Here is a 57,671-nt window from a genome sequence, read left to right as displayed (position 1 = left end):
ATTCGAAAAGTTATACCTCAAATTTGGACAAGGATTCTTGAAGCGAATTGGACAGCTGCTCCAGTTTATCCGACAGGCGAACCAGGCCTGTACTGATGTTCAATTGCTCCGAGCTCAGCGAAGCTACCTCTTGGGAAGTCGCGGAAGATTCCTCGGCAACGGCGCTCACATTGGACATCGCATCGGACAGGACTACCTGGGACGCATTCAAATTATCAATCGATTCCGTCACTTCTGACAATTGGGTAATAAATCCGTTCATATGAGAATGAACTTCTTTAAATATTGAATCCGCTTCTTTTACAGCAACGATCTGCTGTTGGAACATCGGATACGCGTTCGAGAGCGCATTAACCGTTTCATCGATTTCTTTTTGAATCGTTTCCGTCACTTGTCCTACAATAGCAATCGATTGACGGGATTGATCGGCGAGCTTGCGGATTTCATCGGCAACGACCATGAATCCTTTGCCGGCTGCACCAGCGCGTGCCGCTTCAATGGTTGCATTCAAGGACAAAATGTTCGTCTGCTTCGTCAGATTGTTCAGTACATCCAGAATTTTGCGGATCGAGCGGGTGCTTTCCTTCAGATTGTCAACCTTATCAACCATTTCACGTGTCATCGTCTCGGTCTCATTGGTTTTACCAATCAAATCCGACATATACTGAATCCCTTGCTCACTGGATTGCTGAACGCTGGAAGCTGCCTTACCCATAACCAGATTGGCATCGATAACCGATTTCATCTGGATACTGATATTATGCGTCAATTCGTTGCCGCGCTCCGATTCAACGGCCAAGCTGGAAGCACCGCCGGCAATTTCTTCCGTTGCGACAGCGATTTCTTTGGCTGATACAGCCGTTTTCTTGGAGGCGTCGGACAGCTCTGCAGCTGTAGCCAAAACCTCTTGTGCAGAATGGTTCGTTTGCTGTACCAGCTGGGTGATTTTCTCCATCATCTGGTTGAAGCTTTGACCCAACTGGCCGATTTCATCCTGACTGCTGACCTTCACCCGAACGGTCAAGTTCCCTTGCTCCCCTTCTTTCATCAGGTTACGCAGAATGACAACCGGACGGCCGATCATTCTTGCTACGAAAATTCCGATAACGACGGCAATCAGAGCCGCTACGATAGCCATTACCCAAGTGATATTGAAGATGACTTTGGCATCCTTCACCAGCTCGGCTACCGGCATAGCACCCATCAGATACCAGCCCGTTTTTGGTGATTTATAATAAACGATTTGCTTGTCCTTCTTGGCTGTCATCGTATTATGAGACTCTTCTGCAAGTGACTCTTTCGCTACATCCAAAGCGGATTTCTCACCGATCATGCTGCGGTCGTTGGAGAAGATGACATTCATGTCCGGGGTTAGAATCAGAGTTTGCCCCTCGTCACCCATTTTGATATCCCCAAGCTCTTTATCGATGGCGTCAACGCTAACTTCCATTAACAGAATCGCCTGCGGCGTGTTCGTCGCCGTGTTTTTCAGCAAACGTCCCAATGCGAAGGTCGAGCCATTCGTCGCCTCGGAATAGCCTTTGACTTTGGCTTCCAGCCAAGTCGCCTTTCCGTTGTTCTCCACAATCTTTTTGTACCAATCTTCCTGCGCTACGGTTTCCTTGCTCATAGTGCTTCCGGAGCCACTGAGCGGCTCGCCGTTCGCACGAATCAAATGGATTGCTTTAATCGTCTTGTTGGAGTATGTATACACGTTTAGCTTATCGCCGATTTTTTGTCTTAACTGCAAGAAATCATAGCTGCTTCGATTCACACCATCCACTTCAGTTAGCAGCCTCTTCATCTCATCATCCAATAAGATTTGCATGGATAGGTCTTCATAGACTCCATACAATAAATCGAGCTTTTGACCTGCTTGAATGATAGTTTGCTCGGAAGCGTCAACCACTTTCCGTTGAAGCACGCCGCTGGAAATGTTAAACGAAGTAAACCCTACCGTCAGCACGAAAAACAAAATACTGACCAGGAAGATCAGGAACAGCTTCATCCCGACAGACTTCAATGGGTTTTCCAATCGCAAACCACCCAGCGATCCGGGCACAGCTTCTTTCAGTGATTGGCCGCTTGAACCTTTTCCTTGTAATTTTCTTGCCTTGAACCCGTTACCGATTTTCTCTGTCCATTGTTTCAATAAAGACAGTATCCCCTTCAAAGGACCCACCACCCTGCTTCTGAAATAGGTTATTCTGCGTAGTTGGGATGCAGTTTAAGCTTACCATGTTATTCGACATGGTCCGCCTAATTCCTCTCAAAAAATCGCTTTCATTGCAAAAAAATAGTTCTGTCGACTTACTATGATCGCTTTCGTCAACCTACAAACATTTCCATGGTAACACGTAGCATAATATTCTTTTTTTACAACTTTGTCCATGGGCCTTACTTCCTAGAACATAAGAAAAAAGCCCCTGATATACAGGGACTTCGGATAGTTCATCTATGGGAGCGCAATTACGCTTTCCTCATTTTTTTACGCATCATGTCGAATGGTTTGACCGGTTGGTCCACCTTCAGCTTAATTCTTTGCAGCGGGTGGCGGGCAGCGTCGAGCTCGACCCCCTCTTCATCATAAAGAGCTGGTACGGTTTGCTTGAAGAAGGTGCCTTTAGGCCCGAAGAATTCAACCTCTTGTCCCGGCTTGAAGTGATTTCGCTGTTGGATCGTCGCTATACCCGTAGCTTCATCATACTCCATCACCACACCCACAAAGTCGTAAGGAGCAGCCTTATCTTCCGGTTCAAAGATATGGTCTTCATGTCCCGGCTCATCATAGAAGAAGCCTGTATTCAACGGACGGTTCGCCGCCTTTTGGATCTCATACTGCCATTCCGGCTTTAAGGTATAGTTCACCGGGTCTTCGAAGTAGGCGTCGATGGCTTGACGATAGGCATTCACAACCGTTGCTACATAGTGAACGCTTTTCATACGGCCTTCGATTTTGAAGCTGTCTACACCCGAACGGACAAGATCGGGAATATGTTCAATCATGCACAGATCCTTCGAGCTCATAGAGAACGCATTATCCGTCTCGCTGAACAGCGGAAGCTCCTTGATGCCTTCGAGCCGATCTTCTTCGGTCGTGAACAAATCGTATTTCCAACGACAGGACTGGCAGCAGCCGCCTCGATTGGAATCCCGATCGGTAAAATGGTTCGACAAGACGCAGCGTCCCGAATAAGAGCTGCACATAGCGCCATGGACGAATACTTCGATTTCAACATCAACATGCTTCTTGATATCTACAATTTCCTGCATGCTCGCTTCGCGAGCCAAGACGACACGGTCCACGCCTTCTTCCTTCCAAAACTGGACGGCTTGCCAGTTCATCGTCGATTGCTGAGTGCTCAAATGAATCTCCAGCTTGGGAGCTACACGTTTGCATGCTTCAATAATCACCGGATCGGCGACGATAATGGCAGCTACACCCGCATCCTGAATGCCGCGCAAATAGTCCTCAATCCCGGCTATATCTTCATTATGGGCATAAATATTCGTTGCAACGAACACTTTGGCTCCGTAGCGCGCAGCGAACTCCACGCCTTCGCGCATTTCCTCAAAGGTGAAGTTGTCCGCGTTCGAGCGAAGTCCGTACTGTTGACCGCCGATATAAACCGCATCCGCCCCGTAGTGAACCGCAAATTTCAGCTTTTCCAAGCTTCCTGCGGGAGCAAGCAGCTCAGGCTTTTCGAGGCGTACACGTTTGCCAAGTAGATCTTGCTGTACCAAAGTCATGGTTTCAACCCCTTATTCAATAATATGCTTGTGTTCCGATGCATTAATAGACTTGTTCTTTATAAAAGAATCCGAATGACAGCTCGCGCCGCGGGTCCTGCAGCTCACGAATCGCATCCATCCACTCTTCCTGGAACGCGTACTGCTCCGGATCGGCAAAGTACGCATCGATCGCTTTACGGTAGCTTTGAATCACAGTCAAGTTATATTCAAGCGGCTTCAACAGGGGATCGATTCGGAAGCTGTCAATTTGCCCGCCCATCAGCTCATGCAAATCCTCCAGCATACAAATATCGTCCGAGCTCATAATATGGGTTCCGTTGGCATCTTCATAGACCGGGTAGCGCTCATCCTTACGTTCCTGCTCGATAAGGAAAAGCCCTTCCTCCTTGCCTGTACTCCGGCGTTGATCGTGCCCTTGATGCTCCTGATAATTCGTCAGAAGATTCCGTTTGGAATGGTATATATTCGTAATACCGTGGACCTGCACTTCAACTTCCATGTTGGGAAGCTGTCTCTTGATCTCAAGCGTTTCTTCCAAGTTCAGCTCGCGCGCCAGAACGACCCTTGTTGCCCCTTTGGCTCTCCAGTAATTCGCCGTTTCATAGTTGGTCGAGGTCATCTCCGCATTCCAATGGAGCGGCAATCCTTGTGCGCCTTGGCGCATAGCAATCAGCACAGCGGGATCCCCGAATACGACGGCGGCCGCCTTCAATTCTTTGACACGGCGTAAATAATCGGCCAGCTCTGCAAGCAGATCATTCTCCATGATTTTGTTGGCTACCACATAAATTTTGGCTCCCTGCTCATGAACCCACGGGATCAGCTCGCTTAGCTCGTCTAGCTTAATCTCCCCCGGCAGTCGCATTCCGAATCGGTGCTCGCCTACAGCAACAGCGTCAGCACCCGCTTCGATATAGGCTCTTACCTCTTCCGCCGAGCCGGCTGATATATACAGCTCCGGTTTTCTCATTATACCACTCTCTCCTTATTGGTTCTTTTTGCTTGCCGCAATATTTTGTTGGTGCTGCTCATAGGTTTCCGCAAATAAATGCCCCTTGCTTCCATCTTTTTTGGTGACATAAAACAAATATTTGGTGTCAGCGGGCTCTATTGCGGCTTTGATAGAAGCTAGACTAGGACTAGCTATCGGACCCGGGGGCAATCCGGGATGCAAATACGTATTATAATGGCTTTCTATTTGCAAATCTTTTTCAAATAATCGTTCTTTAGGCTTATCCAGCAAATACTGGACCGTCGCATCAATTTGCAGCGGCATAGATTTGCTCAATCGATTGTAAATGACGCTGGCCACCAGCGGACGCTCCTCGTCCAGAACGACTTCCCTTTCGATAAGAGAAGCAACGGTCATCATTTGATGGACCGTTTGTCCTCGTGAACGGATGCTCTCCTGCCAACCGTCGGGAAGCGAGGCAAGCTTCTTGTCCAGCTCGAGCATCATTTGGTCCAGCATATCCTCGATGGGGATATCTTTCTTCCATTCGTACGTCTCAGGAAATAAATACCCCTCCAGCCTGTTGTTCAGCTGTGGGCTTTCAGGTATATAGGAAAACGAATGCGCGGTATAATGGTTCCCTTCCTGCGCGGCTTTTACAAACAAACCGGCCTCTGTCCCGAACTGCTGATTCACCTTCTCAGCAATTTGCTTGACTGTAAAGCCTTCAGGAACCGTCAATTTGACTCCCTGCTCCTTGATGGTCAATCCTTTGTTCAGTACGTCTATAATAGCGTCCAGCGACATTCCTGGAGTTAACTCATATTCGCCGGCCTGCAGCTTATCCCCTTGCCCTTTATATTTCAAATACAAGGTGAACATAGTCGCATTAGGAATAAGTCCTGACTGCTCCAGCTTCTGCGCAATGGCTGAAGAACCTGTCCCCGAAGGGATCACTACACGCACAGGCTGATCAGATGAAGGCATCGGCCGGAGCATTTGTCTTGCATACCAACCGATACCGGCTGCACCCGCCAGAAAAACGATTATGATGATTATGGCGATCTTCTTGCCTAACGCCATTCTAGGTCCTGCAGTCACGTTTTCCCTGGGCTCCTTTCACCAAAAGCTATATCTATCTATTGCCATCCAAACAACGAAAAAGAGCGGATTGTCTCCGCTCGCCTCCGTTTGAAAGCAAATTGTCGTTTACTCCATATCGTCTTGCGGGAAGGTCATCTCGTCGTAAAGCTCGGACACCATTTCCCACTCGTCATCGTCATCTATAGTCTCGAGTTCAAGCTCACCTTCAGCCGAGGTAACCTTGAAGATCTCAGGCTCTTCGTTCTTGCCTTTTTCAGACTGAAGCACCGCGTAGCTTTGGTCGCCCAGCTGAAATTCGGCCAGAAGCTTGTAAGCAACGGATTGTTCGCGGTCGTCATACAAAATAATATCATCTCCGTATGCGCTGCGCAACTGATTCGTTGGTTTCATATCTTTCAATTCGTACAAAGGATAATCCTCCTGCCTTGGCTTAACGGGATTCTTCCTCGTCCTCCGCCGCTTCATCCATCAGCGTGTTGAACGTTTCTTCCACGATATTCCATTCTTCTTCATCATCGATGGTGTACAGCTGCAAGTCGTCTCCATCCTCCTCGTAGCGGAAGGCATACACTTCATCCGACTCTTCGTCGGCGTCCATCGGAACAACCATCAAATATTTTTTGTCCGAACCGTCTACCTCGAATCTTGCAACCACTTCAAATTCCTCTTCATTGCCATCGTCATCCGGAATAACAATGATATCCAATTCTTCTTCCTGCAGTTGTTCCTCTTTAGACATACCATTCACCTCTTCGATTTGGAATCCATATATCCTTGCAAAATAAGCGCAGCTGCCATTTTATCAATGACCTGTTTCCTTTTTTTGCGGCTTACATCAGCCTCTAGCAGCGTTCGCTGCGCGGACGCGGTAGTTAGGCGCTCATCCCATAAATGGACGGGCATTTGCAAAGCTTGCTGCAATGACTGGGCAAATTCGATACAGATTTCACCGCGCGGCCCAATCGTATTATTCATGTTCTTCGGCAAGCCGACAACCAATTCACTGACACTGTATTGGTCAATGATTTCACGGATTCTTGCGAAATCCCGTTCCAAGGTCGTACGACGAATAACTTCGAGGCCCTGCGCGGTCCAGCCGAGCTCATCGCTTAAAGCAATGCCGATCGTTTTGTCTCCATAATCCAAACCCATTAAACGCTGCATGACTTGTAAACTCCCAAAGGCAGGCCCCGGACTTAGTCTCTGCACCCGAGGCCTTGCTTACTCATTACGATTTATGCTGCTGCAAATAGGAACGGACCAATTCCTCGATCAGTTCATCGCGCTCCCGTTTGCGAATTATGCTTCTTGCATTGTTATGACGGGGAATATAAGCCGGGTCGCCGGATAAAAGGTACCCCACAATTTGATTGATCGGATTATAGCCCTTCTCCTGTAACGCGTCATATACCGCCAACATGACTTCCTTGGGCGATGTTTCGATTTCTTCCGCTTTTACGTTAAATTTCATCGTTTTATCCATCGAACTCATCCCAACACCCCCTTAGAAACATAAATGTAAAACATAGCTGACAACAGCCGATATCATCTTATATTCGCTGTTTGTCGAATAATTCCTGTTGACAAAGCAAATTTATTTTAGGCTTGCTTGAATTTTTACGCCGTTACCTGAGCAACCAGCTTCTCGACTTGCTGAAGCGCTTCTTGAAGCTTGGACGCGTCTTTGCCTCCCGCCTGCGCCATATCCGGACGTCCGCCGCCGCTGCCGCCTACGATTGCCGCTGTTTCCTTGATCAGCTTGCCGGCATGGAAGCCTTTGGAAATCAAGTCTGGCGTTACAGCCGCCACAAGGTTCACTTTATCCTCGGATGCGGCGCCGAGCACGATAATCGCTGAGCTGAGCTTGGCTTTCATTTGATCCAGGATGCCTCGCAGCGATTCCATGTCTCCAGCGCTTACTTGAGCAGCCAGTACCGGCACGCCCTGGACATCCTTCACTTGATCCGTCAAGGAGCCGGCTTCAATTTTGCCAAGCTTTGCCTTGAGCGACTCGTTCTCGCGAGACAGCTCCTTCAGTTGTGCGAACAGGCCGTCAATCCGCTTCGGAACGTCTTGAATATTGGCTTTTAACAATCCGGCAGAGTCGCGAAGCAGCTGAAGCTGCTGATCCAAATACTCATATGCATTGCGTCCGGTTACTGCTTCGATCCGGCGAACACCGGAACCGATGCCGGATTCACCGACGATTTTGAACAAGCCGATTTGACTAGTATTGGCAACATGGCATCCGCCGCACAGCTCCAGGCTGTAGTCGCCTACCTGCACTACACGGACGACATCGCCGTATTTTTCACCGAACAGGGCCATAGCTCCCATTGCTTTGGCTTCAGCAATCGGCTTCAGCGAAATGTTGAGCGGCGTGCTTTTCCAAATTTGCCGGTTAACGCGCTGCTCAATATCCTGCAGCTCCTCCGCACTAATGCTTCCAAAATGCGAGAAGTCAAAGCGCAGACGCTCCGGAGCTACCAAGGAACCCGCCTGGTTGACATGCTCACCCAGCACTTCCTTCAACGCTTTGTGCAGCAAATGGGTCGCCGTATGGTTTTTGATAATATCGTCGCGCAGCTCCTCGTTAACAGACGCCTGTACGGTATCTCCTTTGCGGAGAACGCCGGATTCGACCGTTACAGTATGCACATGCTGGCCATGAGGCGCTTTCCCAACATCATCGACACGCAGCGTAAGCTCCCCTGCCGTCATCACGCCATGATCGCTCACTTGACCGCCGCTTTCGGCATAAAAAGGCGTTTTATCCAGAATGACCTGGCAGGTTTCGCCCACGCCGACCAAGTCGACGAATTGATTCTCATGAACGATAGAAATCACTTTAGCAGTTGTTACCAATTCAGTATACCCAACAAACTCACTTTTAACCGTGTAGTCGGACAACGGTCCTCCTTGAACCTTCATGCTGTCCGCATCCTTACGAGCTTCCCTTGCGCGGTCGCGCTGCTCCTGCATGGCGCGGTCAAAGCCTTCTCTATCTACTGTCATTCCTTTTTCAGCGGCGAAGTCCTCCGTCAAGTCAAACGGGAAGCCGTAGGTATCATACAGCTTGAAGGCATCCGGGCCGCTGATTTGCGTGCTGCCTTCTTTGCGTGCTTTCTCCGTCATTTCCGCCAGGATCATAAGCCCGTCGGACAAGGTTTCGTGGAAACGCTCTTCTTCCGTACGGATTACTTTCTCGATGAACTCGTGCTTTTCCACCACTTCCGGATAGTAAACGCCCATGACCTCTCCAACAACAGGCGTCAGAGTGTACAGGAACGGTTTATCCATTCCAAGTACTTTTCCGTAGCGTACTGCGCGGCGAAGCAGGCGGCGAATGATGTAGCCCCGGCCTTCATTGGATGGCAGCACCCCGTCGCCTACAGAGAAAACAACGGTACGGATGTGGTCGGCAATAACCTTCAAAGCGACGTCGTGATCTTCATTCTCATTATATTTCACACCTGCCAGCTTGCAGGTCTGTTGAATAATAGGCTGGAACAAATCGGTATCGAAGTTGGAATCCACATTCTGCAATACGCTCGCAAAACGCTCCAAGCCCGCGCCCGTATCAATATTCTTATTAGGCAGCGGCGTGTAGCTGCCGTCTTTGTTATGGTTGAATTGGGAGAACACCAAGTTCCACACTTCCAGGAAGCGTTCGTTCTCTCCTCCCGGCCAGCACTCAGGATCGTTCAGGTCTCCGTAAGCGTCGCCGCGGTCATAGAAAATCTCCGTACAAGGTCCGCAAGGTCCCTCGCCGATATCCCAGAAGTTATCCTCCAGCTTGTAGATACGTTCTTCAGGCAGACCGATTTTCTTGTTCCAGAATTCGTAAGCTTCGGTATCCTCGGGATACACAGTTACCGACAGAAGATTCGGGTCCATTCCCAGCCACTCTTTGCCGGTCAAGAACTCCCAAGCCCAGGTGATCGCTTCTTCCTTGAAGTAATCTCCGATGGAGAAATTGCCCAGCATCTCAAAAAACGTGTGGTGACGGCGTGTTTTACCTACGTTCTCAATGTCATTGGTACGAATACACTTCTGGGAGTTGGCAATGCGCGGATTATCAGGCACAACTCGTCCATCGAAATAAGGCTTTAATGGAGCCATACCCGCGTTGATCCATAAGAGCGACGGGTCATTGTGAGGAACAAGCGGAGCACTCGGCTCGATCTTATGTCCCTTGCTTTCGAAAAATGCCAACCATTTGGAGCGAATTTCACTGGCTTTCATAATTGTTGATCCTCCTACTATATAGTCTGTTTTTGTGATAACTCCGTTCCGTCAGCAGACGCATGCACGCCTTGTACAAGGACCTGCCTTTTATCAAATGCAATCCCTTTAAGCCGCCAGCTGAGCCACAATAACTATCTTAAAAAACAAAAAAACGCCCCTGCTGACAGGGACGAATCGATCGCGGTACCACCCTGGTTACTGTCCAGCTGCTTATGCAAGCGCATTGATGCCTACCTGCCTGCAAGCTGCACAATCTCCTTATTAGACGAATAACGAGTCCATCCGGCGGATTTGTTCCGCACTCCGAAATGAGCTTTCGGCCATCCTTCATGGAAAGGCTCTCTCAGCTAGTCCCCATCATGGATGCGGACCAGAGCCTCTTCTCTGGATCATGGGCTATGGCTTACTGAATTTCATCAACGCTTTCAATTATCCATTTTTTGCAGTAATTAAGGAAATTATATACGTTTCACGATATCCATGTCAACTCGGCAGCAGCTTGCTTCGACATTACAGACAACGTTTCTTCTACATTAGATATCGCAAATAGATGTAGATGTTCGCAATGACAATCGATAAGAGCATAAGCGGAAACGCGACCTTGAAAAAAGTCATAAAGGAAATAGGATGCCCTTCCCTTCCGGAGATTCCTGCTACGATCAGATTCGCGCTGGCTCCTATAAGCGAGCCGTTGCCTCCCAAACAAGCGCCTAGCGCTAGGCTCCACCATAAAGGCTCCAAATTCGTAATCCCCATTGTTCCCATCTCCTGAATGAGCGGGATCATCGTGGCGACAAACGGGATGTTATCGAGAAATGCGGATGCGATTGCGCTCAGCCACAGGATAAGGATGGCCGATTTGGTTACGTCCCCGCCGGTAATGCCTATGGCATATTCCGCAAGGGCTGCTATGACCTCCGTCTCGACAAGGCCGGACACAAGCACGAACAAACCGACAAAGAAGAAGATCGTCGTCCATTCTACCCGATGGAACGCCTGCTCAAGAGCGTGCTCCCCCGTTAATAACAGCAGCAGGAAGGCGCCTGCCAAGGCGACGGTAGCCGACTCCAGATGAAGGACTTGATGCACAAAAAATCCAAAGACCGTCAAACCGAGTACCGTTAGGCACTTCACCAGCAGCCTGGTGTCGGTAATCTCCGACCTTTCATCCATTTCCATGATGCCTTGACGCAGTTCATCCGTGGTTTGAATCTTCTTGCGGTAGATCAGAACGAAAAAGGGCAGCGTCGCCAGTAAAATCAGGATCGAGATCAGCGACAAATTATTGATAAAGGCCATGAACGTAAGTTCCTTGACGGCGCTGCCAATCATGATGTTGGGCGGATCCCCGATTAACGTAGCGGTTCCCCCGATATTGGAGGCCATAATTTGCGAGATGAAATAGGGAATCGGTGTTACCTGAAGCTTTCTCGTGATGCTAAGCGTAACCGGCACCATAAGCAATACGGTCGTTACATTATCCAGAAAGGCGGAGCCTACCGCGGTAACCAGGCACAATACGACGAGAATCCTGACAGGATGTCCTCCTGCCTTCTTGGCCGACCATACGGCTATATACTTGAATAAGCCTGTATCCGCTGTGATGCCGACGATAATCATCATCCCGATCAGCAAGCCGAGCGTATTAAAATCGATGTGATGTACCGCTGTTTCCTGGCTTACAATTCCTAATGCCACCATCAGGATGCCGCCTATCATCGCTACGATGGTACGATGAATTTTCTCGCTAATGATGAGTGCATAAATGACTAGAAAAATTCCGATGGCAATCCATGCTTGTTGATCCATGTTGACCCTCCTTAAAGTTTGCGAAGCAAACTTACTTCGTAAGCACTACTTAGTTTTCGATAGAAAACTTGCTTCGTAAGCACAACTTAGTTTGCGAAGTACTTACCGTAAGCCTGAAAACGGCAAAAAGGAGCCCTTGGTGACAGGCTCCTCCAAAAAACATATGCATATGCACTTGTACCGCTTATTTTTCAGCGCTTATGGTAATACGCATCAACCCAACAATGGTTCCAAAAATTTCTGCCATTATGCAAAAAGAATGTTAAGTCGTTCTGCGGTGGATGTAGTACATTAACACATGCTGCAGGATCACCTTCATGACCGCGAAGAAAGGAACTGCCAGGATCAGCCCGATCACACCGGCCAGCTCGCCGCCTACCAGCAAGGCGAATATAATGACCAGAGGATGCATTTTGAGCGACCTTCCTACCACCTGCGGGGAAATAACATTCCCCTCCAGGATTTGGCAAATGGCATTGACGATAACGACCATCAGCACCATTTTCAAGGAAATGGTCGCAGCCATGATGATGGCCGGTGCAGCCCCGAAAAAAGGTCCCAAATACGGGATAATATTAAATATCGCTACCCCCAGCGCCAGTAGCAGCGCATAAGGCATCCCGATGATCCAATAACCGATATAAGCCAATACCCCGACTATCATGCATACGAGAAATTGACCTCGGATATAGTTACCGAGCGCCGTGTCCATTTCAACGAGCAGTGTCACGACCTGCTTACGCTTGGCTTTCGGCACGATAGCCAAAGCCGTCTTCTCGATAAGCTGAAAATCCTTGAGAATGTAGAACGCCAGGAACGGAATAATGAAAGCGATAAATACCATATTAATCGTGCTTCCAATTCCGTCTATATACTGCGAAATGGCTAACGAAATGCCGTTTTCCAGCTTCGCCAGCGACTGGTTGATCCCAGTACGTACGCTGTCGGGCAAAAATTGCACGCTATTCATTCCGTCCACGAACCCTTGGGCTTTCATAGCCAGCTGAGGCAAATGGTTATTCAGCTGCGCCAACTGGCTCATAAACATGGGAATCACATTCATCAGCACGACGGTGGTCGATAGTATGAACACTGCATAAATGAGCAGCACGGCGACCGTTCTGGGCACCTTCCTCGCGTTCAGCAGGGAAACGACCGGATTCAGCACATATGAAATGATCATTGCTATTATAAACGGAGCCAGAATTTCTTTGAGGAAGCCGTAGATCGCCACGATCATGGGACGAATTTGCAGCAAAAAGAATAGGATCAATAAGCTCAGCAATATATAAACAAGAACCGTAAACAGATGGCTCTTATAAAATCGTTCCATGCGGATCACCTGCCTCGGAGCACGTTCTTTCCTACTCTTACAGTATATGTACAACCCTGGAATCTTAATCCTAGACACCCGACAATTGTGCCTGAGGCGATCATATCTTGAATGCTGCAGAATACAATGGTTAATAACACGACGTCCACAATATACCTATCGCGAACAATAGAACCACAAAGCGAGGGCTATGCATCGAAGCTGATTTACGTTACTTTGCGAGTTGATGCCCTGAAATCTTATAAATTCACGGCACAAAAAGACCGGCCCCAGCAAAACGCTGAGACCGGCCGTATGTCGTTTGTCTAAGCTCTAACCGACGGGTTAGTTGGCATGGACTTGAGGCATTTCTTCTTCGAAAAATAAATCATCAAGGGAACTGAGCGTTCCGTCTTCTTCAACCTGATAGACGGACATTTTTTCACCGTTCACCGTCAGCTCAATGAAGCATCCCCAGCAATAAAACTGATGGGAGCCGATTTTGCCGATATCTTTGGAATTGCAATTTGGACAACGTAGCATCTGAATCACCCTATTCTTCAATTGGTATTATACTTTCCTCCAATGTATCATTGCAGTGAACGGGTACGATAATCGCGTCTTTACCTACAGTAACGGAATCAGGCAAAGGAAGCCATTTGCGCCCTTCCTTCAAATCGGAGATAAAACCTTCTGTCAATTCGTAGCCTATTACCTTTTTACCCCTATTTTGATCCAAATAAACATCGTCAACGATACCTAGCTGCTGACCGTTTATCGTTAAGACGGGCATGCCCTTTAATTTCCTGTCTCCGTTAACCAATGAGGTATAGCTTTGCTCTTCATCCAGACGGCTGATAACTTCTTCATGTTCAATCGTAATGGCGTCCTCGCCCAAAGCGATAACATCTTTCCACATAACGCAGCTTGGAGCGGCAAACCAATGTTTCGTCTCCAGAAGTACGGCTTCAACCTGCCAAGCGTCGCCGAGCAGTAAATCTTTGGCCGTACCTACCTGCTTACCGGATTGTACGCAAAATATCGGCAAACCGATCACGTCACGCGCTCTTTTCAATGGAGACTTCCTCCTGAAGCAGCTAGTTAAATAAACATTTGTTTACTATGTACTACGGACTCGGTTTACGATGGTTGCAATTTTTTGAGCTGCCGTTTCAATTTGTTCCAATGTATTTCCGCGGCCGAAGCTAAAACGTATTGCGGAAGCCATCCGCTCCTCGGGAAGATCCATAGCCTTCAAAACGTGAGATACTTCCAGGGACCCTGAAGTACAAGCGGAGCCGCTGGCGGCCGCTATTCCCTCGAGATCCAAATTCATCAGCATAGTTTCCGTCGACACACCCGGAAAGCTCATATTCAGGATGTGGGGAACATGCTCTGTAGGATGTCCGTTTACCACAGCCTGCTCGCTGCCGAGCTGTTGTTGAACCCTCGAAATCATCTCGTTACGTAGTTTTTCCAAGTTTTGTTGCTTTTCATACATGTCCTGACTCAAGATTTGGACCGCTTTGGCGAAACCCGCGATGGCGGCGACGTTCTCTGTTCCAGGACGGCGCTTGCGCTCCTGATTGCCTCCATACAGAAGAGGCTCTATTCTTGTTCTATTAGCTGCGTACAGCGCTCCGATTCCTTTGGGGCCATTAATCTTATGTGCGGAAAAGCTCATGAAATCAACCGGAAGACGGCTCAAATCCATACGGATATTTCCGAGCGCCTGCACAGCATCCACATGAAAGTAAATGCCGCGCTCCCGTGCCATCATACCGATTTCCGTAATGGGCTGAATCGTTCCGACTTCATTATTAGCGTACATAATGCTTATCAATATGGTATCCGGGCGAATCGCTTGCTCTACATCCGCAATACGCACGCGTCCGGTGATGTCGACAGGCAAATAAGTAACCTCAAAGCCCTGCCGTTCCAGATGCTCGCAGGCATGCAGCACGGCATGATGCTCGGCTTGGGTTGTAATAATGTGCTTCCCTTCAGATGCCCTGGCATAGGCAGCACCAAACAAAGCCATATTATCGCTTTCTGTTCCACCGCTTGTGAAAATAATTTGGGAAGGCGCGCAGCCGATAAAGGAAGCTAATGTATCCCGCGACTGATGGATAACGGAACGGGCTTCTCTTCCTGCGCTATGTGTACTGGAGGCGTTCCCGAAAGTTTGTGTATATAGGGGCAGCATAGCCTCGACAACCTCCGGATGAACCGGCGTTGTCGCAGCATGATCGAAGTAAATAAACGTCATATCCGTGCTCCGTTAGATTATATGTAGAACATATAATTATCGTTTTGTCCTTCATCCTTATAGGATATCAGGTCCTGCAAAGACGTAGAGTCGAGAACCTCGGCAATGCTGTCGCGGATACGAACCCACAGGTCGCGTTTGGCCGGATCATCTTCTTCGGTAAAGTCGACCGGGCTGATCGGACCCTCAAGCACCCGAATCACATCGCCCGCGGAAATGTCTTCCGCAGTTTTCGATAATATATATCCCCCATAAGCGCCGCGAATACTTTTAACCAAGCCCGCATTCCGTAAAGGCGCAACCAATTGCTCCAGATAATGCTCGGAGAGCTGGTGCTTCTCGGCAATACTTTTCAAAGAGGTAGGGCCTTCACCATATCGGGTAGCCAATTCCATCATGATGGTTAATCCGTAACGGCCTTTGGTAGAAATTTTCAAATAAAGCACCTCATTTACATTTCATACATTTTGGTATCCTTTATATCGTAACATAAAACCCAGTAAAGTGGGAGAAAAAACTTGACATATTCATGAAATATTTTATTATTCGAATAAACCTATGTATAATACAAGAGATACGACTTTCCTAAGCTCTGATGATACTCGTCAGATGCCGGAACGAATCAACTTGAACAGCCTGAAATTGCCGGCTGCTTCGAGCTTAAGGTCGAACAAGCTGTAAGGAGGGGTAACCCGCATGAATAGTAAAACACGTGTCGTCCTCGGTATGTCCGGCGGAGTCGATTCTTCCGTTTCCGCACTCCTGTTGAAGGAGCAGGGCTACGAGGTTATCGGCGTTTTCATGAAAAACTGGGATGATACCGACGAATTCGGTCACTGCACCGCAGAAGAAGATGCGGAGGACGTTCGCCGAGTATGCGATCAAATCGGTATTCCCTATTATACGGTAAATTTTGAGAAACAATACATGGACAAGGTGTTTCAGTATTTCCTGGATGAATACCGCAAAGGAAGAACGCCGAATCCCGACGTGATGTGCAACCGCGAAATCAAGTTCGGTGAATTTTTGCAAAAAGCTCTGGAGCTTGGCGCCGATTATATTGCGACAGGCCATTATGCAAGAGTCGAGCAAAAGGACGGGCTCTTCCGCCTGCTCCGCGGGGTAGACAGCAATAAGGATCAGACGTACTTCCTGAATGCGTTGAATCAGTACCAGCTGTCCAAGGCCATGTTCCCTATCGGCCATCTGCCGAAGCCGGAAGTTCGTGCTATCGCGGAAAAAGCAGGTCTAGCCACCGCCAAGAAAAAAGACAGCACCGGTGTATGCTTTATCGGGGAGCGTAACTTCAAGGAGTTTCTGAGCGGCTACTTGCCTGCAAAGCCTGGAGATATGCGCACGCTGGAAGGCGAGCTGAAAGGGCGTCATGACGGCCTGATGTATTATACGCTCGGCCAGCGGCAAGGGCTCGGCATCGGAGGCTCCGGCAGCGGTGAGCCTTGGTTCGTCGCCTCCAAGGACCTGGAGAACAATATTTTGTATGTCGTTCAAGGCGAAAAGCATCCAAGCCTGTACTCGAGCGGGCTGCGTGCAACGGATCTCAATTGGATCAGCGGCAAGCTGCCTGAATCCCCCATTCGCTGCACGGCTAAATTCCGTTATCGCCAACCTGACCAAGGAGTCACGGTTGCTTTCGGCAAAGACGGTACCTGTGAGGTCACTTTCGATCAGCCGCAAAAAGCAATTACTCCCGGACAATCCGTCGTGTTCTATAACGGGGAAGAATGTCTCGGCGGAGCTACCATCGATGTCATGATTCCTTAACATTGCCGGTTGGAAGGGACAAAAAGGGTCACTTTATGGGAAACCATAAGGTGACCTTTCTTTGAATGTATTAATTTCAGGATTTCCCCCGTAAGGTACCTACCTGGTTCGGCCTCGAAGCCAAGGCTTTACTTTGTGAGATTTTCTCCTATGCTATATGCTGACAGACGGGTTCTCCGAGTGAGGATGCCCTTTCCCTCTCTTTTTCACCACAATTCTCGAAATGCGAAGCTGATCCGTTTCGTCGATAATAAAATCATAATGGTCATCATAGCGGATACGCTGGCTTTTTCTAGGGGGCATTTCCACTTGGGAATAGACCCAGCCGCCGATTGTATCATAATCGTCTGATTCAATCTCCAATCCGAAATAGCTGTTCACTTCTTCAATAAGCAAACGTCCGTCAATGGAATGCGTCACATCGTCCTTTTTTTCGATTTGCGGACGCTCCTCGTCAAACTCATCCTGAATCTCTCCGACGATTTCTTCAATGATGTCCTCGAACGTTACGAGGCCAGAGGTTCCTCCGTATTCGTCGATCAATAGGGCCATTTGAGTCTTTTTCTTCTGCATGAGCTTCAATAGCGCGCTGATTTGCATCGATTCGGGCACTTTGGTGATGGGGCGAACGATACTGAGAATCTGATCGATGTCCTGGTCGGATTTCAGCAAATCCTTGATGTGGACAAAGCCGATAATATTATCTTTGTCCGGATTGCAGACCGGATATCGGGTATGCATTTCGGTAATAGCGATCATCCGGTTTTCTTCGTAGGACAGGTCCGCGTACAGGCAGATCATCTCAGTTCTCGGAATCATGATCTCACGGGCGTTGGTCTCCGCAAAATCAAAAATATTGTCTACGAGGGTGAATTCGGTATTGTCGATAAAACCGCTCTTGTTGCTCTCCTTCATCAGAACACGAATTTCTTCCTCGGTGTGTACGGTATGGTGTTCATCTGCTGGCTCAATCCCCGCTTTGCGAAGCATCCAGTTCGAGGTGCCGTTTAAAAACCAGATCAGAGGGTACATGAGCTTGTAAAATAAAATGAGAGGTCCGGCAGACAGCAAAGTAACTCTCTCTGACATGCGGATGGCGTAGGTTTTGGGGAATTGTTCTCCCAGCGTGATGTGAAAGGCGGTTATGATCGTAAAAGCGATGACAAAGGAGATCGTATGAATAACCGCAGCGGAAAGCTGCAGCGGACGCAGCGCCGGCTCAAGAAGCCTGGCGATCGCGGGCTCGCCTATCCAGCCCAGCGCTAATGAGGCTAGCGTGATGCCCAGCTGGCAGGCCGATAAGTAACCGTTCATGTTGCTCACGATGGTCTTGGCGAATCTGGCGTTCCGGTTTCCTTCCTGCACCAGCGCGTCAATGCGGCTGTTGCGGACTTTGACCATGGCAAACTCAGCAGCCACGAAGAAGCCGTTCAATAGCACCAGAAATAACACGAGACTAAAATTCCATATCGCGGGTAACGGGTCACCATCCATCAATACGTTCCCTATTCCCCCGTTTAAAGGTGAATAGGTACACCTCCCCTTTGGTTTATATTGTAAATTATATATTAATAAGCTATACAGTCAAACGGTGTGCTATGCCCAAAAATCGTGAAGATAACGTATAAAGGCTTGAACCATTGGGCAAAAACGGCCGAAAAAAGCATCATTCGGCCGTTTTTGCTGTTCATCAAGCTTCCCGTGCTATCGGGAAGGGCCTCTGTTATTTCTGCGAAGCTCCTGATTATGCCTGATCTTATCTTCCATACCCTGCTGAGACGCTTCATAAAAATGCTGACCGATCAGCGGCCCGGGCACATATTGCTGCTCCACATAATGACCCGGGTAATCGTGGGGATATTTATATCCCTTATGCCCGAGCTTCTCCGCGCCGGCGTAATGCGTATCCCGGAGATGCATAGGCACCTCTGCCGAGCCGATAGCGTCGAACGCGGCCATCACCCTGCTGATCGCCATCGGGATGGCGTTCGATTTGGGGCTCTCTACTGCGAACAGGATCGCCTGAGCGATCACGTACTTCGATTCGGGCCAGCCAATCTTGTGGTAGGCGTCCATGGCGGATACGGCCTGCACCATGGCTTGGGGATTGGCCAGCCCGATATCCTCGCTGGATGCGACGATCAGACGCCGCAGGAAGGTCATCGGATCCATGCCGAGCTTCTCGACGGCATAGAGGAACCAGAACAGCGCGGCGTCGCTGGAGCCGCGCACGCTTTTGTGGAAGGCCGACAGGACGTCGTACTGCGTCGACTCGTCGGCCTTCACGATGCGGCGCCGGATCGACTCCTCGGCGACCGCAAGCGTCACGCGCACCGCCCCGTCCTCAGCAGGCGGGGTGGTAAGCGCGGCAAGCTCGAGCGCATTGAGCGCGCGGCGGATATCTCCGCCGGCCATCTGCGCCAAATGCGAGAGCGCGTCTTCATCGGCCTCGATCGGCAGCATGCCGAGGCCGCGTTCACGATCGCTGAGCGCACGCCTCAGCGCCATGAGGGAATGCTCATGCGTCAGCGCATGCAGCTCGAAAAGCGTCGAACGGGACAGCAGCGCCCCGTTGACATGGTGGAACGGGTTCTCCGTCGTCGCACCGATAAAGACAATGATTCCCTGCTCCACGGCAGGCAGCAGCGCATCCTGGCGGGAGGTGTTGAAACGGTGAACCTCGTCGAGGAACAGAATGGTTTTACGTCCATACAGCTCCTTGTTCGTTTTGGCCTGTTCAATCACATCCCGGACGTCCTTCACCGAAGCGTCGACCGCATTCAGCTTCACGAACGCCCCCTGCGTCGCATGAGATATAATATGAGCCAGCGTCGTCTTCCCTGTTCCTGGAGGGCCATAGAGCAGGATGGAGGTCACCTGATCCGCCTCAATGGCCCGCCGGAGCAGCTTGCCCGGTCCCACAATATGCTCTTGACCTATATATTCATTAAGCGTAACCGGCCTCATCCGGTCTGCAAGCAGCTTGCCTGTCTGATTCTGCTCTGCCGCCAATGAGAACAAATCCATACTATCACTACCTTTATATGAAAACTGTAATAGAGCATGCACGGTTGTGTACCATACATGCTCTATTATAAAGGAGCCTCAGGGAATTACAAACGTATTCGGAGAGCAGCGCAGTCCGCTGGCCGTAGCCGAGCTCGTTTCCTGCGTCTCGGAAGCTAGTAAACCCCTATTATTTTTTGGCGTCCGCTATTTTCTTCATCGTATCTTCCTCGGTCGCGCGGAATACGGTATTGTAGTCTCCGGTTAGGATGATTTTAGGAACCGCTTTGGCGTATGGTGTCAGCATAAGGCTGTCATACCGGGATTTTTCAGGGATCGGAGCGAACTTGTTATAGAACGAGGCGCCGAAGTTTTTCCCTTTGAAAATACTTTCCTGACCATATACTTTCTTCACAGCGTCATTATCCAAGACCGGCATCATTCCGATTTTGGACAGCTTGGTTTGATGCTCCTCGCTGATTAAATACTTGATTACGTTCATCGCCTGATCTCTTTGCTTGGACATCGAGGTCACGGTGAAATAAGTAGGATACGCCTGCGAACCGACCTTAGGCAGGCTGTCGAACGTCGGCAGGGATACCATATCCCAGTTCATGCTTTGGAATTCCTCCGGGAATACGAAGACGATAGAGGACAGCCAGGCGAACATCGCTACGTTCTTCTCCTTCAAAAATTCATTGCGGTACGGAATGGCATCCTTAAGCTCCTTCATGTATTCAACATATCCCTGAGCTTTACTAGGACCGACAAAGACGGTTTCAAAATACTCGCGCCACTTTTCATTGGTGAAAATGGTCGGTTTATCGGTTGCCACATCGACAAAAGGAATCGATAACTGGTTCATAGGAAGCATATGAGTCTGGGATGAGGAGAGACCGATATAGGTTTTGCCGTCCACACGCGTTAACTGCTGTGCCAGCTTATTCGCTTCCGTCCAGGTCATGCCGTCTTTCGGATAAGGCACGCCGAATTTATCGAATATATCTTTGTTGTAGTAGAGAACCATGTTGTTGTTGAAAACGGGAATACCGTAGATTTTATCCTTGGAAATCTGCTTGATGGAATCGGCCACGGACGGCTCAATCTTGGATAAATCGATCTGATGCTTCTTGACCAAATCCGTCATATCATACTCCAGTCCGTTATCGAGAAGACCGGAGGCGAAGCCGCCTATCGAATCCCAGTAAATGTCGATCGTCTCGCCGGAAGTGAGCAGCTCCTTAATCCCGTAGTTCGATTGCTTCTGAATGTACTTGATATTGTAGTTAGGAAATTTCTCTTTAAGCGCATTGCCGAATCGCTCATTCCAGCTCTCCGGAGAATCACCGCTGTTCGAATAAACGACCAGGTTCGCCGGCTCGTTATCCGAATTGGCGGCGGCCTTGTCAGCTGTACCTTTATCGGCCCCTGCACCACCACCATTTCCTCCGCATGCTGCAAGCATGGAAATGAGCATGCTGGACGCCACAACCGAGACTATAGACTTATTCCACTTCATTTTATGCAACTCCCCTTTTTTTCTACTTCAGACTCCATCCAAGGCATACCGTGACAGAATGCCGTCTTTGGGACCTGTCCCCTTTCTTTTCTTTCTCCAGGTATTGGGCAAATCGTCGTTCGCATCATCTCATAGCATCGTGCTGGCATCTTGTCCCATCTAATCCCCTAAGCCTCCGCCAGCTTTAACCATTACACATGGTATTCCGCTATACTTACTGGGCCTATCAGGCCGGAAGGCCGCTTGTCCCGATCGATCCTATTAGCCAGACTGTTCGTAACGGCTACTCGAAGCTCATTCTCCCCTTGCTTGACGTACGCTTCAATATTCAGCCTATACGGATGCCACATGCGTACCCCGGCAAACTGTCCGTTCACCCACACTTCCGCCATTTCATGGGCTTCTCCCAAATCGAGCAGGATCTGCTCCGTACGACTTGAGACGGGTTCCTCTATGACAAAGCGGTTCACATAATGCACCGTACCCGAAAAGGATTCCAGTCCCTCGATCTCCGACCAATCTCCTAATCCTTTAACCAGAGAGGAAGCTTCGGGGGCAGCGGACTCCACCCGCCAGCCGTTATCCAGAACACGCACTGCCTTTTGCGATGCTGGCGTTTCACTGGTTATCACAGCCGTTCTATCCTCTTCAATAGGAGCCGCGGGGTCGATACGGAAAATAACACTTTGCCTTCTGTCCAAATGAATCGGAACGGTTGTTCCGAGATTCGATCTGAGAGCATAGGCTGATCCAACCCTGGCTTCCCACGGGTCCCATAGCTCGGTCTTCCCCGATACTGCAACAGACAAGGTTCCCTCGTAGGCTTGTTCTCCCTCATGAACCAGCACATAGAAATGATTGCCATCCTTGACGACATGACTAACTCTAATATCCGGGCAAGGAGGATCCAACAGAACTTCGGGCTGCAGGATGTCATCCAGTGCCGCAATCAATTGATCAGGACTTGTCAACCGGATCGTTGCCGGCAAGCCGCGCTCCTGCTCCTCCGTATGAAGTACGAAGACCGTACCTCCTCCATCGAGGAATAGCTGCAAGGCTGCCTTTGTTTCTTCCTCCCATAAATGTTCGTTTTCCACCAGCACCACAGTGTAAGCCTGTTCTTGAATCCGAATGCAGCCTTTGTCGATCGCGTTTTCTTTCACCAGCAAGCTTTCTTCCAGATAATTAAACTCCCTCTGGTGCTCGTACAACGGCTTGACTGCCTGCCACGGCAGCCAATCCTCGCGGCACAGAACGGCTATTGGCGTTGTATTGACGCTGCCCGTCATAAGCCAGCTCATTCGTTTCATGTAATCGGAAAAAAGACGGTAATGCGGCCACCAAATGTTGTTCGGCCCCACATCGGGCGGACGCTCATTATATCTGCGCGGTCCCTTAATGGAATAATAGAATGCGTGAGGGCATAGAAGGTTGACCCCTCTCACCAATAGCCAATCCATGTACCACTTGATGTCTCCTCCGCTTAGAGCCCATCCGCCGCCCGGGCTGCACACGCCAAGAAACTCATTGAGGTTTCTGCGTCTGCCCCTGTGCCTTGCCGCATCGGAAGAGCATTTGGCCATGGTTGTATGCCGGCCTTCCAATGCTTTGCCGTCTTCAGGAGCGACCCAACGCCATACGACATCCTGTCCCGGAATTTGAAAATGCTCCAGTAAACCGATCTCGTCGCTTGCCGCCGGATGGCCTGTTAATGCAATGCCATGCTCCGCGCACCAATCGCTTAGAGGCTTATAATAGGCTTCGACCATCCGTTTGTTCACGGCTTTGCGGTAGGCCCGCCGTACGGCTTCCGAGCTGTCCCCCTCGAGCCACAAGAGGGGCAGGTCGGTTTCCCTGCAGCCTTCCTTCAGGAAATCATCCAGGAACCCTGTGGTCCATGACTTAAGCCCCTTCACATGACGGCGCCCCATAATGTCCGGCTCATCCGTAAACATAGCCTGGATCGTATTGCCGAAATAGGCTCCGAGCCGTTCATAATACCGCTGATGCGTCAGCCGAATAAACTTTTGCGTGGCCAGAGGGTTCAACAGGTCCGCGGAGGCCGGAGCATTAGGCTCCCCGTCATCCTCGCCAAAATGTATCCCCCGGATCGTTCCTTTGGAATACGTCTCGATGAACAGCAATAGTGATGCATACCCGTCGGGTATAAGAACTTCTCCGTTCACAGGCTCAACCTTGACCGCAGCCGGGGGATCAATGCTGCTCCCATCCTTCTTCTTCACAGCTTGTACGGAGACCAGCACATCGCCTTCGCTTAAAATGTCAGATAGCTCGATCGGCTTGGAGCCATCCCATTCCAGCATCTTCAAGCCCCGGCTTGCATAAGCGGGATCGTCTTGAACCACCATCCCTTTTGCGGAGCCTGACGGATACATGGCCTCGTCATACAAAAACACCGTCATGCCCAATCGTGACGCCTCTTTTACTGCCGCTTCAACCAAGTCCATGTAGCTGTCCGATAAGTACGGGATACTCTCCGGTATTCCTATTCGCGGATGGATAACGAAGCCCATAACCCCTTTATCCGCGAAGTCTGTGATTTGCTTAATGATTTCCTCCGCCGTCAGTGCATCGTTCCAGAACCAGAACGGGACCGGCGTAAATTCGTCCGAGGGCTCCAGAAATTGCTGCTCCAAGGACTGATTCGATAGCACTTCTTTCATGTTGTTTTCCGTCCTCTCTATCATTGTTATTGTTTAACCAAGGAGACGACGGGCGGATGAATGTAGTCCTGGTACTTCTCTGTTACCCGGCTGGCATCCGTATCTCCCGCGTGGAAATAAACACGGTGCTTATAGCTCAGGGATTGGCCCTTTTGAAGCAGCTTGCCGCCCAAGAAGTAGAAATTGTTGGCTGCCAGAAGACCGTAGTCCCGTACATGCCAATACGTAGGATAGTCCACATTATCGGGATGATCGAAGGCGGCGATTCCCAGCGTCTGCCCGCCGACATTGCCGTAGTAGTCGCACCATTGAGCGCGCTGACCCCAGCATTCCTTTTCTCCGACGGAACCGAAGGAATTGCGAATCACTCCTCCGTTATCGGCCTTCATCGATTCTGCGACGCGGATTCCCAGCGGTCCCGCTTCTTTCGTAGCGCCCAGCTCAACACGTCCGTTCGCCACCAGGGAAAAATCGATATCGATAAACCGGCCTTCAGCAGGAGTATTGTAGAACGTCATCGTTCTTGTTTCCGTCAATTGCGGCTTTCCTCCATAGGAGCACCATTGTTGAGTAGAGGTCAGTCTTGCCAATACCGCACCTGCGGTTTTGTCCCCGAATCCGGTTATAATTTGCTTTCCATGCCGTTCCTTCGGCTCATTCCACATATCAATGTCGTTAACATCGCCGATCGCAAGCCATAAGGATCTGTGATGCGGGTGCTCTTTCGTTTCAAAATCAAGACGTGTGAAGCTTTCGCCGTACGGCCCCATAATAGGCCCGAGATAAGGCTTGGCGATGTCCGGATGAAATACATAAGAGGTGAAATAGCTGCCTCCGATCACCACATCGATCTGATGCTCTCTTTCTTCCAGCCGAATGCCCGATACCGCTTCTCCTTCCGGATTTGCACCCGCATGAACGGTATAGGTAAGGCTCTCCCCGGCGCCCAGATGATCCACAATCCAGTGGAGGACCAGCTCGCCGTTAACATTCTCACATTGGAGCGCCACCGGCTTTCCGTCCTCTCCGATCATATGCAGCTCGGCCGTTCCATTAAGAATCTCGGCATTAGCGGCAATGCGGAAGGATACGGGACAATGCCGACGAGCATGGTGGCCGGATTGTACGGATAAAGTAAATAAAGACATCCTATTCGCCTCTTTCATGTAGTTGTACTAACAAATTTCTTATATACCTCAAGGAAGCTTGATTATGAACCATTACATTCTCTCCCATACATTCAGCAGAAACGCGCCCTTGATATCCACAGTCCCTAAGAAAGGTAAACAAGCCTCTCAGATCGACTCCGGCGTCTTCGGTCCCTGACGGGAAGCTTCGATCGAACTCGGCATAATGCACATGCGCCAGGAGGTTGCTTTCAACCGCACGCTTCACAATCTCGGGTGACTCCTGCTCCAAATGCATGTGGTAAGCGTCGGCAAGCACTTGAATATGCCGCAGATTGAGCTCGAGAGCCAAGTCCAACGCTTCCTCAACTTTATTGATCACATTGCTTTCCTTGCGGTTCAGCGGTTCTATAGCGACAATAAGATCATATTGATCTGCATAGCGGTCACATAGGGTCAGAAAGTCTTTAATTTGTTGAAGTCCTTGTTCGACGGCATAGCCCTCCGGAACGGTTCGGGCGCCTCCGCTGCCGAAAATAATCATTTCTCCGCCGACTTCATGAACTCGCTTCATTGCTTTTGCGACGTACTCTTCTATCGCTTGAGCCTGGGTTTCCGGGCCTGTTAATTTCAGTGCAGGAGGAATAAAGCTGTTAAAGACGGGAATGGCAATGCCTTCCTCTTTCAGCCTGCTTTGCAGCCGCGCAAATTCATCCTCTGAGAGCTGGGCTAATGCCCCGACGGTAAGCTCCGCGAAGTCATAGCCTGATTGAAGCAGGCCGTTAATTCCGGTAAGCAGCACGTCGGCTTGATCTTTCTGTGAAGCTTCGGTATTTCCGCTTTGCGGCATAAAAGACCCGGTTGTCAGGCAGCATCCAATAGCCGGAAAGGAAGAGGTGCGTTCATTTGGCTTATTCATGCTTTGCTCAGCTCCGGTACATAAGGCAGGAATACTTCCTTGCCGGTTCTTGCGGATTCATAAAGCGCTTGCACGATTTCGACGGAAGCTCTTCCCTCTTTGCCTTCAATCATAGGAGGGCGTCCCTCTATTACGGCATCGATCATATCCTGGACTTGCCCTGCATGACCCGTCTTCGGCAGTTCACCCGATTCGGAAGCCGGTTTGGCTGCGCCTGTACCGTAAGTTTCCAGGATACGGGCTTCCTCAGAATAGTGCTCATCATCATCAGCCATTTTAAACAGCTCGATCTTGTTGCTTTTGGAATAAATGGAGCCCGTTGATCCGTGAATTTGAACGGAGACCTCTAGCCCCGGATAGGCGCATGTCGTTCCAATAAGGGTACCGATAGCTCCGCTTTCGAACGTCACGACGGCTACCGCTGTGTCTTCCGTTTCAATCGGGTGATTGTACGTCCCCATTTTGGCAAAAATGCTTCGCACCGGTCCCATAAACCACTGCATAAGATCAACGGTATGGATGGTTTGGTTCATGATCGCACCGCCGCCGTCCATTGCCCAGGTGCCTCTCCATCCGCCGTTCTTGGCATAATATTTATCATCGCGATACCATTTCAAATGAAAATTGGATGTGATCATTTTGCCCATCCGGCCGCTCTGGATCGTTTGCTTGATCAATTGGTTGGCCGGCGCAAGCCGGTTCTGGAATACACAGCCGAGATACAGTCCTTGCTCCGCCGCCACCCGGTTCATTTCATCAATTCGATCTACACGGATCTCCAGGGGCTTCTCGGTAAGCACATGCTTGCCGGCCTTGAGCGCCATGATCGTATGCTCCTTGTGCCAGCCGCTCGGCGTGCACACGCTGATAACATCGATATCCTCACGTTTCAGAAGCTCCTCATAGCTCGTGTAACGGTTCGCCGGATCAATTCCATATTCGTCGCCAAGCTTGTGCAAAACCGCTTCGTTCATGTCGCAGATCGCGACGAATTTGCATCCCTTCGCCTTTACCGCACTAGCTAGATGGCTTTTGCCAACTCCCAGCCCGAATACGGCATACCCGATTTCTTTGGATGACATGGATGATTTCTCTCCTTTTTGCTTCATGTGTAAAAAAATGGAATTATCGCGTTGCAGCTAATGGTCTATGGTCTTCTCATTTGCACGAAACAGCTTGGTTACTGCCAAACGGAGAACGAGAGGTACGATACAAAAGCCTATCAATAGCGTGCCTCCGAAGCCGGCATTTCCGTACAGAGATGAGAACCATAATCCCGCCGCGATCCATACGATCAACAGAATAATGAATAACCCCAGCAGCACCATGATTTTTTTGACCATACCGCACCTCCCAAGTGATTATTTTTTCACCGCCTCAGCAGTCTTGCCGGCTTCTTCCTTTGCTTTCCGCAATGCCGTACTCACATCCATATTGTTAAGCGACGTATTAAATGTTTAGAACGATTCTAAGCGTTTCTTCCACGAGCTAGCAATGCTACAAGTGCTACATCCACGGATGAAGGCCTTCCCAACGGACGGTCCAGCTGCCATCGGATGGGAAACCGGGAGCGTGACGTTCCGGACCTCCCTGCCAGCCGCAGGCCATCATTGCAACTGCTGTCAAAAGCCCGCCGTTGCCAGGCAAATAAGCGTACAAGCCGGGACGCTGGTAGTTATGGCCGTTCGGTAAATACGTGTTCTTGGTGACCTCCTTCAGCAGCAGATCGACGGCCCATTCTCCTTCACCTAGTCGAGCCGCGGTCATTGCCGCCATCGGGTAATCCCAGCCCCAGGTGTGCTCCCAGCGCCAGCTGTCCATAACCCGCTGCAGTGTATTTCGCATAACGGCCGGATCTGCTTTTTTGCCGGGGAGCATACCCAGTGCACCCAGCATGGAAGGATGGTCAATGTTGGCTTTTGTATACGTATCGGGGCAATTCTCGTGAGCCAGGTAAACCCCGTCCAGCTGAGGCAGCTCGGTTAGCTGCTCGCTTACTTCCAGCCATTTCGGGTTCACCGGAACACCTAATCGTTTCGCCCATTCCATTGCTACTTCCAACCCATGGCGCCAGTATTCCAGCTCGTATGTCGGATTCCAGGTGTGCTCCGCCTTATGATTTTCTTGTGCCGGAATCACCGGCGGACCAAGGACATATCGGCGGCCTTCTTCATCCCATTCGGCAAAGGATGCCATGAATTCGGCCGATTCCAGCACGACATCACGGTATCGCTCCAGCGTCTCCCGGGTAGGCTTCGCCAAATAACACAGCTCTGCCATAACGATAGGATGCGGCTGCTGCCAGATTAGCAAAGGAGCTATAACCGACGGGCTCTGCGCCCCTTCTGCGGCAACCATCTTGGGCCAACGGGCACCCTGATAGCCCTGAGACCTGGCGATTTCACGCGCTACCGGAAGAATATCGTTGTACCATCCCATACTTCGTTCCAGCAGATGGGCTCTGCCCCACAACGGAAAATGAAACGCATGCCACCAATGCATCTCCAGGTGAAGCTTACCGAACCAGCTGTTATACAATAATCCGGTTTCTTGAGGAGGTACGCTTCCTGCGCTGTGGATAGCCGTATTGAATTGCGATAGCACGATACGGCGTTCGAGCTCAAGCGCCCGCGGATCCTTGCTGTCAGCAAGCTCAACGGCCCCTCCGCTCATCCAGAAGCTCTCCCAATGCTCGCGGCTAGCCTCCATCATCTCCTCTGCAGATGCAAGCGCTATCACTTGACCCAGTGGAGAAAAGCCAGCCGTAAATTCCATATACTTCGAGATTTGATCCCCATGAAGGATAAATTCGTGCTTCCCGGTCTGCTCCAGCCTGCCTTGGGACCAGCCTAAAGCAACGTTGTACCCGTCCTCATCCATGGTTCGTTCCAGCAAAGCGCCGGTCGGAGAAGACTTGCTGCATGTGGTCGCATGACTGTCCGGCTCTCCCCAATGGAGGTCTATCGAACGGTCCCAGCTCCGCGAGGTCATTCCGGGCGCAGGGAAGCGAACCCGAATCCGTAAGCGTCCCTCTGCAAGCAGCGGACTTTCCACCGTAACTCCGAAGCTGTCCAGAGAAGGATGACAAAAGGTATGTACAATGACGGGCTGGTCATCCACACGAAAACGACTGACGATAATCCCGCTCCAAAGATCCAGCGTTTGTTCTATATCGGTAATTGCATCCAGGCTCAATAGCTCACCTGAAGCGCTCGTAAACTCAAATCCAAATTGCCCCAGCTGCAGCCTGTGCGGATTTTGTCTCAGCCAGTGATAGGCTTCTTCCTTGTCCTCCGCGCGGATTGGATAACCGCCAAGCTGACGCTCCTCATCCCTATACTGCATGCGGACATCATTGAGACTCCAGACATTCCGGCCTCCTGAGCTGTGCCAGGCCCATTGCGACTGTGTTCCCAGAGGAATCGTGTACGAATCCGGAAACGTTTGCAAACCAGTGAAGTCCGCTGTAAAAGCAAATTCCCCGTTCCCGACGGAAAGCGGAGATAAATCCAAAACTTCTCTGATAACCGGATTATGCCGGGTGACCAAGGCCTTTCTGTTAATCTTCAAGCTGTATGCCCCCTTTTTAGAGAAAAAAGAATCATATAAAATTATACCAGTCTGATGACCTGACACATGGGGGGGTTACACAATGTTTATGGGGGTCTCAACTCATTTTCGCGAAAATACCAACTCTGCAAAGTGGATTATGGGTTGATTACATCATGAAACGAAGTTTATAATCTAACTAGGTGGATGATTGTAAAATGTTACCGGAGGTGGCTTATGAACCCAATGGCTTCGGAGGTATTCAGAGCGGACCAGAAATTTCGTCCGGGTATGAATATTTTTGTAAATCGAGCATTTGAAGCCTTCAGTATTCCTCAGCATACGCACGATGCCATTGAAATCAGCTATGTTACGGAAGGGATCGGGTATCAGTTTATTAACAATACGGTAGTCCCGGTCAAACGCGGAGATATTTATCTGCTTCCGATGGGTACGTCGCATGTTTATCGCCCCCCTTCACCGGACAAGGTTCGAACATTATCCATTCTGAACTGCGTATTCCGGCCGGAGCTGCTGCAAAGCTCTTCCTCTTTCCCGCCGGCAGGCTCTGAGCTGCATAATGCGCTGTTTCATTCCGAGAATATGAGACAGCCTTGGTTTCATCACTATGATAAGGACAGCAAGTATGGGGAATTATTTCATAATCTTCTGTCAGAGTACCGCCTTCAGCTGCCCGGGTATGAAGTCATTGTCCATTCCATACTCATTCAAATTCTCGCTTTGCTTCATCGGGATACTTTGTCTACGAGCGTGCCCGAAACCATGAATCTGAAGGTGCAGGATGCACTGCAGTTCATCAAGCAGCATTATCATGAGGATATTAATTTGAAGCAGGTTGCCGAGCATGCCTTTCTCAGCGTAAGTCATCTGCAAAGACTTATTAAGCAAGCGACCGGGACATCCTTTACCTCCTATGTACAGCATTTAAGGGTACAAAAGTGCTGTGAGCTGTTGAAAGCCACCTCGATGACCGTACAGCAAATCGCCGGGACGGTGGGATATCACGACATGAAGTTTTTTCATACGCTGTTTCGCCAAAAAACGGGAATGACTCCGCAGGAATACCGGAAAAATGACCGCGTGCTGCCTAACCTCACTGACAAATGCTTTGCGGCTCTTATTGAAAACGCAAACATTTTAAGCTTGCCTACCGGACACTTCAGATAAGGCTCCGGTTTTTTCTGAAAAAATTGTAAAGGAATTGTATCCTATATGCGCAAAAAGCATGGAACACCGAGCTGCTGCTCTGTATTCCATGCTTTTATTATGCCTTGGCATTCCCTTTAGCCAATAAATCCTGTACGACAACGCTGACCGCAATCAATCCGGCTACCGGCGGCACAAACGCGTTACTTGCCGGAGGCTGCTGTGCCTTACGGATTTCGGGTGCGTTCTCGGGAACGATGCGCTGCGTAACGTCCTCGCGCGGTTTAATCGGTTCTTCCGTGGAGAAGACGACCTTTACGCCTTTTTTAATGCCGTCTTTCCGCAGCTTGTGACGGATTACTCTCGCCAGCGGGTCCATTGTCGTTTTGGAAATATCCGCGACCTGGAACTTGGTTGGGTCCATTTTGTTAGCGGCGCCCATACTTGATATGATCGGAATTTTGCGCTGTAAACATTGCTTGATCAAATGAATCTTATAACTGATCGTATCCGATGCGTCAATAACGTAATCCAAGGGATATTCGAACAGCTTCTCGTACGTTTCTTCCGTATAAAACATCCGGAGCGATACAACGTCGCACTCCGGATTGATTTGCAGGATCCGGTCCCTCATCAAATCGGACTTGGGTTGGCCTACTGTCGATAACAATGCGTGTACCTGGCGGTTAATATTTGTGATATCGACAACGTCCTTATCGATAAGAATGAGTTTTCCGACGCCTGTACGCGCCAGCGCTTCAGCAGCAATGGAACCAACGCCGCCGATGCCGAGGACGGCTACGCAGCTGTTGCGCATAATGTCCAGCCCTTCCGGGCCGATGGCAAGCTCTGTTCTGGAAAACTGGTGCAGCATAAGGGCCGCCCTCCTTATAGTGTTCATTATCATTTGAACAGGCGAAGAGCCGGTTATTCCCGGCATCTTCTCTGTCTTTGCTATTTATTTGGAAGCAGGCTGCTTCAAGGCCAAACGAATGGACAACAGCTCCAGCTGCTTGTCGCTTACCGGACCCGGCGCATCAGTCAACAAGTCGGTAGCGCTCGCCGTTTTCGGGAATGCGATCGTTTCGCGAAGGTTCGTACGGCCGGCAATCAGCATCACCAAGCGGTCGAAGCCGAAAGCGATACCGCCGTGCGGAGGCGTACCATATTCGAAGGCTTCGAGAAGGAAGCCGAATCTCTCTTGCGCTTCTTCTTTGGAGAAACCAAGCGCCTTGAACATTTGCTCTTGAACTTCCCGCTTGTAAATCCGCATGGATCCGCCGCCGACTTCGTATCCGTTCAATACAAGGTCATAGGCTTGAGCACGGATTTGACCCGGATCGGTATCGAAGTAATGCAGGTCTTCTTCCTTCGGACGTGTGAACGGATGGTGCTCCGCCACATAACGTTTTTCTTCTTCGTCGTAGCTCAAGAGAGGGAAGTCAACGACCCATGCAAATTTGAATTTGCTTTCGTCGATCAAGCCCAGCTCGCGTCCGATTTTCAGACGAAGGTTGCCAAGTACATCAGCTACTACCTTTTTCGTGTCGGCAGAGAACAGCAGCAAGTCGCCTTCTTCGGCGCCAAGGCGCTCTTTCAATGCGGAAAGCTCTTCCTCGGTAAAGAACTTCACGATAGGACCTTTCATTTCGCCGTCCTTCAGGACAACCCATGCCAGGCCTTTCGCTCCGTAACGGGCAGCGAATGTGCCCAGGTCATCGATTTCCTTACGGCTCCAGCTGCCGCAGCCTTTAGCGTTCAGGGCTTTAACTTGACCGCCTTTTTCAACGACGGAAGCAAATACCTTCACGCCGGAATTTGCAACGATATCCGATACGTCTTGGAGCTCGAGGCCAAAGCGCAGATCCGGCTTGTCAGAGCCGTATTTGCCCATAGCATCCGCATAGCTGATGCGTTGGAACGGACGCTCAATCTCAACGTTAGCCGTTTCTTTCATCAAACGTACAACCAGCTCTTCCATCATTTCGAGCAGCTGGTCCTGGGTCAGGAAGGAAGTCTCGATATCCACCTGGGTAAATTCCGGCTGACGGTCTGCACGGAGGTCCTCGTCACGGAAGCAGCGAGCGATTTGATAATAGCGCTCCAAGCCACCTACCATCAGCAATTGCTTGAATAGCTGAGGCGATTGCGGCAGTGCGAAGAATTCGCCCGGATGCACACGGCTTGGCACCAGATAACTGCGCGCACCTTCCGGTGTATCGTTGGTCAGAATTGGTGTCTCCACTTCCAAGAAGCCATTCTCGTCCAGGAAATCACGGAACAATTTGGCCGCTTTGGAACGAAGCATCAAGGTGCGCTGCATTTCCGGACGGCGCAGGTCCAGGTAACGATATTTCAGACGGAGAGACTCGTCGATTTCGATTCCATCCTCAATGAAGAACGGAGGGTTCTTCGCTTGGTTCAAAATTTCAATTTGGGTAACTTGAATTTCGATCTCGCCTGTGGCCAGGTTCGGGTTTACAGTAGCCGGGTCACGCTCTACTACTTTGCCGCTTACGGCAAGAACATACTCGTTGCGGGCACGATCCGCAATGTTCAACGCTTCGCCGGAGAAATCCGGATTAAATACGATCTGTACAAGCCCGCTGCGGTCGCGCAGATCGATAAACAATACGCCCCCAAGGTCGCGTCTGCGCTGTACCCAGCCGTTCAAAACGACGGTTTCCCCGACGTTCGCTTTCGTTAAAGCTCCACAGTGATGCGTTCTTAACATCATGATTTCATCTACCTCCAGATATGGTTTACCTATTTGATTCCTGTTTTTTCAGCTTGCGCAATTCGGCAGCGAAGGTGTCGAGCTTCATTGTTTGCTGTTCGCCGCTCGCCATCGTCTTGACGGTAATCTCTCCGCGAGCCAGCTCATCTTCGCCAAGGATAGCGACAAAATGAGCCTGGTACCGGTCGGCCGATTTCATTTGCGCCTTGATTTTGCGGCCCAAATAATCCTTTTCGGCCCGTAAGCCTTCCAGCCGCAGCTGATGCAGCAAACGAGGAATTTCCTGCTCTGCCGCTTCGCCAAGACCGATGACATACACATCCAGCGGTTTTACGGTTGGAATTTCAACTCCCTGCGCCTGCAGGATGAGCAGGGTACGCTCCAAGCCCAGTCCGAGGCCGACTCCCGGCTGATCATTGCCGCCGATCTGGCCTACAAGACCGTTGTAGCGTCCGCCGCCGCCGATGGTATCGATAGCGCCGATACCGGCTGCCTTGTATTCGAACGCAGTATGCGTATAGTAATCCAAACCGCGTACCAATCGAGGTTTCACGCTAAATGGAATATCCATTGCCTTCAAGTAATTTTGCACCGCTTGGAAATGGACGCTGCACTCCTCGTCCAGATGCTCCAGAATGGTCGGAGCTCCTTCGCAGTACTTCTGGTCGATTTTACAATCGAGAATCCGCATCGGATTGCGGTCGTAACGGGATTGGCAGTCTTTGCACAGCTTATCCTTCACCGGTGCAAAAAATTGCTGGATGGTATCGCGATAAGCGGCTCGCACCGCAGGATTGCCGACCGAGTTAATCTCGACGGTCACATCCTTGATCCCGACCTCCCGGTAAAATGTGTAGCCAAGGGCGATAACCTCCGCATCGATGCTCGGATCAACCGAACCGAATGCTTCGATACCGAACTGGTGCAGCTGGCGGTAGCGGCCTGCTTGCGGCTGCTCGTAGCGGAACATCGGACCGATGTAGTACAGCTTGCTGACATCGGGCTCTCCGTAGAGCTTGTTTTCCACGTACGCTCTTACTACGCCGGCAGTTCCTTCAGGACGCAAGGATATGCTGCGATCCCCTTTGTCCAGGAAGGTGTACATCTCCTTCTCGACAATATCCGTCGTTTCCCCAACACCCCGTTGAAACAGCTCGGTATGCTCAAAGATCGGAGTGCGAATTTCGCGGTAATTGAAGCGTTGGCACAGCTCTCTGGCTTTTGCTTCGATATACTGCCATTTTTCTACTTCACCGGGAAGCAAATCCTGAGTTCCTTTTGGTTTTTGAATGCTCATGCAACGACACTCCTTTCATAAAATTCATTTCACCCGGTAAATCCAATAAACCGGCTTCGGATGGATAAAACCAAAAAATCTCCCGCCCCTGACGCCTTGTCAGGGACGAGAGATCCATTATCGAAATCTTCCCGCGGTACCACCCACGATTTGAATTTGCATAAGCTGCTCCTCTATAATGGAGCCGTGCAAATTCACTCTTAAGCGGTTAACGCCCGCGCAACGCATTACGACTACTGCATCGGCTGTTCTGCCGGTGGTTCCCCGTATGTCCTCCGGGAGGTCTTTTCATCCGGTTCGCATAAGGAAGCTTGCAGCCCATGGCTTCCCTCTCTGGCTATGCTATGCTCGAAGTACTTTGTCCCTTCAACGGATCATGATCTTCATTCTTTGCATAATTGTAATATCGAATTTTGGCAAAGTCAAGCAAAAAGCATGTAAATTCTATACAAATCCACTTATGCTGCCCTTATTTTGCCGCGTTCAGCTGTTTATATGCGTCATGGATCAGCATATAAGTGTCACCGTTCGTCAATTCCTGCTTCTTGGCGATTCCATCGACGGTCTGCTTGGTCAGATACCCTTTGGACTGCAGCGCGCTTACGGCATCCCCCTGGGCAACATCAAGCTTCAATAAAGACGCGATCATTCCCGCCGCGATATCCAGGGAAAGCGGCTGCTTCTGAGGCTCCTTCTCATTCGGAATGACCGCAGCCGGATTGCCTGTCAATACAGCAGGCTTGAACTTGCGTATCCCGTTCAGCATGTTGACCATGCGCTGTTGATTCGATGGGCTGTCGAGATTGAATTCATTCTTGTAGCCGCCTGTAGCCAGACCAAGACTCACCGCCGTCTTCAGTCCTTCATACGATTTGTTCTCCATGAAAGGAGCCGGCTTGATGGTGTATGGCTTCAAATCCATCCCCTGCTTGTTCAGCATGTCCTGAAGCTTGGCAATCGTTTCCTTGGAGGCAGACATTTGACGGAATGTCATATTCTGCTCGATGGCCAGCTTCGCAGCCGCTCCCGCTGCTTCCCCTTCCGCCATACCGACAGGAATAACCCGTGCGCTTCCATGCGGCAGCGTATCGTAGCTGGCCGCTCTGCCGACAACCAGAAGCCCGTCCACCTTAAGCGGAACGATGCTGCGGAACGGAATCGCATATTTGTCCGGATCTATAACGACCGCTCCGTTGTCCGCAGGGCTTGTCCGTTGAATATCAACCGGATAACCGCCGAAGGCGATGCGGTCCCATTGATCCCGGTTTTCCAGCAGATCGATAATGGATAATCTGTATTCGCCTATCATATGACGGGATTCGCGAACATACAACTCAGGAGCAATGCCGTCCAGCTCAACTCCTTCAAAATCAGGGTAGCTCTTTTTCAAATAAGCAAGCACATGCGGCAGCTCGTCCTTGGCAATTTGCTGCGCTTCCTGCTTGGATTTAGGATCAAACGGGTCCACCCCGAAAATTTGCAGTGCATTGACCAGCATCGTGTTGTCATTCTGGCGCCCGCCGTTCAGTCCGCGCATTCTTACGCGTTCCTTGTTAACAGCCGGGTAATCCTGCATTTTGTCAAAGCCCCACAGGCTCATCTCGTTGATGCCGTATTTTTGCTGTCCCTTATCCTCGGCTTGAATCGTCTTGGCGAATTGCTTCCAACGCTCCGGCGTGATATTGGTCAAGCGGAATACCGCTGTGACGGCCATTCGGCTCTTCACGTCGGCGAGGTCCTCTCTGCCGTGTGTGAATGGAACCCCGGCCATATCCCCGATGTCCCCATCCTGCGTTGCATCGATAACTGCTTTAGCCTTAATCGATAGGCTAGTGCCGTCCGCCTTCGTGACGGTAATGCCTGTGACCGTTATTTTATCGGTCGTCTTGGCGACGGAAGGCTCGATGGATTTCGCTTGCATGAGCAAATCGATATTGCTTTCTTTCTGTACCATAGAATAGAACGCGTTGGCGGCCGTCGTAATGTCGAAGGAATCTCCCTCGATTTTGCCGTACCATTCAGTGAAAATTCCTTTATTCATGATGTCATGCTTGCCAAGCACGCTTTTGGTAGGATCATAGTTCATGTCGATGCTGTTTAACCAGCCTTCGGTCATAAGCCCGCCCAGGATGGTACGGCCTTTTCCGTCAACCAACAATGTCTTGAGTCCGTTGCGAGCCGCGGATAACGCCGCCGCGACACCTTCAGGGTCGGTACCGACCACGATGACATCGTAGCTGTTTTTAATATCCTTGGTCGACTTGACTTCCATTAACGCCTTAGACACTCCCCTGCCGCTGGTCGATGCACCTTCTTTCTTCACTGCATACCAATAAGCCGCCGCTCCTATAGCAGCTACTAATACAATAGCAATAACCGCAAGCAGCCAGCCTCTTGCATTACCTGTTGAATAACCTGCTTTCCCCATTCCACACCTCGTTGACATATGTAATGACTTTCTACAACCAATAAAAGCACAATTCCCCAACCTTTATATACGGCGAAAGGCGCCAAATGTTTCAGCGTCTGCTTATAAATTCCAGTTATAAGCATTTACCCTTTGGACATGCCTGTCTTAGTGTACCACACCGCCGGCTTTCAGGAAAAGAAACAGGCCCCCGGAGTTTTTATTTCCCGAGGGCCATACGTTTTTCCGTAATAGAACTAGATTGCGAGATCATCGGAACGTTTGACGAGTCTGTCTTTTTAACTGCTCACTCACGGAAGAATATCCTGCCGATAGCTCGTTTTCGGACAGTGCCGCGGCAACCATTCCCAACGATTCGTCCAAGCTGCAAAACAGCAGCTGCTGCTCCGGTTGGACAACTGCCTTTTCTTTACCGGATTGATGCATACAAATGTAATCTCCTTGTAGTAGGTATACTTCTATTTTGTCCAAACCAGACGTAACCTAACCATGGAGATCGACATCCTGCCAAAGCGTAAAACAACTAGAAGAGCGCTATTTGCTTTCAATAATCAAGGTAACGGGACCGTCATTGACAAGCGATACTTCCATCATCGCTCCGAATGTCCCCGTCGCTACCGTTAAGCCTTGCTGCCGAAGCAGCTCATTGAACCGGTCATATAAAGGCTTTGCCTGCTCCGGACGGGCTGCTGCCATGAAATTCGGGCGCTTGCCCTTACGGCAGTCGCCGTAAAGGGTAAATTGGGATACGGACAATATTTGCCCGCCTACATCCAGAACGGAATCGTTCATTTTGCCCGATTCATCCTCAAAGATACGAAGACCTGCGATCTTCTCGGCTGCGAATTTGGCGTCCTGCTCCGTATCCTCGTGCGTAATACCCACCAGAAGCACAAGCCCATGGTCGATGGCTCCCACAACGGCTCCGTCCACGGTCACTTGCGCTTGTTTGCTGCGTTGAACGACCACTCTCATTATGTGTTCTAACCTCTATTCGTGTAATAATGCAAAGAACCGGCTACGATTGCATGATTCTCTGCACGGAATATACATCCTTCACGCGCTTGATTTTTTCAACGACGGCGTGAAGATGCTCAATATTGCGGATCAGGATGGTCATATGAATAATCGCCATCTTGTTTTTGTCCGATCGTCCCGAGACGGCGGAAATCACCGTCTTGCTCTCGGACACCGCCTGAAGCACCTCATTCAGGAAACCGAAACGGTCATGTCCGGTGATTTCAATCTCAACGTTGTAATTAGCTTCGATGGAATCCGCCCATTCGACCTCGATCACCCGGTTCCCCTCTTCACCGCCATCGGCAACCGGGATATTGGTACAATCCTGCCTATGGATGGATACTCCCCTGCCGCGCGTTATGTAGCCGACGATGTGGTCCCCTGGAACCGGGTTACAGCAGCGTGCGAAGCGAACGAGGAGGTTGTCCACTCCTTTGACACGAACACCGTGAGTAGGCCGGCCTTTGCGCTCCGTCGCCGCCGATTTCAGTTCCTTCACTTCTTCGGTCAGCTGCAGTGCCTGCTGACGGGCCTCCTCCTGCTGCTTGCGCATTTTCTCGGTCAACCGGGTGACAATCTGTGCAGCTGTAATGCCGTTAAAGCCTACGGCTGAGTACATATCCTCGATCTCGTTGAAATTGAATTTCTTCGCGACCTCCAGAAGCTCATCTTCCTTCATCAAGGTTGGAGGGTCGATACCTAGACGCTTGAGCTCGCGCTCAATAGCGTCCTTGCCCTTCTCGACGTTTTCCTCCCGCTTCTCCTTCTTGAACCATTGGCGTATCTTCGTACGAGCATGCGAGGACTGCGCCAGCTTGATCCAGTCCTGGCTCGGCCCGTAAGAGTGCTTGGACGTTAAAATTTCAACGATATCCCCGGTTTTCAGCCGGAAATCCAGCGGGACTATACGGCCGTTGACCTTCGCGCCGATCGTACGGTTCCCGACCTCCGTATGGATACGGTAGGCAAAATCCAGCGGGACCGATCCCGCTGGCAGCTCGATGACTTCACCCTTCGGAGTAAACACGAACACAAGATCGGAGAAAAAGTCCATCTTGAGCGATTCGACGAATTCCGAGGCGTCCTGGGCATCATGCTGGAGCTCCAAAATTTCTCGGAACCAGTTCATTTTATCCTCGAAGCTGCCGGAAGGCACCATGCTGCCTTCTTTATACGCCCAATGCGCCGCAATTCCGTACTCGGACGTTTTATGCATTTCGAACGTACGGATCTGCACCTCAAGAGGCTCGCCCTTCGGACCGATGACCGTCGTATGCAGAGATTGATACATGTTCGGCTTAGGCATAGCGATGTAATCCTTGAACCGGCCCGGCATCGGCTTCCACAGCGTGTGAATAATACCTAACGTTGCATAGCAGTCCTTAATATTGTCAACAATGATTCGGAGTGCCAGCAGATCGTATATCTCGTTAAACTGCTTATTGCGGGCCGTCATCTTTTTATAAATGCTGTAAATATGCTTCGGACGGCCGGAAATATCGCTCTCAATGCCCATTTCGGACAGCTTCTCCCGCACGGTCGTGATGACATCCTCGATGTATTTTTCACGTTCGGTCCGTTTTTTCTGCATCAAATTGACAATGCGGTAATACTGCTGAGGATTCAAATAGCGAAGCGCAATATCCTCCATTTCCCACTTGATGGCAGAAATCCCGAGACGGTGAGCGATCGGGCAAAATATTTCCAGCGTTTCGTCCGCTATTCTGCGCTGAGCTTCTTCCGATTGATGCTTCAGCGTACGCATATTATGCAGGCGATCGGCCAGCTTGATCAAAATGACCCGGATGTCCTGAGCCATCGCCACAAACATTTTTCGATAGTTTTCGTTTTGCTGCTCTTCTTTGGTTTTAAACTTGATTTTTTCGAGCTTGGTCAGACCGTCCACCAGCATAGCGCAGGTTTTGCCGAATTTCTCGTTTACGGTTTCCAGAGAAACGGTCGTATCCTCTACCACATCATGAAGCAGTGCGGCAATAATTGAAGTAGTATCCATCTGCATGTTGACCAAGATTTCCGCTACGGCCAACGGGTGCAGAATATAAGGCTCCCCTGATTTGCGAACCTGGCCCGAATGAGCCTGTTCAGCGAACTCGTAGGCTTCTCTTATACGCTTCAGATCACTTTCTTTTACATAGCCGGACGCCTTCTCAAGAAGCTGCTCAATGCCCATTCGTTTATCCATTCCCTTAATTCGATTTTAATCCATTATGCCTTTGAAATAGGCGCTACGTCAACTTATTTGCGCCATTTCGACAAACTTTGTCGAAAAATTTTATTGGTTTTGGGAAAGGCTTCATCCTCTTCTCGATTTTCACAGCTTATGAAGCGAATCAAGAATAATTTTTCGCCGCTCTCTTATATAGCTGCGTATCAGCTCGGGCTCCCCGTCAAAGATGGATAACGACCATTTGCGCATGGAGTCCTCATAGATATGCGGAGCAATGGCCTCATACATTTGCTGTACGACCGGATCTATCTTTTTGACCGTCAAATGCTGTTTGACGATGGAGCGCAGCAGGACCTTGTAACGGCTTCGAACACTTTTGAAGGAAAGCAGTTTGTTCGTAAGCTGATTGTACCCTTCTATCCGAACCAGGTCGCTACCGCATTTTTTGCCGTAGCAATTACGCCCCCATGTTCCCTCGTAATCCCATGGGATCATACGATATTTCATTGTTTTTTTATGACGGTATACCGCATAGTTTTGATCAAAGCCATCGTAATTCCCTGTACAGACGGCGCCGGCCAGCCATCGGAGATAATTCTCTATGTCCACCCTTTCCTTCAAGTATCGACCTAATCGGCTCCCCTTAAGCGTGTTCAGATTCAATATGAACGATTTCCATTGCCGGCGGTCCTCTTCAGTCCCTATGATGTGCTCATACCCGTTGAACAGCGAGGATTTTCTTCTCTGGGTTTCCGGACTGATCAGCGTTAAATCTGCATTATCATTAACCGCATAGAACAAAGATTTAACGGAAATATTCCGGCTGCGGAAAAAATACCGGTCGACCCCTTCGATTTCCAAATATACACCGAGGCTTTGCCCGTTCAGCTTCAGCAAGCAGTGACGCGTCCTGGGGCTGGGTACTCCAATCCATTGAAAGAATTGAAATGATAACGCGTTGCGAATCATGGAAGGATCGTCGAATTCGGCATTATAATGATACGTTTTGCCATTACGTACGACCTCATATGACTTTTTCGGATAATCGCGCGTGTGACCTCCACGGTAACGCAGGAGAATAGGCTCTCTTCTTCCCTGGATAAGCATATGGGCTTTAACGTATTTTTCACTCCATACGTTTTTCTGCAGCGCTGAACGCTCTTCATCTCCAATCACAATTGACCGAGTTGACAGTTCCATGGAACGATTCCGCCTTTCTTTAGAAAGCAAAAAGCCTATCACAGGAATGATAGACTTTTTGAGGTAATTCACCTTATGCGGTTGTGACCATAGCCGTCACGGCGTTTGTTCCCATGCCAGCAAATGCCCCTTCAGATATTAGCATCCAGGCTGGTTGCCTCTGCTTCCTCCAGTGCGATTGCCTTGGCTTCTATGGCTGCGGTTGCCTCTGCTTCCTCCCGTGCGGTTCCCCGGACTTCTATGACTGCGGTTGCCTCTGCTTCCTCCAGTGCGATTGCCCTGGCTTCTATCGCTGCGGTTGCCTCTGCTTCCTCCAGTACGGTTGCCCTGGCTTCTATGACTGCGGTTGCCTCTGCTTCCTCCAGTACGGTTGCCCCGGCTTCTATGGCTGCGGTTGCCTCTGCTTCCTCCAGTGCGATTCCCTGGGCTTCTATCGCTGCGGTTGCCTCTGCTTCCTCCCGTGCGGTTCCCCGGGCTTCCGTCGCTGCGGTTGCCTCTGCTTCCCTCAGTACGGTTCCCCCTGCTTCCACTACGATTTCCTCCTGATCCCGGCAATTGAAACTACCTCCTTTATTGAGATAGTTCAGTCTATGAGATTCGATCGGAAGTGAACTAGACTGTAGTTTGCTAGCCGCAAAATATACACATTGACCTGTTAAAGCGCCCTCTTTGAATCTCTTATAGATAGACGTGGAACTTCTAGCAAATATAGATTGACAACTAGTACACCTTCTTGCCGGATACATATATATAAACTATGAATTCCCTACCATGATTAATGAAAGGAGGTCGCTGCCTATGAATTAATTCACTGGCAGGCAGCGTGCAGGTGAGGTGCAAATGAAAGATAGTGAAACAGGCTCTAGGTAGAATGAGGGCCGCTATGAATGACAAGATTTCTAGTTTTAGTAACTTATCGAGAGGGGAATGTTAAAATGAGTTATTTTCATCAAATGGTATCTAACATGATGTCACAGAATACCAGTGGAAGATCAAGATCGCAGGGCTCTTCAGGCAATATGCTGTCCAATCTAGTGGGTACTCAAGTGAAGGTGAATCGCGGCGGTCCAGATTCCGTTGTGGGCAATCTGATCTCCGTTCAATCCGAATTTATCGTAGTAAGTACACCAAACGGTATCGTATTTATTAATCGTTCTCACATCAAAAGCATTACTCAAATGGGATCAGGCGGCAACAGAAGCGGCAATCGAAGCGGTAGATCCGGAGGAATGACCAACGTCATTCATGCGAATACCTTCAATCAATTACTGCAAAGATTGCGCCACAAATTCGTTCAGATCAACCGCGGCGGCCCTGAAAAAGTAGAAGGCTTTATAGCTGAAGTTAGTCAAGACTTTGTCTTGCTGCTCTTCAACAGAGAGCTTATCCGCATTCCTATTTTTCATATCAAAACGGTCAGCGTAGCCGCTAACAAGAGCTCCGGCAACAACAACAATAATAACAACAACAATAACAATAACAATAACAACAAAAGCGGCAGCAATAATAAAAGCAATAAAAACAACAGCAAGAGCGGTAACAACAACAAAAGCAACAAAAACAAAAGCAACAAAAACAAGAGCAACAAAAATAATAAAAGCGGCAGCAGAAGCTCCGGCGGCAACAAAAAATCGAACAGCCGACGTTAATGCCAGGCACTGTAACCGTCCTAGTCTGTGACTCTACAATTCCTGCTTCATCCGAATGGATGACATTAACCGTCTCTCTTATGACGGTTATTTTTCTAAGCAGGGAGTAAGCGTTGGATCTCTTTGAGTCTGCCATGCATTGATCTCATGCCGGGATGCCCGATAGGGTTATATCGGTATCCCGGCTGAGTTAAGTACGTAAGCGCGCATCATTTACATTTCTAAGAATAGGAGGTGCTTTATGACACTCTTGAACACATTGCTTGATAAACAGGTAGAACTCCATATTTCGGGTAAAAAAACGCCTATCCGCGGAAAACTGATCAATCTGGGCAGTGACATCATGGTGATTTATAATGGACAACAGTTTCTGTATATCCCTCTCCTGCATTTGCAGCAGCTGACACAATATGAAGAAAGCAAGGACGAAGCCGTTATTGTAGTTCCCGCCGAGATGCCGTTCGAGGATCAAAAGGATATTTCCTTCCGCAAAATATTAATGAATGCCAAGGGGATGTTCACCGAAATTTATACAAGCGGAAACCAGTCCCTTCATGGTTATGTAACCAGCATAATGAATGACTATTTCGTCTTCTATTCACCCGTATATCACGTAGTCTATATCCCGATGCAGCACATGAAATATCTTAAGCCTTATGATCCCAATGTGACGCCTTATTCGCTGAACCAGGAACGTTTCCCTCTAAGTCCATCCACGATAACGCTGGCTAGAACATTCGATCAGCAGCTGAAAAAGCTGGAAGGTCAATTTGTCGTCCTCGATATCGGGGAAAACCCGAACAAAATCGGTCAGCTTAAATCGCTGCAAAATAATCTGATCGAGCTGGTCGCAGCCGGAGGAGAGACGCTATTCCTTCATATGGAGCATGTCAAAACGGTGCATCTGCCATAATGTAATCCCAAAAGGTCCTCCGCTGCCTGGCTGCGAAGGACCTTTCTTCTGTCCAAACGCCATATTAACGATTAAGCTCCCAGGTGATCCGTAATCCTTCAAGGACTAAATCCGGGTGCGTGTGCTGGATCGTGCTGGATTCGGGAGAGATCAATTCGGATAATCCCCCCGACGCCACCACGGTGAACGGCAAAGCCATTTCCTCAATAATGCGAGTAACAATACCATCGACTTGTCCGGCTATTCCGTTCACGATCCCGTACGTCATGCTGGAGGCCGTGTCGTGAGTGAGGAACCGCTGAGGGCTGGTGATGTTGACCGAAGGCAGCTGAGCGGTGCGCTCATACAATGCTTCCGCTGAAATAACGCCTCCCGGAAGGATGGCCCCGCCGATAAATTCATTATGCTCATTGACAACGCTGATCGTAGTAGCTGTCCCCAAGCCTATGACGATAACAGGCGCTCCGTATAAGTGGATGGCGGCAATGGCGCTTGCGATTCGATCCGCACCCACTTGGGCCGGTTGGTCCGTCACGATTCTCAGGCCTGTTTTCAACCCGGGGCCAAGCTCGAGCGGCGCAATACCCAGCTTTGCGCGGCATACTTCTCTTACTGCCGTCATTAACGGGGGTACAACTGAGCTGATTATGATTCCGCTTAGCCGCTCATAAGCGAAACCGCTTTGTTTAAACAGCTGGCTCCATACGACCCAGATCTCTTCAGCCGTCATTTCCCTCTGTGTCGTCACTCTCCAGAAATACACCATTTGCTGCTCTTTGTATACCGCTATTTTTGTATTGGTATTGCCGACATCTATCACTAAAAGTCCCGATTGCATGACATACCCTCCAGCCGCTTCTTTAACCGATTACCGATTGTATTTAATGCTATTATATACAATCTGCCTGGGTGCGCCAATCGACCGGGAAAGATATAAAGTAAGATAAATTCGACAACCTTCATATTAATTTTTGTCGTAATGTAGTAAAATAACACTAGATGTCATTTTAGATAGGGGATAGGTTAGATGAGCAAAGAACAGAATACGACTTTACTGTTGAATAAGTTACTTTGCGTGAGCCGGCAACTCAAACGCTCGCTGCAGGTTATGAATATCGATCCTAACCTTAACAATTCAACGATATCTGTGATGTTTCAATTGGAGCATCATTCCATGAAGATGAACGATATTGCCGATTATTTATGCATTACGCTAGGTGCGGCAACCAGCCTTGTCGATAAATTGGAACGCCAGCATTTGGTTGAAAGGGTTCGCTCCGTTGAGGACCGGCGGATTATTTTCGTACAGCTCACAAGTACAGGCAAAGATAAGATCCAATCCTTGCGCAACCATATTCTCAGTGAAGTACGGTCCATATTTAACCAAGTTTCCAATGAAGATTTGCAAAGCTATATTCATACAGCCCAGAGTCTGGAAGCATTGCTTTCAGCTTACAATGAGAATGTATGCAAAACGACGTAATCGTCCACCCTAAAGCTGTGCTCAGTCTTCGTTGTAAACGCTAACAAATCACTCTGCGACAGACTGGCTCCTATTCAAAATCCGGGCTATTCAACTGTAAAAATGGGTAAAACCGCTTGGGGTTCCTGAACAACCCTCCCCTGTCAAGCTGCCATGCATGGGGGTGAGGATGTCCAGGGCACAAGCGGTTCTTACATTAGGCATGGGTTAGCTTAGAGTCTATAGAAACGGGCGGCATTATGGCCGAAGACATCTTCCAGGTCGGAAGGCGTCAGCGAGTCCGGCAGCGTGCTCTCCAGAAGCTTATATACGTCGTCGTATTCCGCGGCTAGCAGACAGACAGGCCAGTCGCTGCCGTACATAATTCTCTGCGGTCCGAACCGGGATACCACGTGCTGGACATAAGGAACAAAGTGCTCTTCCCGCCAATTCTGATGATCTGCCTCCGTTACCATGCCGGACAGCTTGCAGTATATGTTCGGATAATCTGAAGCTATTTGTGCCATGTACGTGCTCCAAGGCTCCAGCTGCTGTTCGGAGATAAAGGGCTTGGCAATATGGTCGATAACTCCGCGTAGATCGGGCAGCTGCTTCAAAAGCTTTACGGTATCCTCCAACTGATGCGTTTTGATCAGAAGATCAATTGGAAACTGCTCCCGCTCGAAAAATCGCAGCGCTTCCAAAACCGCCGGACGAAACGCATACTCCATATCGATATCCTGCAGCATGACCCGAATGCCTTTAAAATAAGGGTTCTGCTTGAGTCTCGCATAATGCTCCTTGTAGGAGCTGTCCTCCAGATCAAGCCAGCCTACAACACCGGCAATCGTCTCCGACTGCTCTGCCAGGCTCAGCATAAACTCCGTCTCGGCCAAGGTGGGCGCTGCTTGCACGACCACCGTCTTACTGATCCCGTTCGCCTTCAAATGGCCATTCAGCTGTTCCGGCAAATAATCCCGGTATAATACGCCAGAATCCGGTGTCAGCCAGCCGTAATCCCCGCGATCCAGCTTCCAGTAATGTTGGTGAGCATCAATTTTCATGGTCGATTCCTCCCTATACTCCCTATGTACATGCCGAATGATTCTCCTTACTTGTCTGATCATAATACAAGTGAATCCATTGCACAACAGCAAGCTGCGGGGGACATTCTATTTTTGTAAATAACCGATTGACAGACGTCAAAAGTCCGTGTTATATTTTTCAATAATTTAGTGCTGCAAAGACACAGATGGGGAAAGTACATTGTGGTGAACCTTAAAGAGACTCGGGGATGGTGAGAGCCCGGGAGTGAAGCCTGATGGAAAGCCGCCCCGGAGTCGCCCTCTGAACTTCTTAGTAGGAGTAGGCCGGTCTTCCGCCGTTATCGGAAAGAGTGGACATAATATTGTCAATTAGGGTGGTACCGCGTGAGCATAAGCTCTCGTCCCTTTCCGGGGATGGGGGGCTTTTTTTGTTGTCCAAATGCACCTTCTAACCGGAGCCCCCCCTGCCTTTAACCCGTTGTACGGCTCGGATCCAGCCGTCTGACAGGTTAGAGAGATTGCCAATAGGATGTCAATTAGGGTGGTAACGCGTGAGCATAGGCTCTCGTCCCTTTATGGGGGCGGGGGCTTTTTTATTTTTACAATTCTTATGTCGTCGAATGCGACGATTCTCTCATCTGAAATAGGCCTCGATAGAGGTTTCCCATTCTAAAGAAAGCCGGTGAACGTAATGAATATTCAATGGTCCGATCGTATTTCTCCTACGGTGAGGGATCTCCCTCCCTCAGGCATTCGTCGTTTTTTTGATTTGGTAGCTGAGATGAAAGGCGTCATTTCGTTGGGCGTCGGTGAGCCCGATTTCGTAACGCCGTGGAACATTAGGGAAAACGGCATCGACTCTCTGCGTAAAGGGTATACAATGTACACCTCCAACGCTGGCTTGCTCGAGCTAAGAGAGGAAATCGCCCGGCACCTGCATGACAATCATGGGGTTACCTATGAGCCACGTAACGAAGTTCTTGTTACGGTCGGTGTCAGCGAAGCTGTAGATTTGGCTTTGAGGGCCATCCTGCATCCCGGAGACGAGGTCCTGATTGCCGAGCCCTGCTATGTGTCCTATTCGCCCTGCACGATCATGGCCGGAGGCGTGCCTGTTCCGTTGAGCACTTCGGCAGACAACGAGTTCAGAATTACAGCCGAGCAGGTCGAGGCTGCCATTACCCCTCGTACCAAAGCTTTGCTGATCAATTACCCGAATAATCCGTCCGGGGCGACCATGCCAAGAGAAGAGCTGGAAAAGATCGCAAAAGTGGTGGAAAAATACGATCTGATCGTCATTTCCGATGAAGTGTACGAGAAGCTGACTTACGTCGGAAAGCATACCTGCTTTGCCGAATTGCCCGGTATGAGAGACCGTACGATTCTGCTGAACGGCTTCTCCAAAGCCTATGCCATGACAGGCTGGAGGCTCGGCTATGCATGCGGCCACCCCGAGGTCATTGCCGCTATGACCAAGATTCATCAATACACGATGATATGTGCTCCTATAACGACACAGCGGGCAGCTATAGAGGCTTTGCGCAACGGTTCCCATGAGGTGAGCGAAATGGTTGCATCCTACGATCAGCGAAGACGTCTGATCTTGAAGGGATTCGAAGAAATTGGCCTGCCCTGCTTCGAGCCCAAAGGAGCCTTCTATGCCTTCCCGTCTGTTGAGCATACCGGGCTAACCTCCGAGCAATTTGCGGACCAGCTGCTGTCGGAAATGAAGGTGGCTGTTGTCCCCGGCAATGTACTGGGCTCGTGCGGGGAAGGCCACATCCGATGCTCCTACGCTTCGTCGGTTCAAAATATTACCGAAGCTATCGAGCGGATGGGAACCTTTATGAAAAACTTTTCCTGAACCGGTTAAAGTTCATGGTTCAACCTGAACTGTTCGGAGCTATTCATGTTTCCACAAAAACAAATCGCCCCCGGGTATTGCGGCCTGCTGCGAGGCTGCGATACCCTAAGGAGCGATTGCTTTCCTAGTCGGGGGCTATTATTTTTTCTTCAGGCTATCCAATAGTTTGTTGGCTTCCTCTTCCGCCGTACGCATGTAGGTGTTAATATCCATGTCTCCGGAAGATAGCTTGTTCAGGTTTTTGGTATATGTCCCGAGAATCGCCACTTGGCTCTCCTGAATTGTTTTGTCAGCAATAGCAGGGAATTTGTTGTAGAAGAACGCTCCGAAGTTTTTGTCTTTAAAAGCGCTTTCTTGTCCGAGCGCTTTTTGGATCGATTCATTCTTCAAGGTCGTCATGATCCCTTTCTTGGAGTATTCCATCTGGTATTCGTCCGAGGTCAAGAACTTAATGACTTCCATTGCGGCGTCTTTATCCTTCGCCATCTTCGTAATGGCAAAATAACCCGGATACGATTGCGGTCCTACACCTGGAGCATCCGGCATGGTAGGCTCGGAGACGATATCCCAATTGAATTTGGACAATTCATCCTTCATCACTTGCGGCAAAATAGGAGATGAGATGAACATGGCCAAGGACTGATCTTTGGCGAACTGGTTCAGGTCCAGAATTTTCCCTTTATTGTTGGCCATCGCCTTTTGGTAGACGGGATTTTGAGTCGGCTGAATCAGCTGCAAGTCAAGAATTTGCTTCCATTTCTCGTTGGTGATGTTGGATCTCAAATCCTTGGTAAGAAGCGGCAATGAATACTGGTTCACTAGGAACAAGTGATTGACCGAAGGCGAAAAGCCCGTATACGTGATGCCGTCTTTTTCGACGTTCAGCTTCTTGGCGATCTCGTTCAGTTCAGCCCAGGTCATGCCGTCCTTCGGATAAGGCACATTGAGCTTGTCGAAAATGTCCTTGTTATAAAATAAGGCCATACGTTCATTGTACACGGGAAGACCGTAAATCGCTCCGTTTCCCAGCTGCTTCATAGCGTCAATCAAGGAAGGCTCGAACCGGCTCACATCCACCTGATGCTTCTTCATAAGCTCTGTCATATCATAGCTCATCTCATACACCATATTGCTCCCAGGGAAGGAACCAATGGAGTCCCACTGAATGTCGATTCTTTGACCCGCATTGATCAAATCCTGCAGATCGCTGCCTGTCGCCCTCTGGATGTACTTGATTGTATAATTCGGAAACTTCTTGCGAATCGCGTCGCCATAGCGGTCATTGAAGCTGGCTTCAGAGTCGCGGCTCATGGAGTAGAATACCAGCTCGGCGGGATCCTTGTTCTCTTTTACTGCAGAATCCTTGCCTTCCGGTGCATTGGCGCTATCACTTCCGCCTCCGCAAGCCGTTGCCATCATACTTACTACGGTCAATGCCGCCAAAGTACCTGCCATTTTCTTTTTCATTTCATGCTCCCCCTTCATTTTCGTCCCATAAAGTAAAAAATATGTAAATCGATATGTGCACAAAAGCTCGCCCAAATAAGCGAACGAGCCTTTGTGTTTGATCTATGGTGTAATCGTTCAGTGTGCTGCAGCCGTATGAGCCGCCGCGGCTTTTTCCAAAGAGCCGCTGATTAACTCCATGCATACGATGGCATTAAGAGACCATTGAGAGATGGTGTTAGTGGCAATCCACGGAATTTCCCGGATAGGTCTGATGTATTCCAAGGTTTCGACCGGCTTCGTAATATCCGTCAATAGAACCTGCCCGACTTCATCCTTAAGCAGGATGCTCCAGGCAAGCTCAGCCAAAGCTTCATCCTTGTTGTGAACCGAAGCATAGGCGGCGATACCGGTAGAGAACATCGGCCATGCAAATCCGCCGTTGGCGAGTTCACCGACCAGCTGGGCGCGCTTTTCTTCCCGCGGAAGATTGTAGAATGCTCCGATTTCCACGAGCATGCTTTCCCACTCGGCATCCTTAAGCATCATGGCCAATTCCATCCAGACTTGAGGGCCGCCCATACAGATGGCCAAATGTCCGCCGGCATTGTTCCCCATATCGTACAGCTTGCCGGTTTTCGGATCATAACCATGTACAGCCAGGTTTTTCATCCGATTCGGCATATTTTTCAAGCTTTCAATGCCTACCAGCAGTTTATCCCTGTAGGCAGTATCCTCATAGCGCTCCCACCGGGTCATCCAGTTGGAGCTGAAGGCCGCCCAGTCCGGACCTACGCGGGCATGGGTCGGATATTGGTCTTTCGGGAAATAATAGCGCATCGGATCCAGATGGGCGGTCGTATAGTCGGAATCGGTCACCTCATCCATGATGTCGCCGATTCGCTCATCCGCAGTCAAGTAATAATAGAAGCGATGCAAGCCCGCCATCCCGATTCGGGCTTCCTTGCAGCCACAGCCCCAATGGATGACATTGTGCCGCGAACCCAGACCGGAGTATTCTCCGAAATGGTACAGGTCCACCTCACTGGTGTGCCGGGTCATGGCTTCAGCAATACGGAATATATCTTCTCGTCCGGAGCGTAGGAACATGTACCAGAGCCACATATTCGGCACCAGCTCCGTATTTTGCCAAGCGCATCCTCCGATATCGTAACGCCACGTATGACGGGTAGGGTCATAACCGTGCATGACATCGCCGTAATCCCAGAAACCGTACCATCTGCGCTGCTCGATTTCCTCTTTATAGAAATCAATAGCCGCATCCAATTGATCTTCAATCTTGGAATGGACCGGGGTGCTCCGGTTAGGGAGACTCCAGATGCCGAATGCTTTGGCGTCATGGTAATATTCCGGCTTGCACACCAGCAAGGACGGAGATTGGCATTCCTGCGCCACCGCATGCAGGGTCTCGTGGCTTGGCGTCTTCTCAAAGCACCAGATAGCCAGCTCACTCGTATTGGCCACACCGAATGGCGTGCTTCTCATTTCATCAAAGCCTTCATAGGAAGACTGAACATGCGTCGTCGTATCGTAATGGCGCAAATCCATCGCTTCGGCATCCGGCGACCAGAACCAAACGGTCATCTCCGCCTCATCCTTCGAAGTATGATGAAGCTCCATGGACGACGGGTACTTTTTCCAAAAGTTGCGTACTCCGACGGCCAGTCCGCCGTTCTCTCCTCCGGCATATACAGTGCCTGACGACCGCTGCCCGAATGCGGCACGAATCCATGCACATCCTTCCTGGGTCCGCTTCGTAATCGTATAGGAATCTGCCGACCCTTGAACTAGCTTGAAGCTATCCCATACGGCGGACTCTTCGATAAGACCGATAAACCGCTCATCCTCCACCGGGTCGAAGCTGACATATTCGCCTGCGGTTTGACGCTTGAAGATCTCTTCGTATTTGCCTGTAGTCCGATAGGTCATCAGATGCTTAGGAGATTCGCTGAATATCCCTGTGTCACCTGTAAAGCGCACGTGACGGTTGTATAAAGGCCCTTGCATAGGAACCTTGAGCGTCATGCCGATCCCCTTGACGAAATCCATATGGGGATTGCCGTCATAAGCGAACGTATGAATGGCTTTAATGGCTTGCTGTCCTGCATAGAAATAGAAGCGGACGGTAAAAGGCATCCATTCTCTGACACCGTTGTTCAGCTTATGCTTGCCTTCCACCCGAATCACCGCACGTACAGGCCCATCCTGCTCTACGACTACCTTCGCGATGCGGCTTGTGAAATTATGCTCCTTGACGGTCTTGCTTCCGCTTGTAGTGTGACGTTCCTCGCGTACGCATTGAAGCTTGCCGTCCGAGCAAACCAGGGAGCCGTCCCGATGGATGGAACGGAGGATGGATTGTCCTTCCCGGTTGAACCGGCAAAGTATGACTCCGGTATCTACGGCGATCACTTCTTCGGTCTCCGTTACCGTTATGGATGCTTCGGGGGCTGCAGCCATCCCCTTGCCGAGGAAATACCGGTCGGAACGATCCCCGTGAATCGATGCGGCATGCGCCGACCATTTGACACTGCCGTCAGGCCAATAAGCTGTCGGCCAGCTTTGAACAGGGATTGAGCCGCCGTTGGAATCCGTCAATTCAAGGGAATCGTTTCGCTGCAGCTCGCCTTCCGCCCATGGAATTCCCCATGTTACACCTAATCCGTCTGCAACATGTCCGCTTTGTCCCAGCCATTGCAGTTGAATTCGTTCTGCTTGTGTACCCACCGTACTACCCACTCCTTTTATTCGGTGATTCTATCATGTTCTTGGTTCTTAAGTGCGTTCTTCGGCTGCCTTTACCAGCCGTACCCATTCCGGGCATACCTCGAGCAGCCGGGATACGGCGATTTTAGCGACCTCTCTGGCCCCGCGCTCGTTAAAATGGGTATTGTCCCGTGCTCCATCCGGATAGTTCGGGTGCTTGCCAGGCTCAAGCCATACGAATAGGTCTTTGGAAGCCTCAGGTCCTAGAGAACGGTAAAGCTCCTCCGTTCCCGCTTCCATGTCCACCAATAGCACCTTCTGCTCCGATGCCAGCTTTTTCATGGCCTTCGGATAATCGCCATGTGTCGGCACCAGAACGCCTTCATCGTTGAAGTTTCTGCGGGCGACCGAGGTGAACAGAATCGGTGTCGCTCCCTTTTTACGGGCTGCCGCTATATATTGGAGCAAATGATCCAAATACGTGGTGAACGGCTCTGTGTGCCGTTCAGCATCCGCCTTCTGATCGTTGTGCCCGAACTGAATGAACAAATAATCGCCAGGCTGAATGGTGTCGGCAATCGGCTGAAGCCGGCCCTCATCCATGAAGCTTTTGGAGCTTCTACCGCATGACGCTTCATTGCGTACCTCTACATCCTGAATCAATAGTTCGCCGAGCATTTGTCCCCAGCCGGCCATTGGCGATTGGTCAGCCGGATAGCTGGCCGATGTAGAATCTCCGGCAATATAGATACGAGTCATTGGCTACCCTCTCTCTAATGCATGGACTTGTAAATTCGCGTATTCCCCAATCATTGGGGCCAACTGACGAAAGCCGATTTTTCCGCCTTCCAGCCGCTTTCCGAAGGTGACTCCATCATCCCTCCATTGGAATACAACCATGTCATTGATCATGAATACGATTTCATCTTTCCATTTAAGAACCTTGATCCTGTATGGCCCGGAAGCGTCTTGGACGGAAGGAATCGGATCCCCCCCTTGAGCCACCAAATGCAAGCCGCGGCTCTTGCGCAGGTTGCACGTATGGAAGCTGCGCTCATCGGCTTCCTTGCGTCTGAAATAAGATACATGGTAGGCATGGATATCGCTGTTATGATATTGCGGATAAATACCGGTGCGCGGCGCAAGGCTTGAGTCGAACAAATCTTCCCCGTTCGCTCCGGTTGCCGAGAAGAAGGTCATGCAAAGACCGGGCTCCCGGATCGGCCAAAAATCCCAGCTGACGGCAATGGAATCCGGAAAATCAACCGGACACCAGAATACAAAATTCGCCTGTTGTCCAAGCTGCGGATCCAGCATATTCTCCATCCGCATCCGCTTCTGCGGAAAGGTAATGGCCGCTTGTCCTTCCATAATAAAGTGCTGAACATCTTCTTCACTGGTTAAAGGATTGTGATAGATGAGCTCGCCTAGCCGATATGGTAATGCTTCACTAATCGCAGTCATGTCTCTCCTCCTTAATTTAGTCTTACTGTAGCTTACATTGAATTTGACAACCATTGGATATTTTTGTGATACAGGTGGAGACCGTTTAGACTTTGTTGCAGTGCTTTACACTTCCTTGCACACGTTGTCTATAGGGCAAGAAAACGGGCTGTGCCACAGGGCACAGCCAAAGGGATTGGGGAAACCTTAGGTTTTCTTTGAGCTATACTCCGCTTATTTTTTCTTCGAAGCTTGGTACAGATCGTTGATTTCTTTTACATAGTCTTCGCCGCCGCTCTTTTTCCAAAGCTCTACAGCTGCCTTGAAGCCTGCTTCGTCAATTTGGCCTACGATGAACTTGGTTCTGGCATCATTGATGATGTTATCCAGTTGAGGCCCTTTTTGTGCGTATACGTTGGAAACAAGAGGCTCGGCCGGGTTAGGCACGACGATGGCTTCGTTAGCTTTTTGCACTTCGTTGGATTTTTTGCGGACCGGTGTTTGAACAACTTCCAGATATCTGTTCTCAGGAATGCCCATGAACATTTGGTTCAAGCCGCTGACCTCCTGATCTATCAAGGCCGTATCCTTAACAGGCTCAATGCCGCCTTCCACCTTCTTATAGTGCTTGCCTTCGATGCCGTTGAAGCCGAGATTTTGTGCTTCTGTTTCATTCAGCTTATCCAGGAATGCCAATACTTGACGCAGATCCTTCTCGGTTTTTACCGCCGATTTGGAGATAACCACCATTCCGGCATAACCGGATGTAGGCAGAGCGCGGTTTCCTTTAGGACCCGCTACCGATCCCAGAATATCCATGAAGTATTTGTTCTTGTCATCCTTGCCTGCTTGCTGCAGAGCGGCGTGAATTTTATCATCGATCCGTGCCGCATTGTCGGTTACGTCAACCATAACGCCTGCTTGTCCATTGACGATCGGATCCGTCCATTTATTGGAATCCATAACCGCAAAGTCCGCGTTGATCAGCTTTTCATCGTACAGCTTTTTGAAGAATTTGAGAGCATCCATGTACTCCGGCGTATAGTGTGCAGGAATGAGCTTGCCGCTGGAGTCCTCACCCCATTTGTTAGGAACACCGAACCAGGTTTGCATAATATCAAAAGGACCTGTGTATTTGGAGATAACCATACCGTACGTATCGTTCTTGCCGTTCTTGTCCGGATCCTTGGTTGTAAAGGCTTTCAGCATGTTGTAAAAGTCGTCAATGGTCTTAGGCTCTTGCATTCCAAGATTATCCAGCCACTCCTTGCGGTACACGATACCGTTTCTTCCGAGCGGTCTGGCGCGGTAAACACCGTATATTTTGCCGTCAACGGAGATGTTGTTATTAACGATCGGGTTGGCCTTGCTCAGGTTCGGATAGTCCTTCAAATAAGGGCCTACTTCCCAGAAAGCACCGGAGCGTGCAGCATTGATAAAGCTGGCTGTTTTATCCTTGATGACCATTACGGTAGGCAATTTACCGGATGCAAGAGTGATGTTCATTTTATCCGCATAAGAGGAATCCGGCACCCATTCCAAATGTATTTTGCTATTGGTAAATTTCTCCAATTCAGCGACTACCGGGCTTCCGTCCTTAGGGAACGTAGGCTTGAACGCAGGTAGCATAATGCTCAGCTCAAGCGGCGCGGACGATGAGGAGCCTCCCGAGTCCTTCCCTGCTGCCGGAGCCTTATCTCCACCGGCACCACAGCCAACCGCAGTAACAGCGATCGTAGAGATCATAACCCCGCTTACTAGACGTTTCATTGATTTCTTTCTGGATTTCATGAATCATTGCCTCCCTTTTTATCTTCATAGAGTATAACAAGTTTTACAAAAAAATTGGCTTAAAATTTATAATAGTTCGCATTACCGTTCCTTATCCCCCCTTTGCAGCAATGCGAAGAACTAGTTCTGAAAATGGTGATGATCGTAAGCATTGTTTAGCCTTTAATCGATCCTATCAATACCCCTTTGGCGAAGTGCTTTTGCAGGAACGGATACACAAGCAGGATCGGAATCGTACCGACAACGATAACAGCCATTTTGATCGTTTGCTCTGGCGGCTGAACGAAGGTTGGATCCAGCTGACTCATATCTCCGATGTTGCCTTGGGAGAGCATAACGAGCTGTCTCAGCATGACCTGAAGCGGCCATTTATCCGGGTCGTTGATATACAAGAGCGCGGTAAAGAAGTTGTTCCAATGACCTACCGCGTAGAAAAGGCCGAAGGTGGCAAGCACCGGCTTGGACAATGGAAGCACGATACGCCATAGAACGCCGAGCTCGGTACAGCCGTCGATTCTCGCTGCTTCCTCAAGTCCTGGAGGCATCTCCTGGAAAAAGTTTTTCACGACAATCAGGTTGAATGCGCTGATGGCTCCCGGCAGCATTAATGCCCAGTAGGAATCAAGCAATCCAAGGTTTTTCACAACCAAGTAGGTCGGAATCATCCCGCCGGAGAACAGCATGGAGAACAGCACCAGGTTCAATATGGTATTGCGCCCCATCAAGTCTTTCCTGGCCAAAGCGTAGGCCATCGTCACGGTAAAAATAAGGTTTACCGCGGTTCCCATCACCGTAACATAGATCGAAACCAGAATGCTTCGGAACAAGGTATCGGAAGAGAAAATGAATTGGTATCCGGAAAGCGAGAACGTCTTGGGAATAAGGAAGAACGCTCTTCCGGTCAGCTCTGCCTCCGTAGCGAAGGAGCCTGCAATGACATAAAGGAAAGGCAATATCGTCAAGATCCCGAGGATCCCGAGAACCGTATAGTTAAGCCCGTCGAACACATTATCCAGTAAGCTTCTGTGATGTCTCCCCATCGTATCGAACCTCCATTATTAATAAATCCCTGATTGACCGAATCGCTTGGCCAGATAGTTGCTGGTGAATACGAGGATGACACCGACAATCGACTTGAACAAACCGACCGCCGTACTATAGCTGAATGCTCCCTGCGTAATCCCCATCATATAGACATACGTATCGAATACGTCGGCAACGTCCCTGTTCAGTGCGTTCGTCATCAGATAGATTTGCTCG

At 49.8% G+C, this 57,671-nt stretch carries 48 protein-coding genes and 1 other annotated feature (1 of these 49 only partly in view); of the genes, 6 read left to right on the top strand and 42 right to left on the bottom strand.

Features of this window, described 5'->3' with window-relative positions:
• Positions 1–10: 10 nt before the first annotated feature.
• The 15 genes from B1728_RS23970 to cymR form a co-directional block, all read right to left on the bottom strand.
• The gene (locus tag B1728_RS23970; protein ID WP_079913126.1) at positions 11–2,008 is read right to left on the bottom strand and encodes a methyl-accepting chemotaxis protein; all 1,998 of its coding nucleotides are present in this window, start codon (positions 2,006–2,008) and stop codon (positions 11–13) included.
• A 461-nt stretch (positions 2,009–2,469) separates the two neighbouring features.
• Positions 2,470–3,750: a peptidase U32 family protein gene (locus B1728_RS23965; protein WP_079912949.1), complete on the bottom strand. Its 1,281-nt coding sequence runs from the start codon at positions 3,748–3,750 to the stop codon at positions 2,470–2,472.
• Positions 3,751–3,793: 43 nt separating this feature from the next.
• On the bottom strand, positions 3,794–4,726 hold the full coding sequence (locus tag B1728_RS23960) for a peptidase U32 family protein (RefSeq protein ID WP_144027986.1): 933 nt from the start codon (positions 4,724–4,726) through the stop codon (positions 3,794–3,796).
• A gap of 12 nt (positions 4,727–4,738) precedes the next feature.
• Positions 4,739–5,806 carry an endolytic transglycosylase MltG gene (gene mltG, locus B1728_RS23955; RefSeq protein ID WP_256865478.1) on the bottom strand — a complete coding sequence of 356 codons (1,068 nt, stop codon included), beginning with the start codon at positions 5,804–5,806 and terminating at the stop codon, positions 4,739–4,741.
• A 108-nt stretch (positions 5,807–5,914) separates the two neighbouring features.
• Entirely contained in the window at positions 5,915–6,217 is a 303-nt protein-coding gene (locus B1728_RS23950; RefSeq protein WP_256865477.1) for a DUF1292 domain-containing protein, read from the bottom strand.
• A gap of 22 nt (positions 6,218–6,239) precedes the next feature.
• Positions 6,240–6,548 carry a DUF1292 domain-containing protein gene (locus B1728_RS23945; RefSeq protein ID WP_079912946.1) on the bottom strand — a complete coding sequence of 103 codons (309 nt, stop codon included), beginning with the start codon at positions 6,546–6,548 and terminating at the stop codon, positions 6,240–6,242.
• Positions 6,549–6,553: 5 nt separating this feature from the next.
• Positions 6,554–6,973, bottom strand: coding sequence for a Holliday junction resolvase RuvX (gene ruvX / locus B1728_RS23940; RefSeq protein ID WP_079912945.1), 420 nt, complete (start codon positions 6,971–6,973; stop codon positions 6,554–6,556).
• A 64-nt stretch (positions 6,974–7,037) separates the two neighbouring features.
• Positions 7,038–7,301, bottom strand: a complete 264-nt coding sequence (locus B1728_RS23935; RefSeq protein ID WP_028549809.1) for an IreB family regulatory phosphoprotein — start codon at positions 7,299–7,301, stop codon at positions 7,038–7,040.
• A gap of 125 nt (positions 7,302–7,426) precedes the next feature.
• The gene (gene alaS / locus B1728_RS23930; RefSeq protein ID WP_079912944.1) at positions 7,427–10,054 is read right to left on the bottom strand and encodes an alanine--tRNA ligase; all 2,628 of its coding nucleotides are present in this window, start codon (positions 10,052–10,054) and stop codon (positions 7,427–7,429) included.
• Positions 10,055–10,585: 531 nt separating this feature from the next.
• On the bottom strand, positions 10,586–11,866 hold the full coding sequence (locus tag B1728_RS23925) for an ArsB/NhaD family transporter (protein ID WP_079912943.1): 1,281 nt from the start codon (positions 11,864–11,866) through the stop codon (positions 10,586–10,588).
• A 262-nt stretch (positions 11,867–12,128) separates the two neighbouring features.
• Entirely contained in the window at positions 12,129–13,199 is a 1,071-nt protein-coding gene (locus tag B1728_RS23920; protein WP_079912942.1) for an AI-2E family transporter, read from the bottom strand.
• Positions 13,200–13,523: 324 nt separating this feature from the next.
• The gene (locus B1728_RS23915; RefSeq protein ID WP_028549805.1) at positions 13,524–13,721 is read right to left on the bottom strand and encodes a hypothetical protein; all 198 of its coding nucleotides are present in this window, start codon (positions 13,719–13,721) and stop codon (positions 13,524–13,526) included.
• A 10-nt stretch (positions 13,722–13,731) separates the two neighbouring features.
• Positions 13,732–14,253 (bottom strand): PRC-barrel domain-containing protein, encoded by a 522-nt coding sequence (locus tag B1728_RS23910; RefSeq protein WP_079912941.1) that lies wholly within the window; start codon positions 14,251–14,253, stop codon positions 13,732–13,734.
• Between the two features lie 45 nt (positions 14,254–14,298).
• Positions 14,299–15,447 carry a cysteine desulfurase family protein gene (locus B1728_RS23905; RefSeq protein ID WP_079912940.1) on the bottom strand — a complete coding sequence of 383 codons (1,149 nt, stop codon included), beginning with the start codon at positions 15,445–15,447 and terminating at the stop codon, positions 14,299–14,301.
• A 17-nt stretch (positions 15,448–15,464) separates the two neighbouring features.
• Entirely contained in the window at positions 15,465–15,884 is a 420-nt protein-coding gene (cymR, locus tag B1728_RS23900; RefSeq protein ID WP_079912939.1) for a cysteine metabolism transcriptional regulator CymR, read from the bottom strand.
• A gap of 259 nt (positions 15,885–16,143) precedes the next feature.
• Between cymR and mnmA the strand changes: the two genes are divergently transcribed.
• Positions 16,144–17,229 (top strand): tRNA 2-thiouridine(34) synthase MnmA, encoded by a 1,086-nt coding sequence (gene mnmA / locus B1728_RS23895; protein WP_079912938.1) that lies wholly within the window; start codon positions 16,144–16,146, stop codon positions 17,227–17,229.
• Between the two features lie 153 nt (positions 17,230–17,382).
• On the opposite strand, the gene B1728_RS23890 is transcribed toward mnmA, so the two are convergent.
• The 9 genes from B1728_RS23890 to B1728_RS23850 all read right to left on the bottom strand — a co-directional run bounded on the left by B1728_RS23890 (position 17,383) and on the right by B1728_RS23850 (position 30,054).
• A complete protein-coding gene (locus B1728_RS23890; protein ID WP_079912937.1) occupies positions 17,383–18,723 on the bottom strand; it encodes a hemolysin family protein in 1,341 nt (446 codons plus the stop codon).
• A 210-nt stretch (positions 18,724–18,933) separates the two neighbouring features.
• Positions 18,934–20,256, bottom strand: a complete 1,323-nt coding sequence (locus tag B1728_RS23885; RefSeq protein ID WP_079912936.1) for a replication-associated recombination protein A — start codon at positions 20,254–20,256, stop codon at positions 18,934–18,936.
• Between the two features lie 169 nt (positions 20,257–20,425).
• The gene (locus tag B1728_RS23880; protein WP_079912935.1) at positions 20,426–21,754 is read right to left on the bottom strand and encodes an ABC transporter substrate-binding protein; all 1,329 of its coding nucleotides are present in this window, start codon (positions 21,752–21,754) and stop codon (positions 20,426–20,428) included.
• Positions 21,755–21,945: 191 nt separating this feature from the next.
• Entirely contained in the window at positions 21,946–24,438 is a 2,493-nt protein-coding gene (locus B1728_RS23875) for a glycosylhydrolase-like jelly roll fold domain-containing protein (protein WP_079912934.1), read from the bottom strand.
• Between the two features lie 26 nt (positions 24,439–24,464).
• Positions 24,465–25,586, bottom strand: coding sequence for a DUF6807 domain-containing protein (locus tag B1728_RS23870; RefSeq protein ID WP_179136177.1), 1,122 nt, complete (start codon positions 25,584–25,586; stop codon positions 24,465–24,467).
• 1 nt (position 25,587) lies between these two features.
• Entirely contained in the window at positions 25,588–26,484 is an 897-nt protein-coding gene (locus tag B1728_RS23865; RefSeq protein WP_079912932.1) for a sugar phosphate isomerase/epimerase family protein, read from the bottom strand.
• The gene (locus B1728_RS23860) at positions 26,481–27,566 is read right to left on the bottom strand and encodes a Gfo/Idh/MocA family protein (RefSeq protein ID WP_179136176.1); all 1,086 of its coding nucleotides are present in this window, start codon (positions 27,564–27,566) and stop codon (positions 26,481–26,483) included. Before B1728_RS23860 ends, B1728_RS23865 begins: the two co-directional genes overlap by 4 nt.
• Positions 27,567–27,623: 57 nt before the next feature.
• The gene (locus B1728_RS23855; protein WP_079912930.1) at positions 27,624–27,827 is read right to left on the bottom strand and encodes a hypothetical protein; all 204 of its coding nucleotides are present in this window, start codon (positions 27,825–27,827) and stop codon (positions 27,624–27,626) included.
• 163 nt (positions 27,828–27,990) lie between these two features.
• Entirely contained in the window at positions 27,991–30,054 is a 2,064-nt protein-coding gene (locus tag B1728_RS23850) for a glycoside hydrolase family 65 protein (RefSeq protein ID WP_079912929.1), read from the bottom strand.
• A 216-nt stretch (positions 30,055–30,270) separates the two neighbouring features.
• Here B1728_RS23850 and B1728_RS23845 point away from each other — a divergent pair, with 216 nt between their 5' ends.
• Positions 30,271–31,221: an AraC family transcriptional regulator gene (locus B1728_RS23845; protein ID WP_179136175.1), complete on the top strand. Its 951-nt coding sequence runs from the start codon at positions 30,271–30,273 to the stop codon at positions 31,219–31,221.
• Between the two features lie 97 nt (positions 31,222–31,318).
• On the opposite strand, the gene B1728_RS23840 is transcribed toward B1728_RS23845, so the two are convergent.
• The 9 genes from B1728_RS23840 to B1728_RS23805 all read right to left on the bottom strand — a co-directional run bounded on the left by B1728_RS23840 (position 31,319) and on the right by B1728_RS23805 (position 42,600).
• Positions 31,319–32,074 carry a tRNA threonylcarbamoyladenosine dehydratase gene (locus B1728_RS23840; protein ID WP_079912927.1) on the bottom strand — a complete coding sequence of 252 codons (756 nt, stop codon included), beginning with the start codon at positions 32,072–32,074 and terminating at the stop codon, positions 31,319–31,321.
• A gap of 84 nt (positions 32,075–32,158) precedes the next feature.
• Complete coding sequence (gene aspS / locus B1728_RS23835; protein ID WP_179136192.1) at positions 32,159–33,934, bottom strand: aspartate--tRNA ligase; 1,776 nt, start codon at positions 33,932–33,934, stop codon at positions 32,159–32,161.
• A gap of 28 nt (positions 33,935–33,962) precedes the next feature.
• Positions 33,963–35,234, bottom strand: a complete 1,272-nt coding sequence (gene hisS, locus B1728_RS23830) for a histidine--tRNA ligase (protein WP_079912925.1) — start codon at positions 35,232–35,234, stop codon at positions 33,963–33,965.
• A 469-nt stretch (positions 35,235–35,703) separates the two neighbouring features.
• The gene (locus B1728_RS23825) at positions 35,704–37,662 is read right to left on the bottom strand and encodes an FAD-dependent oxidoreductase (RefSeq protein ID WP_079912924.1); all 1,959 of its coding nucleotides are present in this window, start codon (positions 37,660–37,662) and stop codon (positions 35,704–35,706) included.
• A 249-nt stretch (positions 37,663–37,911) separates the two neighbouring features.
• Positions 37,912–38,088 (bottom strand): hypothetical protein, encoded by a 177-nt coding sequence (locus tag B1728_RS36405; protein WP_179136174.1) that lies wholly within the window; start codon positions 38,086–38,088, stop codon positions 37,912–37,914.
• A 108-nt stretch (positions 38,089–38,196) separates the two neighbouring features.
• On the bottom strand, positions 38,197–38,637 hold the full coding sequence (dtd, locus tag B1728_RS23820) for a D-aminoacyl-tRNA deacylase (RefSeq protein ID WP_079912923.1): 441 nt from the start codon (positions 38,635–38,637) through the stop codon (positions 38,197–38,199).
• Positions 38,638–38,680: 43 nt separating this feature from the next.
• Entirely contained in the window at positions 38,681–40,873 is a 2,193-nt protein-coding gene (locus B1728_RS23815; protein ID WP_079912922.1) for a RelA/SpoT family protein, read from the bottom strand.
• A 141-nt stretch (positions 40,874–41,014) separates the two neighbouring features.
• The gene (locus B1728_RS23810; protein WP_079912921.1) at positions 41,015–42,070 is read right to left on the bottom strand and encodes a CotH kinase family protein; all 1,056 of its coding nucleotides are present in this window, start codon (positions 42,068–42,070) and stop codon (positions 41,015–41,017) included.
• Between the two features lie 131 nt (positions 42,071–42,201).
• Positions 42,202–42,600 (bottom strand): hypothetical protein, encoded by a 399-nt coding sequence (locus tag B1728_RS23805; RefSeq protein WP_179136173.1) that lies wholly within the window; start codon positions 42,598–42,600, stop codon positions 42,202–42,204.
• A 405-nt stretch (positions 42,601–43,005) separates the two neighbouring features.
• Here B1728_RS23805 and B1728_RS36400 point away from each other — a divergent pair, with 405 nt between their 5' ends.
• Positions 43,006–43,719, top strand: a complete 714-nt coding sequence (locus B1728_RS36400) for a hypothetical protein (protein WP_179136172.1) — start codon at positions 43,006–43,008, stop codon at positions 43,717–43,719.
• A gap of 241 nt (positions 43,720–43,960) precedes the next feature.
• Positions 43,961–44,632 (top strand): DUF2642 domain-containing protein, encoded by a 672-nt coding sequence (locus tag B1728_RS23795; RefSeq protein WP_079912919.1) that lies wholly within the window; start codon positions 43,961–43,963, stop codon positions 44,630–44,632.
• Between the two features lie 64 nt (positions 44,633–44,696).
• On the opposite strand, the gene B1728_RS23790 is transcribed toward B1728_RS23795, so the two are convergent.
• Positions 44,697–45,470: a type III pantothenate kinase gene (locus B1728_RS23790; protein WP_079912918.1), complete on the bottom strand. Its 774-nt coding sequence runs from the start codon at positions 45,468–45,470 to the stop codon at positions 44,697–44,699.
• Positions 45,471–45,659: 189 nt separating this feature from the next.
• On the opposite strand from B1728_RS23790, the gene B1728_RS23785 reads away from it, so the two are divergent.
• Entirely contained in the window at positions 45,660–46,115 is a 456-nt protein-coding gene (locus B1728_RS23785) for a MarR family winged helix-turn-helix transcriptional regulator (RefSeq protein WP_079912917.1), read from the top strand.
• 212 nt (positions 46,116–46,327) lie between these two features.
• On the opposite strand, the gene B1728_RS23780 is transcribed toward B1728_RS23785, so the two are convergent.
• Positions 46,328–47,158 carry an amidohydrolase family protein gene (locus B1728_RS23780; protein ID WP_079912916.1) on the bottom strand — a complete coding sequence of 277 codons (831 nt, stop codon included), beginning with the start codon at positions 47,156–47,158 and terminating at the stop codon, positions 46,328–46,330.
• A gap of 176 nt (positions 47,159–47,334) precedes the next feature.
• Positions 47,335–47,549 (top strand) — a binding site (T-box leader).
• Positions 47,550–47,831: 282 nt separating this feature from the next.
• On the opposite strand from B1728_RS23780, the gene B1728_RS23775 reads away from it, so the two are divergent.
• Positions 47,832–49,004 (top strand): aminotransferase class I/II-fold pyridoxal phosphate-dependent enzyme, encoded by a 1,173-nt coding sequence (locus tag B1728_RS23775; RefSeq protein WP_218672319.1) that lies wholly within the window; start codon positions 47,832–47,834, stop codon positions 49,002–49,004.
• A gap of 138 nt (positions 49,005–49,142) precedes the next feature.
• On the opposite strand, the gene B1728_RS23770 is transcribed toward B1728_RS23775, so the two are convergent.
• The 7 genes from B1728_RS23770 to B1728_RS23740 form a co-directional block, all read right to left on the bottom strand.
• Positions 49,143–50,471, bottom strand: coding sequence for an ABC transporter substrate-binding protein (locus B1728_RS23770; RefSeq protein ID WP_179136171.1), 1,329 nt, complete (start codon positions 50,469–50,471; stop codon positions 49,143–49,145).
• A 117-nt stretch (positions 50,472–50,588) separates the two neighbouring features.
• Positions 50,589–53,198 carry an exo-rhamnogalacturonan lyase family protein gene (locus B1728_RS23765; protein WP_079912914.1) on the bottom strand — a complete coding sequence of 870 codons (2,610 nt, stop codon included), beginning with the start codon at positions 53,196–53,198 and terminating at the stop codon, positions 50,589–50,591.
• 48 nt (positions 53,199–53,246) lie between these two features.
• Positions 53,247–53,936 (bottom strand): rhamnogalacturonan acetylesterase, encoded by a 690-nt coding sequence (locus B1728_RS23760; protein WP_079912913.1) that lies wholly within the window; start codon positions 53,934–53,936, stop codon positions 53,247–53,249.
• Positions 53,937–53,939: 3 nt separating this feature from the next.
• A complete protein-coding gene (locus B1728_RS23755; RefSeq protein ID WP_079912912.1) occupies positions 53,940–54,641 on the bottom strand; it encodes a DUF1961 family protein in 702 nt (233 codons plus the stop codon).
• Positions 54,642–54,854: 213 nt separating this feature from the next.
• Positions 54,855–56,411 carry an extracellular solute-binding protein gene (locus B1728_RS23750; RefSeq protein ID WP_079912911.1) on the bottom strand — a complete coding sequence of 519 codons (1,557 nt, stop codon included), beginning with the start codon at positions 56,409–56,411 and terminating at the stop codon, positions 54,855–54,857.
• Positions 56,412–56,566: 155 nt separating this feature from the next.
• Positions 56,567–57,451, bottom strand: a complete 885-nt coding sequence (locus B1728_RS23745; RefSeq protein WP_079912910.1) for a carbohydrate ABC transporter permease — start codon at positions 57,449–57,451, stop codon at positions 56,567–56,569.
• 18 nt (positions 57,452–57,469) lie between these two features.
• Positions 57,470–57,671, bottom strand: the 3' portion of a protein-coding gene (locus B1728_RS23740; protein WP_225947919.1) for an ABC transporter permease. 704 nt of this gene lie beyond the right edge of the window; only the last 202 of its 906 coding nucleotides appear in the window; the start codon falls outside the window, past its right edge; it ends in the stop codon at positions 57,470–57,472.

The sequence above is a fragment of the Paenibacillus sp. 32352 genome, assembly GCF_002042965.1.
In the GTDB taxonomy this organism is placed as follows: Bacteria; Bacillota; Bacilli; order Paenibacillales; family NBRC-103111; genus Paenibacillus_S; species Paenibacillus_S vulneris.
This window is presented reverse-complemented; position numbering and strand designations above follow the sequence as displayed.

Excerpts from the sequence above, each read along its gene's own strand:
- B1728_RS23970 (WP_079913126.1), bottom strand. The coding sequence starts at position 2,008 with ATGAAGCTGTTCCTGATCTTCCTGGTCAGTATTTTGTTTTTCGTGCTG.
- B1728_RS23965 (WP_079912949.1), bottom strand. The coding sequence starts at position 3,750 with ATGACTTTGGTACAGCAAGATCTACTTGGCAAACGTGTACGCCTCGAA.
- B1728_RS23945 (WP_079912946.1), bottom strand. The coding sequence starts at position 6,548 with ATGTCTAAAGAGGAACAACTGCAGGAAGAAGAATTGGATATCATTGTT.
- ruvX (WP_079912945.1), bottom strand. The coding sequence starts at position 6,973 with ATGCAGCGTTTAATGGGTTTGGATTATGGAGACAAAACGATCGGCATT.
- B1728_RS23935 (WP_028549809.1), bottom strand. The coding sequence starts at position 7,301 with ATGAGTTCGATGGATAAAACGATGAAATTTAACGTAAAAGCGGAAGAA.
- alaS (WP_079912944.1), bottom strand. The coding sequence starts at position 10,054 with ATGAAAGCCAGTGAAATTCGCTCCAAATGGTTGGCATTTTTCGAAAGC.
- B1728_RS23925 (WP_079912943.1), bottom strand. The coding sequence starts at position 11,866 with ATGGATCAACAAGCATGGATTGCCATCGGAATTTTTCTAGTCATTTAT.
- B1728_RS23920 (WP_079912942.1), bottom strand. The coding sequence starts at position 13,199 with ATGGAACGATTTTATAAGAGCCATCTGTTTACGGTTCTTGTTTATATA.
- B1728_RS23915 (WP_028549805.1), bottom strand. The coding sequence starts at position 13,721 with ATGCTACGTTGTCCAAATTGCAATTCCAAAGATATCGGCAAAATCGGC.
- B1728_RS23905 (WP_079912940.1), bottom strand. The coding sequence starts at position 15,447 with ATGACGTTTATTTACTTCGATCATGCTGCGACAACGCCGGTTCATCCG.
- mnmA (WP_079912938.1), top strand. The coding sequence starts at position 16,144 with ATGAATAGTAAAACACGTGTCGTCCTCGGTATGTCCGGCGGAGTCGAT.
- B1728_RS23890 (WP_079912937.1), bottom strand. The coding sequence starts at position 18,723 with ATGGATGGTGACCCGTTACCCGCGATATGGAATTTTAGTCTCGTGTTA.
- B1728_RS23885 (WP_079912936.1), bottom strand. The coding sequence starts at position 20,256 with ATGGATTTGTTCTCATTGGCGGCAGAGCAGAATCAGACAGGCAAGCTG.
- B1728_RS23880 (WP_079912935.1), bottom strand. The coding sequence starts at position 21,754 with ATGAAGTGGAATAAGTCTATAGTCTCGGTTGTGGCGTCCAGCATGCTC.
- B1728_RS23875 (WP_079912934.1), bottom strand. The coding sequence starts at position 24,438 with ATGAAAGAAGTGCTATCGAATCAGTCCTTGGAGCAGCAATTTCTGGAG.
- B1728_RS23870 (WP_179136177.1), bottom strand. The coding sequence starts at position 25,586 with ATGTCTTTATTTACTTTATCCGTACAATCCGGCCACCATGCTCGTCGG.
- B1728_RS23865 (WP_079912932.1), bottom strand. The coding sequence starts at position 26,484 with ATGAATAAGCCAAATGAACGCACCTCTTCCTTTCCGGCTATTGGATGC.
- B1728_RS23860 (WP_179136176.1), bottom strand. The coding sequence starts at position 27,566 with ATGTCATCCAAAGAAATCGGGTATGCCGTATTCGGGCTGGGAGTTGGC.
- B1728_RS23855 (WP_079912930.1), bottom strand. The coding sequence starts at position 27,827 with ATGGTCAAAAAAATCATGGTGCTGCTGGGGTTATTCATTATTCTGTTG.
- B1728_RS23845 (WP_179136175.1), top strand. The coding sequence starts at position 30,271 with ATGAACCCAATGGCTTCGGAGGTATTCAGAGCGGACCAGAAATTTCGT.
- B1728_RS23840 (WP_079912927.1), bottom strand. The coding sequence starts at position 32,074 with ATGCTGCACCAGTTTTCCAGAACAGAGCTTGCCATCGGCCCGGAAGGG.
- aspS (WP_179136192.1), bottom strand. The coding sequence starts at position 33,934 with ATGTTAAGAACGCATCACTGTGGAGCTTTAACGAAAGCGAACGTCGGG.
- hisS (WP_079912925.1), bottom strand. The coding sequence starts at position 35,234 with ATGAGCATTCAAAAACCAAAAGGAACTCAGGATTTGCTTCCCGGTGAA.
- B1728_RS23825 (WP_079912924.1), bottom strand. The coding sequence starts at position 37,662 with ATGGGGAAAGCAGGTTATTCAACAGGTAATGCAAGAGGCTGGCTGCTT.
- B1728_RS36405 (WP_179136174.1), bottom strand. The coding sequence starts at position 38,088 with ATGCATCAATCCGGTAAAGAAAAGGCAGTTGTCCAACCGGAGCAGCAG.
- dtd (WP_079912923.1), bottom strand. The coding sequence starts at position 38,637 with ATGAGAGTGGTCGTTCAACGCAGCAAACAAGCGCAAGTGACCGTGGAC.
- B1728_RS23815 (WP_079912922.1), bottom strand. The coding sequence starts at position 40,873 with ATGGGCATTGAGCAGCTTCTTGAGAAGGCGTCCGGCTATGTAAAAGAA.
- B1728_RS23810 (WP_079912921.1), bottom strand. The coding sequence starts at position 42,070 with ATGGAACTGTCAACTCGGTCAATTGTGATTGGAGATGAAGAGCGTTCA.
- B1728_RS36400 (WP_179136172.1), top strand. The coding sequence starts at position 43,006 with ATGAGTTATTTTCATCAAATGGTATCTAACATGATGTCACAGAATACC.
- B1728_RS23795 (WP_079912919.1), top strand. The coding sequence starts at position 43,961 with ATGACACTCTTGAACACATTGCTTGATAAACAGGTAGAACTCCATATT.
- B1728_RS23790 (WP_079912918.1), bottom strand. The coding sequence starts at position 45,470 with ATGCAATCGGGACTTTTAGTGATAGATGTCGGCAATACCAATACAAAA.
- B1728_RS23785 (WP_079912917.1), top strand. The coding sequence starts at position 45,660 with ATGAGCAAAGAACAGAATACGACTTTACTGTTGAATAAGTTACTTTGC.
- B1728_RS23780 (WP_079912916.1), bottom strand. The coding sequence starts at position 47,158 with ATGAAAATTGATGCTCACCAACATTACTGGAAGCTGGATCGCGGGGAT.
- B1728_RS23775 (WP_218672319.1), top strand. The coding sequence starts at position 47,832 with ATGAATATTCAATGGTCCGATCGTATTTCTCCTACGGTGAGGGATCTC.
- B1728_RS23770 (WP_179136171.1), bottom strand. The coding sequence starts at position 50,471 with ATGAAAAAGAAAATGGCAGGTACTTTGGCGGCATTGACCGTAGTAAGT.
- B1728_RS23760 (WP_079912913.1), bottom strand. The coding sequence starts at position 53,936 with ATGACTCGTATCTATATTGCCGGAGATTCTACATCGGCCAGCTATCCG.
- B1728_RS23755 (WP_079912912.1), bottom strand. The coding sequence starts at position 54,641 with ATGACTGCGATTAGTGAAGCATTACCATATCGGCTAGGCGAGCTCATC.
- B1728_RS23750 (WP_079912911.1), bottom strand. The coding sequence starts at position 56,411 with ATGAAATCCAGAAAGAAATCAATGAAACGTCTAGTAAGCGGGGTTATG.
- B1728_RS23745 (WP_079912910.1), bottom strand. The coding sequence starts at position 57,451 with ATGGGGAGACATCACAGAAGCTTACTGGATAATGTGTTCGACGGGCTT.